Here is a 57,671-nt window from a genome sequence, read left to right on the forward strand (position 1 = left end):
TTGGAACCGTATAGAGCGTGAGCAATATGCAATGCCCGTGATGAGCACTTGGAAAGGTGCAAAAGAAACCGTAGATCATCTATTAGAAGTAAACCGCGAAGTCGTCATTTAATTAACTTACTCACGGTGGTGAGCAATTCATCCAAAACCTCGTGATCGCCCTCTTCGATCCGTTCCACGACACAGCTTTTCAGATGATGTTCTAGAAGTTGTTTCCCCAATCCATTCAGAGCGGATTGAATGGAAGCGATTTGATTCAGCACGTCATCACAGTACGTATCTCGTTCAATCATTCCCTTGACGCCCCGTACTTGCCCTTCGATCCGATTCAGCCGCTGTATTAAATTAAGCTTTGTTTTATCTGAATGATGACTTTTCCGCTCTGTAGTAGATTGATGACCACATGAAGGAACTTGTTGTTCCGTATTATCCATTACCATCGACTCCTTTACATAAACATTAGCATTCCCCCTCCCCCTATGTAAAGGGAAGTGCCTAAGGCGGCAAGTTCAAGGCAAAAGCAGCTAGTTATCCTGCGATACGCTGCAGCTGTTCCAGCGATATCCGGTCCACGAATTTGCTGAACTTTTCTTTGCCTTTCGCATGTGCTCTATAAAAATCGATGATAGCCATAATGGCGGGAACAAGCTGTTCTTCCGATCTCCCGGAACAAAGCAGTTTGGCAAAGGTCGTCTTGATTCCTTTGGCTTCACCGCCCACATAAATATCGAATTTGTCTCGCATTTTGATTACGCTAATATCCTTAATCAAAGGCTCGCTCGTCCCTAACGCACAACCGGCGTACCCAATCTTGAGCGGTGTTGGCGTCTGGATGCCCGCAATCGCCTGATTTAAGGCTTTTGCCGTTTCAAGCCCCGCTTCTTCAGCCCCTTTGCAAAAATTGCAGGCAATCAGGCTTTTGGTCACAAAGCCTGCCGGATTCACTTCAAGGCCGTTGCGCTCCAGTTCATCCTTAATCGCTTCCCGTGCTGCGATCGGCACTTCTGCATAGAGTTGTTTGAAGGTCGTCATTTCCACAATAGCGTCTGCGCCTATCAGATTGCCGATCAGGATAAGCTGGCTCGGCAAGAACAGGCTCCCACCGAGCTGAATTGCTGGGCTTATGGCGATTTTGACCGTTTCCCCCATATGTCATCCGCCCCTTTGTTTAAATGTAACCTTCATTGAATGTCGACGACGAATGGAATTGTGAACACCTTTCCTTGATGCTGAAATTGACCCCAAATCTTATACGTGCCGGGATTCGGGAAGGCGGTCATAAATTCGGCTTTTGGACCGGTTGCCTTCTCATCCATTGGATGAACATGAAGATACTGCTCCGCATCCTCTGAGAGAATGACCACATGGCCGACAGCTCCCAAATACTGCTCCAGATCGCTAATGCCTTGTTTGGTCTGCGCGTCCGAAATCGTAAACGTTAGCATAGTCTCTTCTTTCGCCTTTGTGCTGCTTAACGCAAGCTCCACTTCTTTGCCATAGACAACCTTCACCCGATTAGTGTCCGCTATGATGCCTTCCTCTGCTTTGGGTTCGCCCTCTATCTTGACCCATTCGCTGAGTGTGGTGCCGGATCCGTTGCTTGGAACAAAATCCGCAAAGAGCTTGTATTCCCCGCCATTCGGAAACGTAGTGTCAATCGTAAACGTTCCATTCCCGCTAAACTCGGGGTGGATGTGTTTGAAATAAGCAAGATCCTTATTCACGATAATGAGATGCATCAGCTTTTCATGGTTCAATTCGAATTCATTGACCGGGTTTCCGCCAGTATCCGAAATCTGAATGCTCAACTGTACTTGCTCATTTCCTTTAACTGCTTCAGAGGCAAAGGAAAAGGAAGCTTTATAGCTGGCTGCCGATTTTTCTCCGCCATCGTGACCGCTGTGCTCCCCATGGCTCGCTGTTGCTGCTGGGGAATTTGTATCCGTTTGATGGGAACTGCCATGTCCGTCGGAATGTGCGTTTTCTTTCGGGTTCCCGCAAGCTGTCAGGACACCGAAAGCCAAAACACCGGTTAACATAAGCATCATGCTTTTATTCATCTTTTTCGCTCCATTCTGTTCTCGTTATCAATGACGCACTTTCACGCGCTGTAAGCGAAGAGCGTTCAGGACAACTGAAACTGAGCTTAACGCCATCGCTGCGCCGGCAACCCAAGGCGCCAACAAACCTATTGCGGCAATCGGAATGCCCAGCGTGTTGTACCCAAGCGCCCAAAACAGATTCTGTTTGATGTTGGTCATCGTTTTGCGGCTCATAAAAATGGCGTCGGGAATACTCGACAGGTCACCGCGCATGAGTGTAACATCCGCAGCTTCCATGGCGACATCGGCGCCCGTTCCGATTGCCATCCCGATATCCGCCGTCGCGAGCGCTGGGGCATCGTTGATCCCGTCGCCGACCATCGCTACTTTTTTGCCTTGCGCCTGAAGCTTTATGACTTCTTCGGCTTTGCCTTCAGGCAAGACCTCTGCACGGACCAAGTCAATGCCGACCTGAGCGGCTATCGCCTTGGCTGTCCGTTCGTTGTCGCCTGTAATCATGATGACCTGGATGCCCATCTCTTTCAGACGAGCAACCGCTGCCTTCGACGTTTCCTTAATCGTATCCGCAACCGCGACCATGCCTGCATAGCGGTTATCTATCGCAACCAGCATGGCGGTTTTACCCGTATCTTCCAGAAGAGACATGGTGTCATATGCCGACTTCGCATCGATGGCGTACTTGTCCATCAACCGGCGAGTGCCGATAAGCAGCTCGCGGCCTTCTACGACAGCTTTAATCCCGTAACCCGGAATCGCTTCGAAGGACTCCGTTCCCGGTAAGTCGATGCTTTTTGCCTGAATCCCGGCAACAATCGCCTCGGCAAGCGGATGCTCTGAATTTTTCTCAGCGGCGCCGACAAGTCGGAGAAATTCCGTCTCATTGCTTCCGGTTAGCACATCCGTCAATTCCGGCTTCCCTTTCGTTATCGTACCGGTTTTGTCCAGAATAATCGCATCAATTCTGTGAGTCTGTTCCAGATGCTCTCCGCCTTTGAACAAAATGCCAAGCTCTGCCGCGCGTCCCGATCCCGCCATGATCGATGTCGGGGTCGCCAGCCCAAGCGCACATGGACAGGCAATGACGAGAATAGCGATCGCTTTCTCCAAAGCGCCCGCGAAATCGCCGGGGTTGACGAAGAAATACCACACCAGGAACGCCACGATGGCAATGCCGACGACAATTGGAACGAAGATCCCGGAAATGACATCTGCAACTCGCTGTATAGGTGCTTTAGAGCCTTGCGCTTCTTCCACTACCTTAATGATTTGTGCCAGCGCCGTTTCCTTGCCGACCTTCGTTGCTTTGATCCGAAGCATGCCGTTCTTGTTGATCGTTGCCCCGATTACCGCATCTCCGGCTTTCTTTTCTACTGGAAGACTTTCGCCTGTGAGCATGGATTCGTCAACGGACGAAACCCCTTCAAGCACTGCGCCATCCACAGGCACCTTATCCCCCGGACGGATAAGCACCACATCGCCTGCGATGACTTCATCTACCGGAATCGTCAGTTCTTTGCCATCGCGAACGACCATAGCCGTTTTCGCTTGCAGCCCCATTAACGATTTGATTGCTTCGGAAGTGCGGCCTTTGGCATTGGCTTCAAACAGCTTCCCCATAATGACCAGCGTAATCAGGATCGCGCTAGTCTCGTAATACAAGGACGGCCCGTGATGCATATCGCCCCTAGACATAGCAGCCCAATCGATTGTCAGGTACAAGCTGTAGAAGTACGCGGCCGAAGTGCCGAGCGAGACCAGAACATCCATATTCGCACTCCCGTTGCGGAGCGCTTTATAAGCGCCTACATAGAACTGCTTGCCGATATAAAACTGCACCGGTGTAGCCAGTATAAGTTGAAGCCAAGGGTTCATCAGCAACTCCGGCATATAGATCCATGAGGTAAAGGAAAAGTGAGCTACCATGCTCCACAGAAGCGGCAGAGACAGGATGGAAGAAATCAACAGCTTTCTTTTCTGATTACCGATTTCCTTGCTGCGGTGATCCCCTGTACTTTGGGATTCCTGTTTGATGATGGCTTTATAGCCGAGTTTCTTGACCTTGTTTTGCATATCCTCGACGGAGACTTCGCCCGGCGTGAATTCCACGCGGGCCGTTTCCATCGCGAAGTTTACAGTGGCATTAGTAACGCCAGGCAGCTTGTTTAATCCTTTTTCGATTTTATTGGCGCAAGCCGCGCACGTCATGCCTTCTAGGTTGAATTGCGCCACTTCGGAAACCGTACCGTAACCGAGTTTATTGATCGTTTCCTCTAAATGCTGACGATCGACCTTGGCCGAATCATAGGTGACATTCGCTTTCTCCAATGCAAAGTTCACCGTTGCAGACGAGACACCCTCCATTTTGTTAAGCCCTTTTTCGATTCGGTTCGCGCATGCGGCGCAGGTCATGCCGGTAATTTGCATACTGGATTGTTTGATTTGAGCTTCTGTGGTTCCCACAATTGCTTACCTCCTGTCTTTGAATAACTTACGATACATGAACCTTCTGGAAGTCTAACCGAAGACGGGCACCTCAACCTCTTAATAGTAGAATACCCCCGTACCCTATTTAAAGTCAATTGTTTTTCATTACATTTCTATTTTAGGTCCATATCGGAGGCCGTTGACACCATGCTTCCTTCCGGCCATTCTCGCGGCGATAAATCGTACAGCGGAAGCGCCTCGTTCGCCGGGTCGTATGAGGTCGCCAGCCGGTTGGCCAGTTCCTCCGTTAGGGTGTAGCTGCTGGAATTCATGCCGAGCGGATCGAAAATATGCTGCTGCACATAACTTCCGAAGGACTCCCCGCTTGCTTGCTGGACGATGTAGCCTAGCAGTCTAGTTGCGAAGTTATCGTACATATACGAGGTGCCGGGCTCGCGCACGACTGGCGGAAAAACATCGAAGATGCTTTTGTTCAACGAGACGGGCTCGAATGAAGGATCGGTCACATAGCTGGCATCCGAGGGCTCGCGCGCCTCAAAGCCTGTTGTGTGGGTCAACAAATGTTCGATTGTAACGGGTGTATCGAAGGGGTTGACGATCTCGTAACCATCCAAGTACTTTTCAATATTGTCCTGAAGGGACATTTTCCCTTGTTCGACGAGCTGCATGGCGGCGACTGCCGTGAATACTTTGGAAACGGAGGCGATTCGGAAGACGGTGCGGTTGGCGTCTACCGGAGATTTCGACGTTTGATCGATGATTCCGTAGCCTTTGGAGACAAGCGTTTTTCCGTCCCGGACGATCGATACCGCGACGGCCCCCGCTTTTTGCTGTACGGCATCCTGAGCGAAGAAACCATCAAGAAACGCCTCGACTTCCTTGGTATCTCGCGATCCGCTCGTGTAAGCGTCCGCGCCGACGAGCGCTGCAGACTGCAGTTGAGCATACGCGCCGGCTTCCCCGGTGAGACTCAGCGCAAGCAGAGCGGCAAGGATACCATACGTGCGGCGGGTCCTTTTTTTATTATCGTTCATTAAATCCTCTCCCTCTAAGTTAGACTAACTGTATGAGTCAGACGTCGTTCGTACAAGATTATTGTACGATCGCGCTCAGAGAGGGTCGTTTGATTGGGATGACAATCGAGCGATGGAAGGTTACATTCTCGTCACGTTTGCAAGATTTAGCGGCGCATTCCCCGATTATCATTTCCTTCATAGGCATCTGCACAATCCTATAGTCATTAACCTACATACTTGTAGACATAGGGTATTTGACTTATGAATAGGGGATGTTTAATTTGTACAGTCAATTTCAAAAGCATACGTATGCTCATTCAAGAAACATTTCTGTGCTTGATATGAAGCTTGGAGATGTAAATGGGGACGGAATAATTGATAAAGTGTACTTATACGGAAATACATCCAATGGAATCTTTGCAGATAACATTACGCTTATCATTCAAGATGGACATTCTAATCAAAGTACAACGGTAAATCTTCAAAACAATGCGGGATATAATGCTAGGCTATTCCTTGGGGATTTTTCTAAGGATAACGTACAGGACATTTTAGTAAGTATTGATTCTGGAGGAAGCGGCGGATATGGAATATTTTATATCTACTCCTTCAAGAATAACATTCTACATGAAATGTTTGATGTTGATAAATATAATAACGAGTATAAATTCAATGTGAATTATGAAGATTTTTACAAAGTGAGTGTCGGGAATCCGCAACTTGACGTGCTATTTACAATAGACATTAGCAATAAAGGCTATGACTATTTATCACAATATTACAATGATAATGGTAAACTTAAACAACCTGCCAAGGGTGAGGTTCTTGCTTTAGGCGCATTGTATCCCATAGTTACAAACGTAAACAGCGTGGGTTATGATATACTAGCTCTTCAACGTATTATTGGTACTACTAACTCCGATACATTAGGGTATGTCGAAAACCTTATGACATGGAATGGCACTCAATTTACATCCTCAAGATTGTCAGTATCCATACTGGGTACGAGGTTAATCAGCCTTCTCTAGATGTACGCTCACATCCGTCCAGTCCATTGACAAAGAACATGAGCCCAACAAAAAAGCCGCGTTATTCGCGGCTTTTTATTGATGTGCGTTCTTGTCTCCCCCCACAGCTGCCGACTTATGTATTGCTCATTTTAAAGCTCCATTGATTCGATATGCTTTATTGTTTCTTCTGTTCCTATTTTTTTTAACAATTTGTATACTTCTTTTAGGTAGAAGTCATAACCGTCGTTTTCGAGATCGTGGTGGTAGGGAATTCCCGGAATAGGATTTCTGAAAAAGCTTTGATTATCGAAATCTTCCATATGTTCAAACAAGTCCAGTAATTCCTGCACATCCTCCTGCGTAGCCACCATTTCTAATTCGTATGGAGCGTCCCCCTGCCCGGTCATGATCGTTTTAGACTGAACTGAAACATAATACTTTTGCTTTTCCACGTTAGCCCTCCTTATGGTTTGGTGAGAAATATCAAGATCATGGCTATGGCAATCGTTACAACAGGGACGATGACATAGAAGATAAATATCGGATTCGCGATAATCGGGTGCTTGACTGTCGTTAAGCTGGCATCTTTGTCCAGAGTCGTATTTTTCATGTGCTGCTTGCGGACAATGACAATCGAAGCAACCAATAAGTAAACACATGCCGCAGCTCCTAAAATACCTAACAGAGTGTACAACTTGTTCATCTCCTTACTTTTTTAGCTCCCTTTATTTTGTTACTGCAGTCAGTTTTTATTCATCGATTCCGTACAACTTATAGGAGTCTGGATGTAATGGAGTGGGAAAACAGTTTTTGTTTCGGGATCAAGCCTCTAAATGCCGCATGTTCTCCCGACTAACCGCTATCTTAAAGCGCCGAAGATAAAAAAGCCAACCAGAAGCTCTGTTCCAACTCATAACAGCACTGCGCTGTCTCCCACACATGCCCATCCGGATGAATCTCACTTTCAGAAGGCATACAAACTTCATAAATTCATTCGTTTTTATACCCGCCCTTCTTCATTTGAGTCCTGTAGCATGACTTACAGAGTCATAGCAAAGGAGCAAAACGAATGAAGAAAACGACTAGGTTAAGCTTATTAATCGTCATTTCGGCTGGACTAATCTGGTGTAGTTGGGGGCTTGTTTGGTCAGGTCGGGAACAGTCGGCCTCTACATTTGGCACCAGCGGCTGGGAGGATAATAAGTTTATAGCACACGCACTTGGTGGAGTCGAAAGCGCTAGCCACACAAATTCTTATGAGGCATTTATAACCAATTACAATAGAGGGTACCGTTTGTTCGAGGTTGATCTTGTTGAGACGACAGACGGGGAGCTCGTAGCCAGACATGATTGGTCGCACAAGCTGCAGCCGGATTTGACCGCGGATGGCGGACGAAACGTGACAAAGCTTCAGTTTGCAAACTCGCTTATCATGGGTAGATTCCACCCTCTTGCACTTCCAGATATCCTGCAGCTGATGCAGGAATATCAAGATTTTGACTTAATCATGGATACGAAAGCAGATAGCAAAGAGCAGATCCAACAGCAGTTTACGCATCTAGTCAATGAGGCGCGCCGTACTGATCCTGCACTGCTCAACCGGATAATACCCGAAATTTTCAGCCCGGAAATGTATGACACGGTAATGAGAATCTACCCCTTCCGAACAAAGTGTATTCACTTTACAAAACTGGCGCATCCGCTGATAGTATTGTAGAATTCGTGAGAGACAAACAGCTGACAGCGGTCGCCATGCCGGTATCCCGCGTATTTATAAACCCCAATCTCGTTCCTGCACTAAATAAGCTCGGGGTAAAAAGCTATGTTCATACCGTCAACAGCAGACCTGCTATGCAGCTTCTGCACAGCTTCGGGGTGCATGGATTTTACACGGATCAGGAAGAATCCCCGGAGAAGCTGATGCTTGCAAACGCTCCCCCCGGCCATACTGGTTTTACGGGATACATCACTTCCGGATTGGCAATATTAGCACTATTGAGATGAAGGTGATTAATAATGGCTATTAATAATATTCTTGTTGTAGACGATGAACCGGAAATTCGCGAAGCGCTCGTTATTTACTTAAAAAGCGATGATGTGGATGTATTTACGGCCTCTAACGGACTGGAGGCGCTGGAAATCCTTGAACAGCAAACGATTCATCTCATTATTATGGACATCATGATGCCGCAGCTCGATGGAATCAAGACGACATTTAGAATTCGGGAAAGCAAAAATATACCGATCATTATGCTTTCCGCTAAGTCGGAAGATAGCGACAAGATTTTGGGACTTAACCTTGGAGCCGATGACTATATTACGAAGCCGTTCAATCCTCTGGAGCTGATCGCTAGAGTCCGATCTCAGCTGCGCCGGTTTACGAATTTAGGTTCCTTCCAGTCAACCGGGGAAGAGATCATTCAAGTAAGAGGACTCCTGCTGAACAAAAGCTCGAAGACTGTTGAGGTAGATGGAGAGGACGTCAGACTGACCCCGAAGGAATACAAAATTTTGGAGCTGCTGATGGAGAACAAGGGCAGAGTTTTCTCGATTGAAGAGATTTATGAGCGCGTGTGGAATGAACCGATCTTCGCTTCAGAGAATACCGTTGCCGTACATGTGAGAAATATTCGCGAAAAAATTGAGATCAATCCCAAAGACCCAAAATATTTAAAGGTGGTATGGGGAATTGGATACAAAATCGAGAAAAAGTAAAGTAGATCTGCATGTCTTGGTCGAACTGCTTATAATAATTGTCGCCGTTATCTTAGGGATCGTTGTAGACGGGTATTCATACGTGCTTGGGTTGAATCTGGACTTCTCAATTTCACGCTTTATTCTGGCACTGCTTGCCGCTATTATCCTTGGCTTACCGGCAGGAAGACTGTTTTTTTATTTTAATGCGCCACTTAAGGAGCGTTCCTTATGGCATGGCAGTGTACTATTGAATTACGTTCATATTTGGAGAACAGGTCTTAGAACCAGTCTATACAAATGGAGAACAACGTTTGTCCTCTGCATCTTGCTCCTGCTAACTGCGATAGCCGGCGTTTGTGCTTGGCGGGCAGCCACAATCACCTATTACACACGTTTCGAATTGAGCTGGCTCATACTTTATGAACTGCTGTATGTACTGCTCCTGGTTCCCTATTTACTTGCCAAGCTCGGACGCTTCAACACCATCCTCAACGGCAGCAAAGAAATTGCCGAAGGGAATATTCAGAATACGATTCAGGACACAGGGAAGGATGCTCTGTCCAAGCTCGCCAGCTATATTAACAATATGAAAGCCGGGTATCAAAGCGCGCTGGAGAATCAGATGAAGAGCGAACGGTTAAAAACAGAACTGATTACCAACGTATCGCATGATTTGAAGACTCCGCTTACTTCCATTATCAACTATGTCGATTTATTAAAAAAGGAAGAGCTTTCTGCGGAGACAGCGCGAGCCTATATTGAAACCTTGGACCGCATGGCGCTCCGGCTGAAGCTGTTGATTGAAGACCTATTCGAAATCTCAAAGATGACCAGCGGCTCTGTAGAGCTGGATATTGAGCATGTCGATGTTGCAACTTTGTTGAAACAGGCGATTGCCGAGTCCAACACCAATCTGGGAGAAACATCGCTCGTGATTCGTGAACGTATCGAGAAATTCCCAATCCATGCGCATTTGGATGGCAATAAAATTTGGCGTGTGTTTGAAAATCTAATTGGCAACGCGCAGAAATATTCACTTCCAGGAACCAGAATCTATATTTATTTGGACGAGTCTGATGATCAGGTATTATTCAAAATTCAAAACACTGCTGCTTATGAGATTGATTTTGCTGCGGAAGAGCTGTTCGAGCGCTTCAAAAGAGCAGACGAATCCCGCCAGACAGAAGGCTCCGGACTAGGGCTGCCCATTGTGAAAAGCATCGTTGAGCTGCACGGCGGGGAGATTAAAATTGAGATTCATGGCGATCAATTCAACGTTATTCTGCATCTACCCAGGCAGCGCTTAATTTAATCGTCATACAACTACGTTAACCCTCATGCTCCTTTTCAGGAGGTATGAGGGTTTCAGCAATTGTCGTTCGCCCTCATCAACGCCCGATCAGCTTCTTTTATTCGCGGGCAAGCATAGCAGTAACCAAAATTCGCTTCCAAACGATACGCAAGGCAGCAGGCGGTTTTTAACGGTATTTTTCGTTCCGGGTTAGTGGGGTGTGCGATGAACTTCATTTCTCGATCAAAAGGATTTCTGCGAAGCCCGAACACACCTGAATCAACGCCTTTGGAAAGCAAGTTATAATGATAATCGATGATCTTTCTACATTCCTCATCCAGCGTTTTACCCATGACTTCAGCCATTTGAGCATGTAACGAATTGACAATCTGTCCCCACAATGGCGTGACACTCATTTGACCCAAATGGGATAGTATTTCTATCAACGGTGTGATGTTATTCCCGTAAAATGATTCGATCGAACTCTTGCACCATGCCTCGTAATCCACTGCCGGAATTTCAATAAACTTCAGTTTGTTAATCTTAAATGTAAACAAAGGATAGCGCTCGTCAGCATAAAGCCGAATGGATAAGTTCCATAACGATAAATCCAGTATCGCTTCATCGCCCCGGTAGAATGCATCCTGTATAGCCCCACATACTCCCCCCAACCAACTGGCGAAAAAGGTGGCAGCTACAGTCCGTTCATTTGTTTGGATAAGCGGACCGTATGTATCAATTAAAAGCTTCATATTTTCTGCTTGTAATAGGTCTGTTGCCGGCATGGGAAGCACGATGTTTTCGGGCTCATGTAAAGTCAGGAAAAACTCCTCTTCCAATCTTCGAAAGTCAATCGTACTCACATCATGCCCTCCCATTACTTTTGCTTTTTCTCAAAAGCTTTAACGACCTCATCTATGGCGTTGCTGTCAGCTAAAGGGGACATTCCCAGACTAAACCATTCTTTCCCTCCCATGATATATATCTGATTTTTCTTTACCGCCGTCATATTTTTCCATAGTCTACTATCCAGCAATTCCTTATACCTGTTTTGTATTTCTATGCTGGACTCGTCGTCTAGCTGCAGAATGATATGGTCGGGATTATATTCAGGTATTTTTTCTAATGAGATTGAAAGGCTGACCTCGCTCTGCGGAAAGTTTTTAACGGGATTTAACCCTAACTGCTTATGGATGAAGCTGCCCCGATCGATATTCTCTCCGTAAATCACCAATTCCTTCGCCATAATCATCATATACATAACCGTTTCATCTCCAACAAGGGAGCGTAGCTTCTCTTTCGCCTCGGCTTCTTTGGTTTTCAAGTTTTCAATGATTGCTTCAGCCTGATCTATCTTGTCCAGAACCTCGCCGATATCCCGCAATTCGTCACGCCAGTCATCCCGCTGAGGCAAAATCACGGTAGGAGCGATTTTAGCAAGCCGGTCATAGTCTTTTTCGGACCACCATACGGGAGCAATGATTAAATCTGGTTCTGCTGCTAGTATGGCTTCAAAATTAGGCGTTTCTCCGATTCCCAATTTCTGCGTATCTTTAAACGGCTCTTTTAAATACGATGGGAACTCCTGATGATAGTTTTGAACAGCAATTGGCGTTACGCCAAGCGCATATAAAAACTCGGGATACACAACAGAAAGCCCAATGACCCGCTTTGGTTCGGCCGGAATCGTGATGTTTCCTTTTAGGCTGTTGATAACACGCTGTTGATCGGGCTTGTCTGAGTTTTCAGTCACGGTTGAACAGGCAGTGCTTAACGCTATAACCACCATGAATACGAAGCCCGAAATCAAATATCGCTTCATTCTCCGATACGCCTCCTGGAAATCTAATTAATAATGATACCAACCTCAATAATATTGATAATCATTATCACATAAAGGAGTATAGACGAATTTATGATTTCGGTATATCGACGAAAAGGACATTTTTCTTATGTACAATTCCGCCAAAGCTTCAACGCTTCATCCAATAAGAGCTCATTCGTAAAGGCGGTATATTCAACCCAGGGATACGGGGGAAGGAATGCTACCCTACCGTTTCGGACTGCTTTCAGGTTGTTCCATAGCTCGGAATCCGCGAGTGATTTCCAGCTCGATTTCGACAGAGCATCCTCATCCACAATAAGCAATAGCCGATCTGCATCAAAGTCCATCAACTGAGCAGGTGATACCTGCTTCTCGTCCGACATTTCATTGACGCCGCGTGCGGGCACCACTAGCAAGTCATCATAAAAAACCGTCCTGATGCTTCTGCTGCCCAAAACGGTGATCCGACCTCCACAGATTCTCAATATAAGCAGAGAATCGTCCTTGATCACATTTTTTATCTGTTCGCTTGCAGTACGTGCTTTACGTTCATAATGATTAAGCCAAGTTTCCGCAACTGCCGTTCTCCCCAGAAATTGGGCGATTGCGCTCATATGCTTGCGCCAATCATACTCCATCCAAGGCACAAAAAACGCAGGTGCGATTTCCCCAAGGCTTTCCTGTTCCTCGGCGGACACGAGGCTATCTACACCGATAATGAAATCGGGAGCGGCAAGACGCAGCTCCTCCCTCTTGGTCTCTTCATACGAACTTAACGGCAACACGGAGTTCGTTTTATATTTCCTTTGATAGTAATCGGTCCAGGGATGGTCGGCCGGCGCAGCGCAAGGGGTAATTTGAAGCGCAAGCAGTTGCCCGATATTGGATGAATGGTACGCGACAATTTTTTGCCTGCCGTTCTTAACAAACGCCGCTGGCGGAATGCCCGATATTTGTTTGAATTTTCGCCTGAAATACATATCATCATGGTATCCTACATGTCGGGCGATATCCCGAAGACGATATTGTACTCCCGTTCTCATAAGCTGCTGTGCTCTCTCAATCCGGTACAAGGCCAAATAATCGATCGCGCTGTAGCCGTATCTTTTTTTGAATAACCGCATGAAATGGCGGGAGCTTATCCCCGCCACCTTGGCCAACTGTTCGATCGTCAGATCTTTCTGGTAGTGCTGTTCGATATATGCCATCGCATAGCCAAGCGCCTCTTCCGAATCGTTTTCGTTCACAAGGTGAGCATCCTGTATGACGGCATACAGCATTTCTTGAAAATCAATTTGACCGCGAAATCGCTGAAGCCGATTCTCGTCCTGCACATTTCGGCAGATCGTTTCGCATAATACGCTGATGGAAACCGGAGAGGAAACGATGACTTCTCCGATGACCGGGAATCGGCTGTCTTGCTTAACGAGCTGCATATGCCTGATTGACGATTCGTCATCCTCGATAACATCGAACCTCATATGATAAAATCCGCGTTCATCAAACGAGTGCATGGCAGCTTCGATCAGTTGGCCTGGCGAACAAAAATAAACGCCGCCTTGACGCAGCTGGACAAATCGCCCGTCAAGTGTCAGCCAGCCTTGGCCGCTTGCCGCGACAATAATCATATGGGATTCGATAAACTGAAGCGATAATTTCCATTCTTTCGTATTGTCCTTGATATGTTCAATTTCTCGAAGCTTGAAGCACATGCCTTCCAGGGATGCGAATTCGACTTTGTTGACAGTCGTATGTTTCATTTCTTAGCACTCCGATCAACTAGAATAACAATCTAACCGTCGCCATGCCTACAATCCCGACGATAACAGTAACAGCCAAATTTTTTGTCCATAGGGCTACGATAAGAGTCGGAATAATAGCAACAAGCGCCTTCCAATCAAACGATAGAACTGACTGGTTCTGAACCATAAAGCTGTCGGCAATTAGCGCTGTAAAGATGCATACCGGAATAAACGAAAGCCATTTTCCCACGACCCGCGGAAGCTTTACATTTCTTATCACCATAAATGGAATAATTCTAGGAATGGCGGTAACAACGGCGCAACATAAGATGATTACAAGCGTTGATAATTGAACATTCATTTGTCTCTAATCACCCCAATGGTTGCAACAATAATGGTTGATAACAAAATCGCTATATATGATGGGACAAACATATTAAGAACAATCATCAATATAACGACATAAGCAATCAATGAGAGATACAGTTTCAATTTTCTGTTCTCGATATTTTGAAGCTGCAATACAAGAAGCGCTACGAACATGGCTGATAATGAAAAGTCCAATCCGAATTGTTCGGGATTTGATATCCACTTACCAGAAAGGGCTCCCAGCGTGCAAGATAAAATCCAGCATACATATGCCGTTATATTCAGACCATTCATCCATGGAGCATTTATCGGTTCTTTTCTCGCAATCTTATTAATTGCAACACCGAACGATTCATCCGTTACGAGAATTCCTATTCCCATATTTTTAAGTAAAGAATACTTCGTAAAATGGGGAGCTAACGCCATACTTAATAAGAAATGTCGAAGATTCACAATGAAGGCTGTAAATATAATGACAGAAACGGGACTCCCCGAAATGAGCAAGGCACAAATGATAAACTGGGAAGCTCCGGCGTACACTAAAGCTGATAATAATGCCACTTCTAGAATACTTAGATCGGAAGATGCTCCTACTATCCCGGCAGCAATACCAATGCTGATATAGCCAATTAACGTTGGAATGCAATCCCGAACGCCCTGAATGAAGGCAGAGGAATTCTTTTGGTTCGTGATGTATAGATTCAATCGTGATTCCTCCAAGTTTGTCATAGCGAATGAATGTATGTTATATTAAACAAAAATCAAAGTCAAGGAGCGACTATGGAGTTTATTCAAGAGATTATAGCCCATAACCTTGCAACATTAAGGAAAAGTCGACAATTAAGCCTAGATCGTGTTGCAGAAGTGACAGGAGTCAGTAAAGCAATGTTAGCCCAGATTGAGAATGGTAAATCCAATCCGACAGTCACGACACTCTGGAAAATTGCAAATGGGTTGCAAGTGTCATTCTCCGCTTTCTTGAAGGAAATCGATAAACCAAAAGCGGAAATCATTAATATTAAGCAAATTCCCCCGCTAATTGATGATGATGGGAATTATCTCGTCTATTCTGTTTTCCCGTTCCATCCTGAAAAAAGGTTTGAAATTTTCTCTGTAGACTTGAAGCCTGGCACTCGTCACTTATCTGAGGCGCATGCCGGTGAGGAATACGTGTTCGTTCAACAAGGCAAGCTCACCCTTGAAATACACAGAGAGCAATATGAATTAACTCCAGACGTGGCAATGAAATTTAACGCAGCTTCTGAACATGCTTATATTAACGCGTCTGATGAACCGACAAGATTCTATGTCTTTATTTCTTATCCTGAATGATCTTGCATCGATAAAACAAAAAAACCGCGCTTGGCGCGGCTTTTAACTTCAGATGCTCGATTTTCTTATGACTAGTTCTGCTAATAACAAATTAAGCGTAACGGCCAACCAAACTGCAAACGTATAAGACAAACCATATTGAAGACCAACACCTTTATGAAAAATCGTGACCACAAAATAAATCGTTAAATTGGCAAACGTTAAAAAGAAGCTTCGCAGCACCCAATCTCGATGCTGTCTGACTTGCCCTTTCCGTATAAAACGATACCCATTTACTGTCGTTAGAAACCAGAGTGTATTTAAGACTAAAAAGCCAATAACGCTCCAAAATCCCCCATTTGCATAGAACGATACATAATAGCCTGGAATGATATTAAGCACAATCGATAAGACATAGATCCGGCCATTCCAGCGGTGCAGCGCTGGTCTTTTTGTTCTAATCCTCTTCGAAAGACCTAATGGGCCGGCAATCAAAGCAATAATTGCTAAGACAATATGCAGTCGAATCATGACCACCCATAAATCTATGTTCGGAAGCTTGAAATCCTTGTTCGATAGAAATTTCGAGAAGGTTGGGTCAACCATAAAATTTTTAGAGGCTGTATGCATAATCCACATCATGGCGATAACAGTTAAACTAATGACTAAAACTCGTCTACTTTTCATTTGATGCATCCTCTCCATTTGTAAGAGTGACCGTAAAAGTCGTACCTTCATTCGGTACACTTGAGACAGATATTTGCCCATGATGCAACTCTAGGATTTTTTGGACAATAGACAGACCTAGTCCGCTACCGTTCTTCTGTCGATTACGCGAGCGGTCGCTTTTATAAAATCGTTCAAAGATCCGTAATTGTTCTTCTTCGGTCATCCCCATTCCGGTATCCCTAATCGTTACAACCCGTCCTCTTTGTGTACTCGATAATTCAATTTGAATCTGTCCATGGCTTGGAGTAAATTTAATAGCGTTATCGAGCAAATTCATCCAAACCTGACTTAGCAATTCTTCATTCGCGAAGCATTGAACCTCTTGAAGCTGAACGGACAATTCAATATCTTTACGACTCCAATGGTATTCCATCGTTAGTACAACATCTCTAATTTGCTGATCTAAACGAAAGCTCATCTTCTTCAAATCCGGATTTATCTCTTCTAACCACGACAGCTTTTGCATATTCGTGCTTAAGTTAGAGAGCCGATTACTTTCTTTTTCAATAATGTCGAGATAATGATTTCTCTCCGCACTCGTTAGATCGGGATTTCTCAAGATATGATTCAAGCCTTTTATCGCCGTAAGTGGAGATTGTATTTCATGAGAAACGTTCGAAATGAACTCCTGGTTTAGTTTTTCTCGTAAGGTAAGCTCCTCGGCCAATTGATTGACGTTCTTCGATAAGAATTGCATAGAATAACCTTTAATACTCTTCTCATCAAGACGAGCCCGGTCAAATTCGCCGCTGCCGATTCGTCTCATACTTTCAACGATCGGCTGTAAGTAACGATCTCTTCTTGGGCGAAGTAAAATAAATACCGTACTCATGATCATGATCGCTAATACAAAGCCCAGCAGTCCGTTTATCGTTGCTGCAAACCAACCTGAAGGGCTGAACCCCCAAATTCCGAATAGAAATGATGTCAGCACATAGGGCAGATAGCCAACTATAATACCGACCGCTATTAAAGAAACCGCACCCCTAACAAGATGCTTCCATATGAGTTTACTCATATTAATACCTCTAATCGATACCCTAGTCCGCGAATGGTTTTAATTTGAAAGTAGGATTGGTGTTTGAATCGTTCCCGAAGTCGATTAATATGCACATCCAATGTGCGATCATTACCAGCAAAGTGTATGCCCCATATGGATTCAATTAACTGCTCTCTCGTATACGTTCGACCAGGCGCCTCCGCTAACTTATAAAGTAAATTAAATTCTTTTAACGGCAGGGTAATGGCGCTCTCCCCCAATGTCATCTTATAGGTGTTTTTATTCATCCATAACGCACCAATTTGCACCGTATGAGATTGGTTGATTTGATACCTTCTAAGTAAAGCTTTCACCCTCGCTAATAGTTCGAGAGGTTCAAATGGCTTCACCATGTAGTCATCTGCGCCGAGATTAAACCCTTGTAACTTCTGAACGGCCTCCCCTTTTGCTGTCAGCATTAGAATGGGGAAATCATACAGCTGGCGGAACTCTTTACAAAGGACCCAGCCGTCAACCTTCGGAAGCATAATATCGATTATGGCCATGTCAATCTCATGTCCCTCGGCTATATTCAGTGCTTCTTGTCCATCGCGAGCTTCCCGCGTCGAAAAGTATTCCTGTTTCAACAAGACCGTGACCACTTCGCGAATAGAATCATCATCGTCCACAACTAATATCGTCGCCATTACAAATTCACCCTTCACCTAAGTGCTTCCGTTCATAAAAGCGATCTCTGTCTCCCGCAAATTCCTTTTGGCACAGCTTCATACTTCCTCGTATAGTATTCTTTATTAGAGGTTATTTGTTGTAACGCTTCTGCCAATTGATTAACTTCAGCAAATGTATTGTAAAAGCTTAAACTAATTCGAACTAAGCCCGGAGCGGGAATACTTGCGTCCTTCCTTATTTCATCTATCCTCTCGTCGCTCAACTGCAAGAGCTTTTGCACGTAGGAGTATGCACAGAAAAAGCCGCTTCTCACTGAAATGCCGAACTCTTTCGCTAAGATCTGAGCTATATCCTGATGATGAAGCTCATTAATTGTGAACGAAAACACGCTCACTTGCGGTTGATTATCGTTCGAAGCGCTGAATAAGCTTAAACCGTCAATGGTTTGCAGCCTATCGAGTGCATAGTTCATGATTTGCTTCTCGTATTCAATTATCGTTTCCATATTAATCTGCTGCAATGTACGAATCGCTGCATTTAATGCTACAATTCCCATCACATTAGGCGTTCCCCCCTCGAACCTGTCGGGCGCCTCATTCCATTGAACAAACGATCTCAAAGCAATATGAGCCGTTCCCCCTCCTTTGAGCAACGGCTCTGCTTCATGGAATACTTCTTTCTCTCCGATTAAAACAGCCGTTCCAAATGGGGCATACAACTTATGTCCCGTAAATGAAAGGAAGTCGATATTCCCCACCGAGTTACGCCGCATCATTTCGATCGATTCATGCGGAATTAACTGAGCGGCATCGACATGTATTTTAGCTCCATAGGTATGAGTTAGTTCAGCCGCCTCATAAATCGGATTGATGCAGCCTGTCACATTCGATGCCCCCGTTATAGTGACGAGTGCGACTTGCCCCTGTAACGCCATAAGCTTTGCTCTTAAATCATCTAAACTAATTTGGCCATTTTTATTAACAGCAATGTATTCAACCTCAAAGTAATTCCTCCAAGGCAAGTCATTCGAAATATGCTCCATTTCCGATGCTAAAACATAGCGTTTATTCGTGGCTTGATGCAAAATATGCGAGAGTAGATTCATGGACTCCGTGCTATTTTTCGTGAAAATAACCGTGTGTTTATCTCCCTTACTCCCTACAAAACTCAATACATTTAAGCGTGTGCGTTCAATCATTTCTGTTGAGCGCTCTGACTTGTAGCCTTTTCCCCGACCGACAGACGAATACCAGGGCGCAAATTGTTGGATAGCTTTCATTACGCTGTTAAGCGGCGGCGTAGTAGCGGCATTGTCAAAATGAATCCCCTTGACTAACCGCCCATCCTCTAAAGGAATCTTCTCATCCACTCCAACGATTAAGTCTCTCAGCTGTTTATGCTGCTTTGATTGAGTTCGATTGGCTAGAAAATGTATCATAAAGCTCCCCTTTTCGTGCATTCTTTATATACTGGAAGCTTGTATTACTTAAAACCGCAGGAGCGAATAAATCTTGTAATTATATTATGGTTCATAGCACCAAAGAGAAGCACTCCTAATGCAATAGACGATGAAAAGCGTATTCCCCACCAAGGACTTAAGTATGATATTGGCAATGTCAACAGCAGTACAAACCCTAAGACTAAATTATATATTCTCTCCGCGCTCCATTTACCGCCAATATTCTCCGTCTCTATTTCTCCATGCCACTGTGCCATCCCGCCCTTGAAGTTATACACTTTTTCATGTGACTGAGCTAATCGCTCCGACGCCTTCTGACTTGCCATACCCACATAACAGATGATCACAACCTCCTCATTTGTCGGAACCTTTGGTATTCTCGACCATGATGAATAAGGAATATTGATCGCTCCTTGTATATGACCACGTTCAAAGCTTTTTGCTGTTCGAACATCGATGATCTTTAAGTTCTCTCTTTTATTTAACTTAGCTTGTAACTCATGAAAGGATAAATCTGTATACGTAGCCCCCATAATGCCGCCTCCTCTAACGCTCTTCTTTGGATACACGCATTATAAAGCAGCAATTTTAACTCAATTTAAACAAAGTTGAGATGTGCAGGGCACAGCTTAGATGAATCGGTCTCCACCGCCATTGCCTACAAAATATTAAAAAAGCCTGATGCATCAGGCTTTAGGTAAGCGTATATCGGACTTGCCGCTGTTAAAAGGTTAGTTCACATCCAATTGATAAATTAGCTGTACCACGCCTGAGGGGAACGTTCTCGTATTCACCATTTTTAAGTTCAACCTCTGTTTAATATCCACAAACAGCGGTTTCCCTTCTCCCAGAACAACAGGGTGAACAGATAATCTAAATTCATCAACAAGTCCTAAATGGATAAAAGTTGTAATAAGATTTGCTCCGCCATATAGCCAGATGTCTTTACCTGGCTTATTCTTTAGTTTATTTACTTCTTCAAGAATACGATCATTTATGAATATTGCGTTATGATCAGTCCCCTTTTGCGTTCTGGAAAACACATATTTCTGTTTGCTATGAACTACATCCCAGAATTCCTTTTCAGAATCCGTATGTTCAGTTCCCGGAGTAAACTGTCCCCATAGATCATAGCTTTTTCTTCCATATAAAATGGTATCGATTTGATTTAAGAAATTAATAAATCCCAGCTCAGCGTCCATAATGCACCAATCAACTTCACCATTTTTCCCTTCAATAAAACCATCTAAAGTAACTGCTAAATCTAAAATTATTCTTCGTTTCATGATGGTTACTCCTTTCGTTAATGTACCACCCATAATAGATCTCAAATACGTCACCTTATGTCATATTAATAAAAAGAGGATATCTTTAACTCCGATTAAAGCCCTAGTCCTGATATACTGAAGGTGGTAAAAATGTGGAAGTTCATTGGAGGGATTAATCTGAAGCCGTCTGTTAAGTACATCCTGACTGCTTTGACTGCTGTAATAGTTGCGGCGACTGTTCTGATCGTGCAACGCAACTTTTTTCAAGGGAAGCTAACGGATTACACAGTAGTCAATGATGGCCTTGCGGTCACCAAGGAATTCAACGTGAAGTCCAGCACGCCTCATCAGAACTCATCGGTAAAAGGATCGATCTTGGTATGGGCCGACAAAGGAATGGCTGAGCGTATGCGGATTGTTGCATCGTATGAGATTGATCCCAAAGATTTCGGCGGAATGATTATTTACATCCCGAAGAAATGGTATATCTCCAATATTCTGAGCAGTCACCCCGAAAATCAAAAGACATCTCTAACGCCAAGAGCTTCCCAAGGAGATAATATCATCGATGAATGGAGAAATAGGGTTGAAGTGGGTGTAGATTATTTAGGTAAGCCCTCAGGAGGCGGGTCAGGAACCGTAGTGATTGATTTAGTTTCTGATCAAAAAGCGATTTTACCATCGGAAATCTTCAATGTTATGGTTACAGTAGGCTCCGATATGCGGGAGGGTGTGCGGTCAATAGGAGTAGGCTTCATCAAAATTCCCATCTCTGTAGCCGCTGAAGGTTAATTATTGCGATTCTTCCTCTCCTATCTAGCTAGTGCTAAGCCCGAGCGGACGTTGAGGCTAACGGAATATCAGGCATTGCGTTTACGGAAGCAACGGTATCCGTCTTCTTCGAAGGTTGAACCCAATATTGCTCATTGCCCGGAAGATCATCGAACCATGCCGCTTGATCGGGGCAATCCAAAATCATGAATCGGCCATAGTGACCGTCCCGAGATTGATGATACTTTAAATACGCTTTACCATTCTCTATAGAGAGAATTTCGATTTTTCCCGAGGTATGGCTCATCGACAATCGAACCCTTTTACCTAGACCGGAGGTTAAGGCTTTTGCTTTCTCCACGACATCATAAACTTCTCTCAAAGGGAGAACGAAAGCGTTATTCCCTGCAACGGGCCGATTAACAAAGAAATAGTACGGAGTTACACCCGCCGCGGACAGCTTGTCGAGCAACTCTCCCAGCACCTTCGGATCATCATTTATTCCTCTCAGCACGGGTGTCTGATTCACAACGATCACGCCTGCTTCATGCAAAGCAGCGAACCCTTTCATGGCTTCCGGTGTTATCTCGCGCGGGTGGTTAATATGCGCCATTACATAAATTCGTTTATCTGCCATTGAATTTGCCTTAAGCGTCTCTAACAAATCTTCATCCTCATAGATTCTCATTGGATTGAATACAGGCATCTTGGAGCCTAACCGGATGATCTTGACATGCTCAATAGTTCTTAAGCGTTCAAGGATAAACCTGAGCTTCGGAGTGCCGAGTATCAGGCTGTCCCCGCCAGTAAGCAGGACGTTGCTAATCTCCGGATGCTGCTCAATATACGATAATCCCGGTTCAATATCCGACACGGCTTCTTTGACGTCATTGCGGAATAGCCGCTTGCGAAAACAGTATCTGCAATATGCCCCACATACTTCCGACACGATTAGCAGGGCCGTCGAACTATACTTATGTTGACACCCAGGAACCACATAATTCGTATCTTCGTCTGAAGCATCCCATCTTCCATACTCCCCGAGCTCTTCCTCATTTGGTATGACCAACTTACGAATTGGATCGTCTGGTTCATTCCAATCAATGAGACTTAAGTAATAATCATTCACCCGAAAAACAAACTTGTCTGTAATAAGCTTCAATCTGTCTCGTTCTTCTTGGGGAATGTTCGTCAATTTGTCTATATCGGTAATGTACTTAGGCTTTGCCATTAAACCAACTCCTCTTAATATGGATAAATAAACTGGAAACAAAAAAAGACCCATTCACACGGGTCAGAAAACAAGCAGAGTTGTTAACTCTACAATAATATGACCCATCTATGTGCTGACGAGGTTAGCTGACGGACTCGGGATAGATGGTTCCCTACGATCCATCTGGATCGATTCGCCCCAGTTACTGGGTCCCCCGCTTTCCGGATTTACGGAAATTAAGCAGTAAGATGTGAAACTTTACTAAAACTATAACAGATAACATTCAAACTGACAACTTTGTTCTCTAGTAAAAGTTGTTTGTAAGCGTGTGGAATAACGTGACAACCGCAAAAAGCTGCCAAGGTTCCCCTTGCAGCTGATGAACTACGATATTAAGAGCGGGGTTTATTAATGAATTGACCTGTATTCTCGAATACTTTCTCGTCTCCTACCACAACCACGATATCATCTTCTCTCAGAACCACATGCGGTCCTGGCGAGATAGAGACATGAGTTCCTCGGCGCAATGCAATAATCGTGGCGCCTGTATTCTGCCAAAATTGAAGATTTCCGATCGTTTGTCCGACTACATGTGAATTCGGTAAAATCTTTAACTCGATTGGATTATATGGTTTAAGATTTTGCAGCCTGTCTGAAGTCTCAATGATCTCCGTCAACAAGACTTCAAGCTTCAGATCCAAATCCTGTTTTTCTTGCAGCAACTGCTGCAAGTTTTGCTTGAGCGAATAAACGGATTTCAAATACTTGTTTTTCGTTATATATTCATAAGCATGATGACTGGACAAGATAATGATCTCTTTGCCTTGAGAGACAGAAACAATATTTTCTTCCTTAAGCAATCCAATCGCTTTTCGAATGGTTTCAGGAGACACATGGTATTGCCCTGCCAGCAGCGACCTGCCGGAAATCTTACTATTTACAGGGATTTCCCCACTTACGATCCTTTGCGCGATATCGAGTGCAATAGATTTATATCCTGCCTTTTCTACATCCGGCATAAATTCGTTTTACTCCTTATTCTGTGAAATGACTCTAAAGACAATCATACGACTTACAAAATAAGAAGTAAACTGCCATACCTCAGCCGCGTCATCGATATTAACATCCTGATAATAACCTGAAATGAAAATTTGTTCTTGTCAACTGACACTCGTCATTAATTGTGCTTCAGTACCCGATGCAAATCGTTCATTCACTAACAGCAGCTGCATCAAAAAATAGGAGTTTAGAATTATTACGCAAGAATAAATAGCAATATATGTTAATTATTCGACTTTATCTCCTATTGAACATATGCCAAGTAGAGGAAATAGAAGTTTTAATGTGATATTTGTATATTACTGTCATTGTTCACGCTTACTTCGGAATTGAACCAATATTTTCCTTGATTTACACTAACATTTGTAAGGACATCTATTTATCCATCTACAAAAATATCAAGAGAATGGAGAGGAGAAAATGATAAACATGTATTCGAATTAAATCAGAACGTAACCTGTCGCACTCGTCTACTCTTTGTTGCTAGTGTTCTGCTTTATGATTGCTTTTGACATCTAAACGATAGTGCTCGGAACTAAAATACAGAAAGATTACAAAGGAGAGAATACTGTATGTACACTTATTCCCGCTTGAAGAAAACGTTTTACGTCTTTCTGGCCTCGACCTTGCTTTTATCATTAGGTACTTTGTCAAATGGAGCATACACTTCAGCGAGTGTACAGTTCTTGCCGACGAGTACATCATTCTCAAACACCGCAGCTCCAGTGTTCGAAGAAAAAATTGTCATCAAGCTTAAACAACAAGCTTTCCTTCCAAGTAAAGAAGGGAAACTTCAATTGCAACAAGAAGTGGTATCGCCGCTATTGGCTGTGCCAGAATTATCATTTGACCCGCTAATCTCGCAGCAATTCTTGCCGTCAGCTAACAAAGGCATTGCTGCTAGTCATTTTGCATCCGTGTTTGAGCGCTATTATTATTCCAAAATTCCCGCCGGCGCCGACGTAGAACAGTTGTTACAAAAGTTGCGCAGCTCCTCGCTCGTTGAGGAAGCATACTTAAGTAAAAAACCAGAACTAGCGAACGCCCCTATTCCGAACACAACGCCTGTCCTCCCAGACAACGATCCGCGCTTCTCATTACAAAGTTATGCGCAAGCAGCTCCTCTAGGTATTAACGCTCCGTATGCTTGGCAATTTGAAGGTGGCGATGGCAAAGGCACCAAGTGGGCCGATGTCGAGTGGGATTGGGCTTTAAACCATGAAGATCTAGCCGATCATAGAATACAGCTTTTGCCAGGCGGCATTAATGATGGAGAAGGTAGTCACGGTACGGCTGTACTAGGGGTTGTATCCGCGGTTGACAATGCTATCGGCAATATCGGGCTAGCTAACAAAGCAACGCCGATTGTATCCTCTTTAGTTCGTTCAGGCGGTGCGGCAGAAGCCATTTTAGCGGCCACGCAAGTATTGTCTCCGGGTGACGTTATTCTGCTCGAAATACAGATCGGTTATGGCGGTCCTTGGTTACCTATCGAAACACAGCCGGCAGAGTTTGATGCAATCCAATATGCAACAAGCTTGGGTATTGTCGTTGTAGAAGCGGGAGCCAACGGCGGGGCTGATCTCGATCAGTACCAGCATTGGGATAATAAATACATCTTCAATCGGGATCTCCCAGATTTCAAAGATTCTGGAGCAATACTTGTAGGAGCGGGATCATCGACTGCACCTCACTACAGACTCGGCTTTAGTAGCCATGGCAATCGAATCGACGCTTACGGTATTGGGGAGAACGTCGCTACCTTAAGTTCAGCAAGTGTCGCTTCAACAACTGGTTATACCGACTATTTCAATGGAACATCTTCCGCTTCACCTGTCATTGTAGGTGCGATTTTACAGCTGCAAGGGATCGCGAAAGCCAAATTCGGCGTGCCGTATTCGCCAGCTGAGATTCGTAGAATACTAAGATGGCTACCGTTCAATACCCCAACTTCCGATATCGCAAACGATAGAATTGGGACATTGCCCAATTTGCAACAAATTATAACGAATTTACCTACGCCGGGCGCTGTACCTGACGATACAATAGCACCAATAGCGCCAACCAATCTCGTTGTTAGTACTGCCACTAACACAGTTAGCTTGAATTGGACAGCTTCTTCGGACAATGTTGGATTGATCGGCTATGACATTTATGTAAATAACGATCCTTTTGCTAAAGCCAGATCGACTGGCAACTCCGCTACGATCAGTGGATTAACAAGTGGCTCGTATACGTTTACTGTCAAGGCTCGGGATGGCTTTAGCAATTTGTCTGAGGCAAGTAACTCGGTCACGGTTCAAGTTGCCGCCTGCCCTGCTCCATGGAGCGCTTCCTCCATTTATGTTCAAGGTAACGTTGTTGCTTATGACGGAGTGAAGTATCAAGCCAATTGGTGGACGCAAAATGAACGTCCAGATCTGAAAAGTGGTCCCTACGAGGTTTGGACTGTGCTCGGTCCTTGCTAAAAAGAGTGATTAGATAATAGAGAGGTAGGGGCATATCAACTCCCTACCTCTCATGCACAAGACGACAGCAAACGGAAAGCTCCTAATAACCTTGCCAACAACTTTACTTCACAAAACCCAAAGAAGCCGCGATTTACGCGGCATTTCATGAGGGGCTTAGAGCTCCTGAGCTCTTTTCGTTGATAAAATTAAAACGTATTATATACATTTTCACATTCTTCCGCGGTCGGTTCATAAAAGCAGTGCTTCTTCCATCTTCCTGCGAGCGGCTGATTATACCAGGTTGGCGGACATGGTCCGGGATTTTCGAACGTTCCCGGGCGGAAATACCATAGGGAGAATTTGGCTGGCCAATTCCGCTCCCCATTCACAGACCGTTGCGCCAGACGGCGTTCCCTATCTCTTGCGCTTTGATAGAACATACCGTGCTGCAAGGCTTCGAACGCGTGCGGCTGGTAGATCATTTGGGGAATTGTTCGGAGTCCTTTAAAATCGGAGCAGTTCGCTCTTACTCGGTTAATGCCAACATTTCCAACAAGAAGCATACCCATTTCGCCTTCGGTCTCCGCTTCAGCACGAAGCAACCTTGCCAGCATATCAATATCCTGTTGCCTGGCTTTTACGACTGCCATTGCCTCACCTCTTTAGATTTCTAGATTCATCATATTGTAGGCGAAGCGGAAGTGTTACTCTGGCAAGTTCGGCTTCAAGTCAGCTGCCATTAAGTCTGATTAACACTAATGTGCCTCTTTAGATATTAGAAATCATCCCCGCCTGTCATTTCATTGTTCCATGTATCTTGTTGCAATTGTATGGACCAGTTGGACTCAGGGAAAACCAACTCCAGCGATTTTCCTCGATAGGATACCGTGTAGCGCCCTTCCCTTAGAGCTCGAATGGCTGATTTCTGGAGTTGCCCTTCTCGCCATTCGAGGTCTAGTTCGAGTCCTCCACGTGCTCGAAGCCCTCGCACATGACCGTTCTGCCATGCGGCTGGGAGCGCTGGAAGCAATCGAATTTCTTGTGTATGACTTTGTAACAGCATCTCAGCAATGCCCGCTGTTCCGCCGAAATTGCCATCGATCTGGAACGGAGGGTGATCGCAGAAGAGATTCGGCAGTGTCGATGAACGAAGCAGCTCCATAATATTCTCGCGGGAATGCTCCGCTTCTTCCAGCCTCGCCCACATATTTAGAATCCATGCCCGGCTCCAACCGGTATGACCTCCGCCATGCTTTAGTCGACGCTCCAAAGTCGTTTTCGCTGCACTTGCCAATTCCGGTGTCATTTCTAACGAAATTTGAGATCCCGGGTGTAAGGCGAAGAGAAGCGAGATATGCCGATGACCCGGCTCAAGCTCTTCGTAATCAAGGCTCCACTCCTTGATTTGACCGTATTTGCCGATTGCAATCCCCGGTATCCGCTGAAGCGCTTCTCATAAGGCTCGTCCAAATTCCAAATCTTCATTGAGGATTTCCGTACAAGTAACGCAATGCGAAAATAACTCTCGAATGATTTGACTATCCATCGAAGGACCGAAGCACAAGGCTCCAACTTCCCCATTCGGCAAAACATAGCGATTTTCCGGTGACGAAGAAGGACAAGTGACTAAATTCCCTTGTATGTCCTCTACTAAGAAGTCTAGCACGAATAAAGCGGATTCCTTCATTGTCTCGTATATGCGGCGCAGGAACTTAATATCGCCCCCGAAATCGTAATGATCCCATAGGTGAAGACATAACCAAGCTGCCCCCATGTTCCAGAAGGTCGCGGTAAGGCATACATCCTGAGGAGCCGTATCCGCCCATATATCCGAATTATGATGTGCCACGAACCCGCGGCAGCCATACATGTCCCTGGCCGTTTCCCTCCCGCGAATCCGAAGCCGTTCGATAAAATCGAACAAGGGCTCATGACACTCGGGAAGATTACATATCTCGGCAGGCCAGTAGTTCATTTGAGTATTAATGTTGATCGTGTATTTGCTGTCCCAGATCGGCAGCATGTCCTTGTTCCATATGCCCTACAGATTGGCCGGCAACGAGCCTGGACGACTGCTGGAAATAAGCAAATAGCGACCGAAATGAAAATAAAGGCTGACAAGGCCGAGATCATCGCTTCCGGCCCGTACTCGCTCTAGACGTTGATCCGTAGCCAGCTTAGTAAGAGCCGCAGAGTCCTCACTCCCTTGCAGGAATAAATCTACTCGATTAAACAAATACCTGTAATCGCTTGTATGATCCGTTCGTAATTGTTCGTATGACTTGGCCGAAGCCAGATCGATTCTTCTTATGCATTCGGCTTCCATCTCCTCGGGCGAGAATCGAAAATCCGTGCAAGCCGAGAGCAGCAGGGTCGCCATATCTGCTTGCTCAACCGATAGCTGCCGACCTTTCAGGGATAGACGTCCGCCTTCTGAGACAATGCGTATCGCGCAGCAGAAGCGAACGCCTTCTTCGCCGCCGGATCTACCGCGAATAATCATGTCCCCTTGCGCACTGAACTCGATACGATCCAAGTAAGCTTGGAATCCAACGGGATGCTTCAGGATATCCGACCAGGGCGTCGGTTCCAACACCGCGCCTCTGCCGAACAAGGCTGTAAAGGATATCCGACCTGACATGCTTGCACTCTGGCGAATGACCGTAACCTGGTCCGGGTAACTCGAGAAATATTCCCGAAGGTATTCGACGTTACCTGAGGAATACCTCACTGAGGCAATTGCATGTTCGAGATTCAGTTCCCTCCTGTATGCTTCAACGTGCAATTCAGAATCGTTTCGGACCATGTAGAGGTCTCCGAGAGGCTCATAATGTCTCTGCCCGTCCGGCACGCCGATGAGCACCTTCGAAGCTAGTTCCTCGGCCTCCGATATTTTACCTTCGAACACCAACTCACGAAGCCTAGCTAAATGACTGAGGGCATCGGGGTTGTTCCTATTCATTGGACCCCCGTACCATAAACTGTCTTCATTAAGCTGTATTCGGTCGATGTCAGCACTTCCGAACACCATTCCTCCCAAGGTTCCGTTACTGATAGGCATTGCTTCTTCCCAACGTTTAGCTGGCTTGTCAAACCACAATTTCATACGATCCACGGCATTCACTCTTATGCGGGGATACTCAGCATTTGCTCATTAAACGCCGCAATCTTGGTCAAGATTACTATATGATTGCTCGTATGACTACCCTGATCATTAATCATAATTTCATATAAAAAACGAGCCCAATCCAATCGAGGTTTTTAAGTCACTTTTTGATGCGGAGCGCCCGAGCGAATATGACGGATGCAAAAATGTGAGACAGGCCGGCATCGTTTGCATGAACGTAGTCAAGATTTAGTAATGCAATAATCGGATTTCCCATTCATAATGGGAAGTAAAGAATGTTTAAGGAGAAGGCAAACGCAATGATAACTCGCGAGAAACTCGAACAAACTCAGATATGGCTTTACGTTGCTACGCTGGCTGCTGCAGCCGGCCTCGGATTATTGTTCCCTGAGCTAATGACATCGCTTGATAATCACATCCTCATCTCGATTGTAATAGCAATCTTAATGTTTGGAATGTTTACTCAAATTCCATTTATGTCTATTAAAGAATCCTTCGGCAATCGACGATTTATCTTGGCAATTCTAACCGCTAATTATCTAGCCGTACCGATAGTCGTCTGGTTACTCTCTCAATTGTTGCCCCAACAATCCCCTGTTTTACTTGGTGTGTATCTTGTTTTATTGACACCCTGTATAGACTATGTCATCGTATTCACACATCTTGGTTGTGGAAATGAGAGATTAATGCTCCTATCGACGCCAATTCTGTTTGTAACGCAAATGCTTCTATTGCCGATTTATTTGTGGATGTTCATGGGCAAGCAGGCGTCCGACATCGTGAATCCTGGTCCATTTATTGAAGCGTTCCTTATCATTATCGTAATACCGCTTCTGTTGGCTATCGTTCTACAATTAGTATCGAGGAAAAATCGCAGCGGCGGTCAACGGCTCTTAGATGCATCCGCCTGGATTCCGGTCCCGCTGATGGCGCTTACGCTTTTTGTTGTTGTGTCCTCCCAAATTGGAAAGCTGTCCGATTACTCGGGAATTCTGATTAAAGTCATTCCCATATATATCTCATTCATGCTAATCATGCCATTCGTCACTCGTTCTATCGTAAAATGGTTTCGGCTAGACATCAGATCGGGTCGAGCTGTTATCTTTAGTGCCGGGACGCGTAATTCCCTTGTGGTCCTTCCCCTCGCCTTAGCGCTGCCAGACAATTGGAGTACGCTAGTTGCAGCTATTATTGTAACGCAAACGATTGTTGAGCTTGCGGGAGAAGTACTCTATGTTCGTCTTATTCCTAACGTAATTTTACGAGACAAAGTCCAATAAAAGAAACAGCGGCAGCCATGGACGAAATACAAAGTCCTGGACCACCGCTGTTTTTGCGTACTAACCCTACCCGTTATTAGTTTCTTTATCGTAGATATCCGTGATTAGAAGACTACCGTCATTCTTTATGTAGATTGCTTTTCGAGTTTCAGAGCTGGAAACGTTGCCAGGGATCACCTTATTAACAACCCCTTTTTTAGGGTCCGTATTATATACGCCTGATGTTGTGTAATAATATTGATTACTATCATCGTCATACCAAAAGCAAAATGCAGGAGTTTCTTCAGGATTATTGTTCGGATTAATAAATGCCATATGATGAGCATCGAAATAATCGCTAGCGCTACAATCAGGTATGTCGCAGCCTGCATCGTTTTGTCCCGGTGTTAGGTTGATGCTTGCTAAAGAGCTGGATGCGTAGGGTTGGATCTGCCTTTCGTCGTTATCACATTCCATGTTTACGAATTTGAAGTTTTGATTTGTTTCGTTAACAACAATCAGCAGTTTTTTCTCCATAATCTACCTCCAAAGAGTTGTCAGTCATTCCTGTTTAATATATTGAATGGAGAATGAATTTATTCCTACTGAACCAGAGCTTCGACTATCGCAGCCTATAAATGAACAAGCTCCCGATTGAAGGATCGGGAGCTTGTCTGAGCTTAAATCTATTGTTTGCCTGCGACCGCAAGGGCCTTGAGCAGGACGACCGCCGCCTCTGCTCTTGTTGCAGTTTGTGTCGGCGCGAATTTGTTGCCGTTCACGCCTTGAACGATGTTGTTCTCCTGGGTTGCGGCAACCGCCGCTTTAGCCCATGCCGGGATCTCGGAGTCGTCCGCAAATCCGGTTGCCGTACTCGTGCTCTTGGCGATGCCAAGCGCATTCGCGATCATCGTCACCATCTCGGCGCGGCTGATCTTCTCATTCGGCTTGAAGCTGCCATCCCCGTAGCCTTTCACGATTCCGGCTTGGACGACCTGAGCGATGCCCTGCTTCGCCCATGCGCCAATATTGTCCTTATCGGTAAATCCAAGGGCAGCTCCGTTACCTTGCAGCTTCAGCATTCGGGCTAGCATGACCGCAAACTCGGCGCGAGTCACTTCGCCTTTCGGCTTAAACGTACCGTCGATATAGCCGCCGATAATGCCCTGCGCAGCCGCCTCTTTAATGCTCGCTTCCGCCCAGTGTCCGGCAATGTCGCTCAGCTTCGTCCCCTCGTTCGCTCCAGGGCTTCCACCCGGGTTCTCTTCCCCTTTCCGTTCTACGGCGAATACCGCGAACTTCGCGAACTTCGCGAACTGTTCGACCTCTGCCGTAATCCGATCGCCGTTTGCCTTGCCACCGATTTCCGCCCAATCCTTCTTCGCTTCGTCATAATAGAAGATTGAAGCGAATTGATTTGTGCCGACTCTGCTTGGATCGAAGGTTAAGGTTAGCGTGATCGGCTTCGAGAATTTATCGGTGAAATTCTTCAAAATCGTATACACCGGGCTAAGAAGAGCGTCCGTATTCGTTACGAGCTGCGAAGGATTCGTTACCTTCTCGACCGTAATCGTTAATGGTTTCTCCGAGGCTCCAGCAGGAACCGTGATCGTAACGGCGTTTTCCGCAAACTGGGCTGTACCGCCGATGCCGGCAGGCAGCGTTTGTGAAGTGCCCCCGGATGGCGCTGAGCTTCCTCCGCTTCCTCCTCCATTGCCGCCTCCCGAGGCAGCCGCTCGTTTGACGATTAACGTGTAAGCTTTCGTTGCTTTTCCGTCTTCAGACGTCACGGTAACCGTAACGGTATTGTCTCCCACGACCAGACTGCCGCCACCTGCGATCGCGACCGTAGCTCTCGCGTCGGCTGCTGTTGCCGCAATTGTAACGGAAGATCGATTGTTCGGCACGTTTACCGAGTAGCTCGTCGTCTCTGCGTTGAACCCACTTACTGTCGCACCATCCACCGTTAGGCTGCTCAAGTCCGCATTACCGCCGGGTATCCGGTCTTCTACCGTCAGAGGTATCGTGTGTACGGTAGAGTTCAGATCGGCGAAAGTGATCTCGAGATCATAGGTTCCCGGGATCAAGTGATCATATTCGGGAAGCTTTCTCAGATCGTCGTAAGCAATTTCAAGTCGATCCTCCGGCGCACCATAGCCGGTGCTCGGAAACCAGTAACAGCCGGCCGCATCGAGAACCAGCGCATGATCCTTCATGATCTTCACGCTTTTGACGGCTTGCCGCCATTTGTCCGGCTGTATTCCCAATGCGCCGTTGCCGAAGTCTACCGTCACCCAAATATGAGCTTCAACAGCCCTGTTATAATAGGCGCTTGTTGAAACCAGGCTTGGAGCAACGCCGGATGTGGAATCGGACAGCTTGAACGTAACGTCGATCGAGTGAACGTCGGTCACATTCTCAAAGGTATACTCGCCCGCCTCAGCAGCCGCAGCGTTGACCGCTCCGTCAACTTTTACAGTATCGATATCGAAATATTGATTCGGAGTGAACGTAAACTTCTGACTTTGTCCGCGCTCGACCAACACATATCCGTTGGGAGAAATCGTCCCTCCAGTGCCTGCCGTTGCGATAACGGTCACATAGTTATCTTCATCTCCGCCGCCAACGTCAATTGTTCTTGGGACAGGCACATTGTTCGTCGCATCCCAATCCCACACGTTGGCGAAATCCCATCCCAAGGCGTCATAAGCTGTTTTTTGCGTAAATTCGGAAGACGTCTTGCCTACGAATGCCGGGGATATCCCGGATGGCAGTCCGGACGTGCTTAACTTGATGCTGTCGTAGTAGTTGACTTGATTGGGATCAACGATTGGCCTGCTTCCGGACCAATAGCCCGCTATTTTACCTGGTGCAGCATCCGTTACCACATTGGACACCGAATTGCCGTTAAAGGTTTGGAGCAGACTGCCCGAAGAGCCGCCCATATCGCCAACGACGGCGCCGAAATATTGACCTCCGACAATCCCGGTGACCGTCCCCTTCACGTCGTTATTAAGAATCACGTTTCCTGTCGTCGTATCTCTTTGGGTAAGAGGCGAGCCTGAATTGTTCCAATTCGTTCCGCCGATCAAGCCCCCGGCCGTGTTTCCGTATACGTTCGCGGTTACGGAGGAGTTTTGCAAGGTTCCCGCATGGAGCAAGCCGACCAAACCGCCCGTATAGCCGGCGCCGGTTACTTTGCCGTCCACGTAGCTGTTCTCGATTGTACCGGCAGAAGTTCCCGCAATGGCCCCCGTGCTATTAACGCCCGTAATATCTACGTTCGTCAATCTCGCGTTGACGACTCTGCCGCCCGTGCCGATATAAGCGAATAAACCCGTGTTATTGTTGCTGCTTGAAATTTTAAGATTGCTGATCGTATATCCTTTTCCGTTAAACGTTCCTAAGAACGGTGTCGGAGCTACGCCTCCGCCAATCGCCGAAAACGTCACGTCCGTCATATCGATATCCGCCGAAAGCTCGTACTTCCCGTCAATCGGATAGACGGATGTTCCGAATCCCGCGGACAATGCAACCAATTCGCTTGCCGTTCCGATTTTTACGGTTGCCGTGCCGCTGCCGGCAAGAGGCGTTACTTTTGCCGTAGCGGAGCTGGTTACGATGCCATTATAAAAGCCCGTTCCCGTGGCCACGGAGCGCAAATACTGTCCGACGTCATCCGCCTTGATCGTATAATTCGACGACGTTGCTCCTCCGATGGCTGTCCATGCCGTTCCATCCGTTGAGCGTTCCCACCGGAAAGCTGCGGTTGCGGCTGACGGAGTAACGGTCGCATTCAGGGTTTGTCCTTCTTTTGCAATCCCCGTTACGGCAATATTCGTTAGGGTCAACTCGTTGACGTCCTGCGGAACCGCCGGATACGTCCATGCCGACAAATTAGGCGTGCGCGGCGTATTCGTGACAAGCGCATCGTCGTCCCCCATCACCAGCGTTCCATTAGTATCGAAACCCTTGCTTGTTACCCTGATCTCGGTCGGGGATATCGAAACGTTCGAATAGCCCGGCCCAATCGCCCTTACATCTACATAAGCAACGTTAGCGGGATCCTTGGTATAATAGGTGCCGCGTCTGTCGTTATTTCCGGAATAGCTTGTAATATAGGTAGTTCCGTTGCCATAAATCTGCGGCTCGAGTGCTGCGCCGTTCGCATACAGCTTGGTACGAACATAGACATGGTCGTGTCCCATCAGCACCACGTCGATTCCGGCTTCGTCATAGGCATTTGTCCAAGAGGCTACGGGATTTGCCATACGATACCCGAATAGGGATTTGTGCATAACCGCGACGCGCCATTTGGTCGGGTTTTGTTTGACGACGGACTTCATCCAGTCCTGCTGCGCTTTGATTTGCGCGGAACTGCTCTGGTCCTGGTAATCCATCATTAAGAAAAGCGTGTCGCCATATACGAAATAGTAGTTGCTGGACTCGAACTGCAATTTGTCAATTCCCGCGACCATTCTTTGAGTGCCGTCGCCCCCGCCGTAAAATGACGCGCCGTTTTTAGGCGGGTTGTAGCGTCCTAGAAGATTTTGCAGCGTGGGGTCTACCGGATTCCAGCTATTGTTTGGAGCCCAGCTGTTGCCCGCGCCGTCATACTCGTGATTTCCCGTCCCCATATACAGCGGCACGCGCGCGAGATGATCTGCATTCGACTCGAAAAAGCCATCCCACTCCGAGGTATCGAAACCATAGGTGACCTGATCGCCAGAGCTCAGAATAAACGAGGCGTTCGGGTAATCGTCAAAGGCTTGATTAAGCGCTTTGTCATTGTGACCATCGTTATTGTTGCGAGCGGCATGAACGTCCGTCACCCATATAAAGTCGAAGGTATCGAGATTACTGGCAGGCGTCGTAAATCCGGCCGGCGATCCGACGTTTGTCACGTTCGCTGCGCCATCCCCAACGCTGTATACGTATTCCGTACCGGGTTCAAGCACCGCTGTTTCCGCCTTATGGCTTTGTACCGCCGCAACGGAGTAAGCGGTTCCCGCGCTATTATAGTTCGCTTGCGAGATGGCGCCAGATAAGTCTACCGCGCTATTCGTGCCTACGACAACATTCGTGAACTTTCCGCCATTGCTTTCGAAATCCGACTTCTTGGCATAGTACAGTTGCGTGGCTGTCGTCGCGGTCGGCGTTACCCAATTAAAACGCGCGATATACTTGCCTGACTCTTGTTTAAACGAATCGAACAAGAAGGTTACGGAGGTAGGCGCCGTGCCTCCGCCAATCGGCTGGGTGATTTCATCCCCCGATTTGGAAATCGTGAACGTATCAATCACTCGGAACGGATTCTCCGAGCCCGTCGCTTTATAGTACGTCTTATAGATAATAGAATTACTCGTAACCTCTACCTTGCTATATACGCCGGGCGAATAAATGGCTCCTCCGCCCGTACCCGTTTTGTTGATGCGAAGATCATAAAAAAAGTCGTTCCAGGAAGTGTCGCGGGTGTCCAGGCTGTAAGCGTAATTGTACACTGAGCCGCCGATAACATAGGTCGGGGCCTCGCCGATATTCGCCTTTTGAAGGCTGCTTGTGCCTGCCGCAGATGAAGTTGTTCTTAAGGTAGATCTGGCATATGCGTGTTCATGTCCGGAAAGCACCAGATCGATACCGGCATCGGTAAACCTTTTACCGGAGGCGTTGTCGACTTGATAGTGACTCGCGCCCGGGTCGTAGGGCGAAGCGTGAATATTAACGATTTTCCAAGCTTTCGTCGATGCTGCTGCTTCGGCCGCCATAAAATTGAATTGAATATTGTTGTCGGCGGAAGAGACGTTGGAGTTCAGAATAATAAACAAGGCGTCTCCGTATTCGAAGGAGTACACCGTACCCGCCGCAGCCGGGGATAGTCCGCTTGGCTGCTTTAATGAAGAGTAATTGAATCTGGCGTTGTACTGGACGAAGTTTTTGTCGTAGGACGCACCGTCATGGTTACCTGGAGTAGCCATAATCGGCAGCGTGCTTAACAGGTTTTGAGACGCGTCGAAGAAATATTGCCAATGGTCGGAGAAGCTCGCATCCTCTACCACGTCGCCATTATGTAGAAGAAACGCCGCATCCGTTTCATTCGCCTTGATATAATCGTATAACAAGGCCGTGTTCGCATACGTGCTTTCAGAATAGCCTTGCGTATCGGGGCTGACCACAAAAGAAAACGGCTTGTTCCCGGCAGGGTCCGCAGGGGCCGTAAAGCTGGCGATCGCGCTATACCCGCTGCTGGAATTGCCGACTTTATAATAATATTTGGCTTCCGGAGTCAGATCCTGAATGACGGCATTAAAGGAATGAAACGCTTTAAAGTTGCCCAGCTTATTGTCCGGAATACTGTTTTCGGCTACCGGAACTGTCAGAGTAGCGGTTTTTTGCACGCCAGCAGCCAAGTCCGGCAATGTACCGTAAATGATTTCCGATGAGTTTACCGACGAATCCGTGACCCAGTTAAAGCTCATTGCCGACTTTCCGGCGTTTGCACCTCCGGCGATACCCATTGCGATTTGGGACGGCATGGCCGTTGGAACCGCGGCCGTAGCCGATCTGGGCGCGACCAGTCCGGTAAAAACCATTAGAAAGACTAAGATGATCGCTACAAGTTTTGTTGACGATGATGCTCTTGTTGTGTTGTACACTTCTTGTAAGCTCCTCTCACATGATGTACAGTCATTATGAGGGCAGCAAGTTATTTGTAATCCTCTTTTTCGTTAAATCTGTACTAAATCTTTCATTCTATTGCGGAGTGCGTTAACTGACTGAATAGAGTCAAGCATTAAATCCATCTTTCTTGGTATTTTCTTGAAAACATTCTTCCCACGATAGGCAATCGCAGTTTACGCTGTTCGCCAAAATGGTTTTCATTCGGGTCAATTGTTGAATCTTCGTTTCGAGCTCCTCCTGCTTCTTCAAGGCCATTAGCCTCCACCTATCGGATGGAGCGACTTGGGAATCAAAGCCATCCAGCAATTGTTTGATTTCTTGAATTTGAAACCCAGCGCTCTGTGCAAGTTTTATCGTATCGATCCGACCTAATACCTCATTACCATACACCCTTTTACCGTTCTTGCGATGCGGCGGCTGAAGCAATCCGACCTGCTCATAATAACGCAGAGCCGATGTCGTTGTGCCGCTTTTTTCCGCGACTTCCCCGATGGATAGCATGGGAATCCCCCCTTGACTTCAAGTTAACTTGAAGTGATATGCTTTTCCCCAGCATACAATAACCATCTGTTTGGGACAACTTAGGGGAGGATTCATGATCGCTGCATTAGGAATTTTCGTTGTTACTTTGATTCTCGTGATTTGGCAACCTCGTAGACTTAATATCGGTTGGTCTGCATGCGCTGGCGCAATCCTAGCCTTGATCTTCGGGGTCGTAAATTTGCATGATGTTTGGGATGTAACACTGATCGTATGGAATGCTACTCTTGCTTTCATAGCGGTGATATTGATTTCCTTGATCCTGGACGAAATCGGCTTTTTTGAATGGGCCGCGCTTCATATGGCCAGGTTTGCCAAAGGCAACGGCAGCCTGTTGTTCATATACGCCATTTTGTTAGGCGCAGCTGTTGCGGCACTATTCGCAAACGATGGAGCCGCGCTAATCCTGACTCCGATCGTCCTGGCTATGGTACGAGCGTTGAAATTCGATGAACGAATGATATTGCCCTTTATCATGGCCAGCGGATTTATTTCCGATACGGCGTCTCTTCCGCTCGTTGTCAGCAATTTGGTGAACATCGTGTCTGCAGATTTCTTCGGGATCGGATTTGTCGAATATGCCGGGCGCATGCTCGTCCCCACTCTATTCGCCATTGGGTCGAGTTTGTTGGTGCTGTATCTTATGTTTAGAAAAAGGATTCCGAAGCAATACGACCTCGCTCAATTGAAGCAACCGAAAGCAGCCATCAAGGACATGCGGCTATTCCGGATATCTTGGGTGATCTTAGCCGTATTGCTGATCGGTTACTTGAGCAGTGAGTTTCTTCATGTTCCAGTTTCGATCTTCGTAGGAATCGCAGCGATTCTCTTCCTTGTGCTCGCCCGCCAAAGCAAAGGAATTCATACGTGGAAGCTCGTGAAAGGCGCGCCATGGGCAGTTGTCGTCTTTTCTATCGGGATGTATGTCGTAGTGTACGGGTTGCGAAATGTCGGGTTTACGGATGAACTCGGCAAACTCTTCGAATGGGCCGGCGATCAAGGGCTCTACTCCGCCACCGTGGTTGCCGGATTCATTGCCGCCATCCTATCCTCGATCATGAACAACATGCCGACGGTGATGATCGATGCGCTCGCGATTCAGGGCACCGAAGCAACGGGGGTAATTCGGGAGGCTTTCATTTACGCAAATGTGATCGGTTCCGATTTAGGGCCGAAATTGACGCCGATAGGTTCGTTGGCCACTCTGCTGTGGCTGCATGTACTGTCCACGAAAGGCGTTAAAATCGGCTGGGGATATTACTTCAAGGTTGGCATGATATTGACGATTCCTGTCCTCTTCATCACGCTGACCAGCCTATATTTCTGGCTGAGGATTATTAATTAATGTTATTAATTAACGTCATAAATGAAGGAGTAGATGATCATGCCAAAACCTTTGGTTTACTTTCTTTGCACCGGCAACTCATGCAGAAGTCAAATGGCGGACGGTTTATTGAATGCACTTGGAGGACATCTTTATGAAGTGAGGAGCGCTGGCCTTGAAGCGCACGGGCTTAACCCGCGAGCAGTTAAAGTGATGGCGGAGGCCGGTGTCGACATCTCTTCGAACAACTCGGACGTAATTGATCCTGAGATTCTTAATCGAGCGACGTACGTCATTACGTTGTGCGGTCATGCCGACGAGCATTGTCCGGTGATCTCCAATCCCAATGTGATCAAATGGCATTGGGGATTCGACGATCCCGCAAAAGCCACTGGTACGGAGGATGAGATTTTGGTCCAGTTCCGGGAGGTAAGAAACGCGATTAAGGCTCGTGTTGAACGGTTCGTGCAAGAAGGTGTCGAATTGAAAAAGAAGTTTAATTAACGCTCTGTCCTCCGGATCCAAGTCATGCAATAAAACCCGCCAGTTTCGGCGGGTTTTTGTGTGGCTTCAAATTCTTCGCCCGATTTAAGTAGTTCCGTCATTAAATTAACTGATATTTTCCGTCTTACTTCTTAATAGGGTACCTTCTTTTCCCAATATTCCCCTGACAAACCTTCGATAATACAACTACTGGCCCATGGCATCAGGCAAAACCAAGTACTGGCTATAGTGCCGTCATCGTAGGTTTGCGTCAGCAGTCCGTCTGAATGGCAGAAACGCTCGGACATCCATCCCTTCTTGCCATAGCCGTACTCCTTGTCATAAGTGTTGTAAGTCTGGCAGCCCCAGCGGACCGTATCCTCCAGCCGGTCGCGGATATAATCGTCTTCACAGTTATCCAAGTAGTACAGAAGCTCGTCGACAAGATTGCTGCCCATCGGGTGAATGTGCGGATTCGCTGTAGAGGTCACGCTGCCACCGCAACTCGACCAGCCGATCCTGCTCAGCGGCGGCGCCTTAATTGGAGAGTTGTAGCCAAATTTGAACGAAAACTCATAGCAAATCGCATCCCGCATATGTTCCAAATACGTTTTCTTACCTGTGATAGCGTGTAGATACTTAACCGCCTTAATGTAGGCAAGAATCCCTTCGGAGTCCACTGCCTTATCGGTATCGAGCGGTGCGCCGTAGCATTCGACATGCCGAACGTAGGCATCGTAATAATGCTGTTCGCTTAGGCGTAGGCCTTCCAAATATTTTCCGTCACCTGTCAGCCAGCTGTAATAAGCCGTCGCAGCTAGGCACCACGTCCCGCTGAAGGAATCGTATTCCAATCCGGCGCCGGTCTTCTCTGAGAATATGTAGGGATACTCGTGGTCTGTATTTTTCGTCCGCTCGATTCTCGGGATCGCATCGCGAACGAAATCCAGCCAATCCTCATGTACGATGTCTTTTATGCGTTTCTCATACTCGTAGGCTTTCAGAATGTAATACAACGCCTGTCCGACTAGGTAAGAGGAATGTCCCGGCGTACGCATGCCGTCAAACCACCACCCTTGGATTCCCCATTTGCCGTCCGGGCAAGCGTCGTAGGGAAGACCCGAGGCCGGATTTAACGAGTGTTCCACCGTATTCGCAATGAAGGACAGCGCTTGCTGTCGCATGGATTCGTCTCCTAGACGAAGAGCGGCCATTAACATAGGGGTCGCAACAGAAAGTCCGTTCGTCCAACTAAGCGACAAGATCGGATTGTACCGATAGCCTCCGCTTCCCTTATGCTCGAAAACCTGACCGGAATACGCTAATTCCTCCGGCAGCCACGCATCGCGGGCAACCGCCCGGGCCAAGTCCGACACCGCTGTTATCGGATCGCTAACGATTCTTGGTTCTTGGCGATAACGGTAATAAACCTCCTGAATGGCAGCATGAATATCCCTTTCCATGCTGCCTTCGTATTCATAGGATTCTATAGTGAACTCCACGGCTTCGTGGGGCTGAAGCTCGAAGCAGTTCTCGCCAAGAGGCGATCGGTCCTTAACCAGCTTGGACTTGATAAACTGCCACGGCGAATGCTCATACCCGAGCGTATAGCCTATCGCTCCTCTCGACAACGTACAAGTAAATCCTCCGTATTGGAAGAATTCGCCTTCCTGCCCGGGCTTCCACGGTCGTTTGTAGCCGTTGATCACGACAAAATACGGACTCGCGTTAAGCCCGTAAACCTTGCCCGCATCATAGACAAACACTGCAGGATGGGAAAGCCTGTCGCTTCTGGTCATCCATTCTGGCGCAGACGGACGATTCGACTGTCCCTCTCTTAGCCTCGGAAATTCATTAAGTACGTTCTGCGGACTTTCCCCCCGATTTCGCCCATACAGAAATGCAGGCATAAAAAAGCGTGGATTCTCTTTTGGAAATGGAAGCTCGATATGGATGACACCAAACCACGACGATTGATTCTTATTTCTCACTTGTATGCGAACGTGAAAAGGATTCCGGGGATGACCGCTCCCTCCTTGGACTTCAATTGTTGCGGACAAGCCCTGGTGCTCTAACGGGAGGTATTCCGAGTTCTCTTGCTCCCGACTTCTGGCCTTCAAGTTCAACTGCAACCCCTTTTCCTCCTTCACTCTTCAGCTTCAATATATCGGCCGCTTATGGATATCCTGTATCCCCGACTTGCGCAAAAAATAAGTGTTGATCACATCCCGCCATTCCTTGGCGTGCTCGGCTTGCTCTTGAAGCCTGTCCAGCACTTGCCGATAGCGCCCCTCGTCAATATCATCTTCAAGCGTCTTCCAACGCTCGACTAGTCCCTCGGCGCGCTCCGCTCCCTCATAATGGGTATCGTAAATGTGCTGAATGACGGTTTTTCCGGATTGGAGCCGATGGGTATAAGGCACATGATGGAAAAATAGGAGCAATTCGTCCGGGCAATCCTGCAAGGATTCGTAGCGCTCGAATTGCGGAGAAGGGTACTGGGCCGAATAGCCCGTGCCGGTCAGCAAGGTACGATTGACGCCAATGCCGTGGCAATCGGCGAAGTGGTATGTGCCCCACTTCGAATACTCGTACCCGTCAACGCTCGGTCCGTAGTGGTGATTCGGCTGGACCATCCAGCCTACGCCAAGCGGTGCGGTATAAGACTCGTATATGGACCAAGAGTCGAGCAGCATGCAGCAGATCGTATCCGTCACCTTCTCTTTTTTGCCAAAGGTCAAGCACGTCCATTCCCAGGCGATTTCTTCCTCGCCTATCTCCATATTCCAACTCAATCGTCCGTAACCATACAGATTCGCCTGGGCCAGAAGATGCCCCGTCCAATTCTGATCATCCCCAATGTTGGAAACCGCCGCGACGCCGCCATGCCTCCTGCCGAAGGCTTTCCCGCTGACGATTTGGGCGACAGACGTTCCTTCGCCCAATGCGAAGGTATCGAAGTCGACAATCTCCTTCCACTGAGAGGGAAGATAGCAGAGATGCTTTTGCTGTCCGGTATATTCCTGTGTAATCTGCAGCTCCAGCATCTGATTGGTTTTTGACAGCCCGCCAAACAACGGGGACACGGGCTCCCGAACTTGGAAATCCATCGGCCCGTTCTTGATCTGCAGCAGAACGTTCTCCCTGAAACGCCCGTCCAGCGGCGTATAATGGTCGTATGCCGCCCTCGCCCGATCCGGCTTTCGGTCCCGCCAATCCTGCAAGCAGTCGTAAACAAAGCAACGCCAGATCACAAGTCCGCCATGCGGTTCAAGAGCATCCGCCAGCATGTTGGCCCCGTCGGCATGATTGCGGCCATACGTATACGGTCCCGGTCGGAATTCGGAGTCGGCCTTGACCAGAAAACCTCCAAAGTCCGGGATATGACGATAAATGGCATCAGCCCGCTCTTTCCACCATGCCCGAACGCCTTCATCCAGCGGATCGGCAGTCGGCAGGCCTCCAATTTGGCGAGGACTCGCGAAGTTGATGCTGAGATAAGTCCGAAGACCGTAAGCGCTGAATATAGATGCCGTTTGTGCGACCTTGGGCAACAGTTCATCCGTAATCAGGAGCGTTTCGCGCTCGTGAACGTTTACATTGTTCAAGGAAATCGCATTAATTCCGACAGAGGCCAACAGTCTGGCATAATCGCGTATCCGGCTCCAATCCGATACGAATTCATCATCGCGGTAGAAGATTGATCGCCCGGCATAGCCCCGTTCAATGCTTCCGTCCATATTGTCCCATTGATTGATCATTCGCAGAGCATTTCTTGGATGCTCTGCAATGTTGAGCCGATCGAGACGCTGCACCGATTTCATCAGACGAAGCAGATGAAATACCGCGTATAACATACCGTTGGCCGATCGGGCAGCCAGCACAAGTCGCGGCAGGCCCTCATGCTCAATGGAACGCATAAGATAGCCGTCTTCAGGCAGAGTCCCCAGTATTTCGTTCCCCAACAGATCCTTCAGCTCCGAGAAATCGTCAATTAAGCCGATCGCGATTCCCGCTCCCTGCCAGCCTTCATCACAGAGACGGACGGTGCACCGAGTAATGATGCCAGCCCCATGCGACAATTCCTGCATTGCCGTCCGCATGATTTCCAAGCCCTGCCGGAACCATACCCGATTGAAATATTTTCTATAGTGCCCCAGCAATTCTTCGCTTTCGCATGGTCTATAACGGAGCCATGCCTCATACCCCGATTCCTTATCCAATTCCTTTCCTCCCCGCCAAGATGATGAAACTCGGCTCCCTGCGATGGGAACCGAGTTCAGCGACTACCCTCTATTACTTATTGTAAAATTTCTTGTAGGCTTCCCTCTTTTCTTCAATCATTTCCGCGCCCCCCATGTCCATCCATTCCTTAACCTGCTGGTCGTAAGTGCTGTCGAATTTGTCCGGCTTGACGGTAATGATCTTGGCCATCATCGACTTCACCTTTTCACTCAGAATCTGGGAATACTTGATTTCGGCTTGCACAGGGATGTCGACGCGCGGAGCCGTGTAGCCATCGTTCGTGCCGATCTTGATGCTCTCAATCGTGAAATCCTTGAATTGGGGATCTGTTGCATTAGCTGCGATGTTCTTATCGGGTTCGTCCGTGCTCACGTATTTGCCGTTCATGATCATCGCGTAATCCTGGTTGTTGTAAAGAATCTGGTTCGCTTCAGGCGTAGTCAGCGCAAACGGGATGCCGTCGTCGCCGATTTCGTGAGATACGCCTTCCGGACCAAGCTGCAGCGCCAGAATGTTCTGCGGGTCGGCCATCCAGTTCAAATATTTGATAGCCGCTTCAGCGTTCTTGCTCGCCGCAGGAACCATCAGATAGATGCCGCTTGGCGTATACATCGGCTTCGGACGTTTGCCGTCATTCGTCGTAAACGGATCAATCGGCGCGAGCACCGCTTCGGGATTGTTTTTCTTAAGCGTGGCGTAAAAGCCGCTGTAAACGGGCTCGTTCGTGCTCGTCACCGCCGAACCGGCAACGCCTGTGACCACCTGTTGGGAGAATTCTTGGTTGAAATCTTTGCGAAGAGGGAAATCCTTGTCCAGCAACCCCTCGTTGTACATTTTATTCAGCAGTCTGAACGCTTCCTTGCTGCCTGCTTGACTCCAACCGTCCGGATCGGCATACATATCTTCGTCAGTGATCTGGCTCCAATCCCAGAACGAATTGATCATCGGCTTCAATTGGAAGTGCTGGATATTCGAGAAAGGAATCACTTTACCGCCGGTGTTGCCCGGATCCTTCTCCTTAAACGCCTTCATTGCCTCATACCACTCATCGGTTGTCGTCGGCAGCGGCAATCCAAGCTGGTCGAGCCAGTCCTTGCGAATGAAGGAAGTCGTTTGCGCCTGAATGACACGAAGAGCGGGAATGGCGTACTGCTTGCCGTTAAACACGCCGTCCGGTAGTGATGGCGCAAGTACGGTCTTGAGCTGCGGACCGAACTGATCGATCAGAGGGCCGAGATCTGTAATGCCGCCGCTTTGCACGTAGTTCTGAACGGTCGGCTTATCGTAGGTGAAGATGAGATCCGGCGCCGAGTTGGACGCCATCAGCACGTTCAGCTTCTTGACTTCCTCGGAACGGGGTACGGTAATCCATTCGACCGTAATATTGTTCGGATCGCCGAAGTTTTTCTGGACATACTGCGTCATCAAGTTGTCGGTCAGCGGAGGTGCGCCCGCCGGTGCGTTATTGCGATCGAACAGCTCAATCTTTAGCGTAATCGGCGGTCCCTTCTGCTCCGGAGCTGCGGATGCGGACTGAGTTGAAGGAGGAGCAGAGTTCGATGGTGCGGCCGGGCCGTTCGCCCCCTTGTTCGAGCTGTTGCATCCGGCCAGCGAGATGGCGGACGTCAGAATGACGGCCAGTACTGCGGTTGCGGGCTTGCGAAGAATGCTTCGCATGTTGTTGAGCCTCCCTATATTCATTTAAATGTATAGTGACTTTAACCGACGTAAGCATCGGTTAAAAACCGACTATCAGCCCTTGACGGCTCCAACTAGCATGCCGGAAATGAAATAACGCTGGAGCCACGGATACACGAGAATGATCGGGACCGTCGCGAACATAATGCTCGCGGCCTGTAGGCTTTGCGGTACCGGAGTGGAAGCGCTGAACCCCTCCTGGGCGGATGCGTCGTTCACGAAGCTGTTGATGACCATCTCATACAATTTCAACTGAATCGGATACAGATGCGCATCGTTGATATAGAACAGCGCGTCTTGAAACGTATTCCAACGATCTACCGCCGAATATAGGGCCAATGTCGCCAGAATGGGCAGAGACAGCGGCAGCACGATTCGGAGCAAATAGCGGAAATGGCCGCAGCCGTCCAGCCATGCGGAATCCTCCAATTCTTCCGGAAGCTGAGAGAAAGACGTCTTGAGTATGATCAGCAAGAAGGCGTTGATGAGAATCGGAAGAACCAGCGCCCATACGTCGTTCAACAAGTGAAGCTCCTTCACTAGCAAATAATTTGGAATGATCCCGGGATTAAAAAACATCGTCACGATAATCATTGCGAACAGGATGTTCTTCCCCTTGAAATTCCGCCTGCTGAGCGGATAGGCAGCCAGAATCGTCGCAATCAGACTGAGAACGGTGTACCCGACGACCAGCGCAATTGTAAACAACAACGAACGGATCATGCTGGTATCGCCCCAGATATCCTTGTAGGAGTTTATATTCCACTCGATGGGCCACAAAAACACTTCGCCGGACATGATGGCCCGGTTGCCGCTGAACGACAAAGCGAAAATATGAACCATGGGCAAAACGCAGAACAGACAGAAGACGCCGAGCAGAATCATGATAACGGCATTGCCGATCTTCTCGGAAGGATTTTGAATCACGGTCTAGCCCCCTTAGAAAATGCCCTGATTGTTGATTTTTCTGGAAAGCAGCTCCGCCGTAAGAAGGAGAATCAATCCAACGACCGATTGGAACAAGCCGACGGCAGTCGCGATCGCGAATCTGGCCGACTGAATTCCGACCGTGTAAACATAAGTGCTGATTACCTGGGAGTAATCTGTCACATAATTGTTTGTCAATACGTAAGGTTGCTCGAAGCCGATGTTCGCCATGTTGCCGATCTGCAGAATCAACAGCACGATAATGGTCGGCTTGATCCCCGGCAGCGTGACATGCCACATCTTGCGCATCCTTGCAGCTCCATCGATCTCGGCCGCCTCGTAAAGCTCCTTGTTGATTCCCGTCAGCGCCGCCAAGTAAAGGATCATACCCCATCCGGCGGAGTGCCAAACTCCGGTTCCCACGTATGTCGCGATCCATAAAATCGGTTTTTCCAGGAAAGGAATAGAGGAGATGCCAAGTGAATTCAGCATTTGGTTAAACGTACCGTAGTTGGTGGACAGCAACTCGATTGCGATCCCGCCTACGATGACCCACGAAATAAAATGGGGCAAGTACATCAGAGTCTGACTGACCCTTTTGAACCAGTGCACCCGAATCTCATTCAGCATGAGCGCCAAGACAATGGGAATCGGAAAAGTGAGCAGCCCCAGAAAGTTCAGCATCAGCGTGTTGCGCAAAGCCTTGTAAAACTCCGGAAGACCAAAGATCTCCTTAAAGACGTCGAACCCTACCCAAGGACTAGCCCAGATCCCCTTAAAAATGTTGTAATCCTTAAAGGCAACCAGGACGCCGCCCATCGGAATGTATCGAAAAACGATAAAGAAGGCCATCGGAACGATCATCATGAAATAGAGCGGCCATTGGCGATACAAGTAACTTCCCGCTCCCCTTTTCGGGAGTGTGGGAATCGTGCGGCTGAGATGAACTTCCGTAGTCACTTCCGTCGTCATGAAATCTATCCTTTCCAGCGGTAAAGTATAAGGCGCTCCTGGGTGAATCAATGAATCAATTGCTCCATCGCATGCGATGATTCAGGTGCATATTCATATTAGCAAGAGATATCCCCGCCTTGTATAAGAGAGATGCACAGATTGTTATAGGATTCTCCGACCCGGTAATTCCACAATTGCACGATACGATCGCATGACAAATAAGCGGCCCGGACAGTGTCCGGGCCGCCGATTATAATCACGAAGCGCTAACGTATGGAGCCTTTGGTCAGGTCGGTCGGATTGACCCCGACGTGCTTCTTGAACAGATTGCTGAAATAAGGGACGTTCTTGTAACCGACACGATCAGCCACTTCGTAGACCAGCATATTTTTCTCCAGAAGAAGCTCTTTCGCTTTCTCCATTCGTACCCTCGTCAAATAATTGTTGAAAGTATCGCCGGCGATATTCCTGAAAATTTCCGAGAGATAGTTCCGAGAAATACTGACCTTATCCGCAAGCTCGCCGATCGTTACGTCCTCGGCATAGTTCTCGTGAATATACTGCAGCATGAATTCAACAGCGTGCCTGTGCTTGTTGCTCCCTTTCCATTCGCGGCTTCGGCAAATCTCGGAAACCGTCGATTGCAGCCATTCCACAAGCGAATCCAGCCGTGTCAGCCGAACAATCTCCATTTGAGGCAGTCTGTCGGATAACATTTCGTTCACCACGATTCCGACTTCGTACAGACTATACGTAATGACGCCCCACAGTTCCCCTGCAATCAATTGCACCTCGGAAGGCATTAGCTTCCTGCTCTTCTCGAGGGATTGGAACTGATCCTCAATCAAACGGTAAGCCAGCCCCGCATGACCGTTCTTTATCGCGCTTGTCAGTTCCTGATAGAATTTTACAGGACGCGGCAGAGGGTGAGTCTCGGGTGAACAAATCTCCCCTGTAATCTCATAAAGCTCGAAGCCTTTAAGCGCAGGGCTTTCCCTGAGTTCAATTGCCCGGAACGCTTCCTCGGTAGAATCCGAGATTTGCCCCCAATGCTGAGTAGTGCGCCCCCATCCCATCCGCAGATTAACTTTCAAATACCGGCTTACGCTCTCGATAACCTCGGAACCGAATTGTCGAAGATTCATCCGCAGCTCCGCTTCCGCAAGTGAAGGTCCGGGATGAATGAGAACCGCCGACCGCGTACCGTGCAGCTCGGTGTATGCATACGTAGAGAAAATCTCGGAGGCGATTTCCCTGACGACATTGCGGACAGCAAACCGAATCAGGTTCATATCGGCAATCGAAAAAGCGTTCACACGCGCGTCCCGCGCGATTTCGATTCCGATCACGAGGTGACGGGCTTTCTTCCAAAATCCGTAGGCCGGCGGCAGCTCGTCATCCTCTCGGTAAGGGCGATCCAGCGTTCCCGACACTACGGACTTCACCCATTCTCTCTCAATAAAGGGCTGATAGCGGGTAAGCCGCTCCGACAACTCGACCTGCACCATATGCTTGACGTGCTCTTCGCGGATCAGCGTCACCGCTTTATGAAGCACCGTCTTCAGCGTCGCTACGCTTACGGGCTTGGTTAAGTAATCGACAACATTCAGCCTCATTGCCTGACGCGCATACTCGAAATCCGTGTAACCGCTTAGGATGACGATTTTGCCGAGAAAATCATCGCTGCGCAGGTGTTCGATCATCTCCAGACCGTTCATCACGGGCATGTAAATATCCGTAATCACAAGATCCGGCTGAGTCTGCCGAATCAGGCGCAGCCCCTCTTCTCCGTCCATTGCTTCTCCGACCCATTCGGCGCCGAGCTCGTCCCACGGAATCACTCGCCTCATGCCCTTCAACACGTTGCGATCGTCGTCGATAATTACGATTTTCCACACGGCTTTCTCTCCTTCAGCCCTCATACTCCTTCGCGGCATTTTGCAGCGCGTCGAACGCCTGCTCAGGCGACTTCTTACCGAAGCTCAACTCGTCGCGAACCATCGACCAGTCCTTGTCGATCCAGTTCGTCCAGCCGCTGGCGCCGGGTGTCCACTGCTGCCCGTCCCTCAGTGTCGCATTGTACAGAACCATGCCGGTTTGATCGGCCTCGCTAAAGGTCGAATCGATTGCATCCGCAACCGCTGAATTGACCGGAACACCCCGGCTCGTTCCCAGAATTTTGCCGGCGTCCTCACTGTTAACGAACCAGTCAATGAACGCTTTCGCCTCCTCCACGTGCTTTGAAGCAGCGGAAATGCCAAAAAACAAGGAAGGCTTCAGCCAGCCGCCCGCTTCTTCCGCTCTGGGCATCGTGACGAGCGCATAGGCGCCGGGTTTGATGCTGTCCCATGCTCCATAGCTGCTGCTGTAGCTAAGCCTGATCAAAATGGTCCCTTTTATCATCAAATCGGCCGACGGGTCGAACTCCTTGTCCGCAGCATTCACATCGGCGGGAGGAACCGCTCCGGACGCCCGTAAATCCTGCCACTGATAGGCCCATTCCAGAAACACCTGATTGTCGATATTGAACTGACCGGCATCCGTTATCAATGCCCCCTTGCCCCGCGCATACTGGTAAGCGCTATAAGCGAAAACATCGCCGGCATAGTCTTTGGTGAAATATTGGCCGGCGCCAAGCTTCGGCGTACTTTCTCTAGCAAGCTTAAAGAAATCCTCCCATGTCCAGCCGTTAATCGGCAACGGAATGGCTGACTTCTCCATGGCCGCTTTATCGTAGATCATCCCATGAGCGACCGAACCTAGCGGAACGGCATACAGCTTGTCGTTGAGATGCCCGAGATTCGTCAATTTGTCATCGATATTCGTCAGGTCTACGGCCCCCGTCAGATCGGCGAGCTGATTGCGGTATGCCCAATCGGCGACCCAACCGGGATCGATCTGAATAATATCCGGCGCATTTTTGGCCGCCGCTTGCGTGGTCAGCCTGTCCAGGTATCCATCCATGCCCGAATAGTCCGCTTCGAACGTCACATTGGGGTGCTCCTTGGCGTACGCCTCCAGCGCCTTCATCGTCACCTTATGCCGTGTTTGCGCTCCCCACCACATAATGCGAAGCTTTATGTTTTCTCCGTCAGGCCCTTCTCCTTTCCTGGGCAACGACTGCCCGTCGATGGAAGGGATGGGACTCGAAATGCCGACGCCGCATGCCGCAAGCGACAGGCACAGGACGGCAACGGCCGAAATGAAGGATAAGCGCTTCCACAGGGCCATAATCCTTACATCTCCCCCTTGTTTTAAGGTGTCTATTTTATCCTATCAATTCTATTTCGCCCTTTCATAGATGAGAAATGCACAATTTCCTTCATTATTATCCGATTTGTCGCTCCGGCCGCTCCTCGAGCAGCGGCAACTGAACGACAACTCTCGTCCCGCCTTCTTCACGCGGTTTTATCGCAATGCCGTATCTGCTTCCAAAGTAAGCGGAAATTCGTTCCTCGACATTTCGAATCCCGTAACCGCCGCTTTTTCGATGTAAGGCAGACTCTCCTCCTCCCGAGCGGAGTCCGACTCCGTCGTCCTCCATCTTAATCTGGAGCTGATCGCCGCTCCTTCGCATGACGATCTCGATCGTACCCTGGCTTCTTTGGTGAAATCCGTGAATGATGGCATTCTCGACAAACGGCTGCAAAACCATCTTGGGCATATAACAAGCGCCGAGTTCTTCCGGAATATCCGAGCGAAATTGCAGCAAGCCGTTAAAGCGAATCTGTTGAATTTCGATATAGCTGCTCAGATGCTCCATCTCTTCATGAACGGTAATGAACGTATTTCCGTTCGAAAGTCCGATTCTAAACATTCGGCCCATCAGTTCGAGAATGCGGCTTATTTCTTCCTGGTCATTGGCAATCGCCATCCAGTTTAGCTGGTCTAAGGTGTTATAGAGAAAATGCGGATTGATGTTGGCTTGAAGCGCATCGATCTCAGCTCTCCGTTGAAGCTCATGCCGTTGCCTAAGTGAATGAACGAGCTCTTGGATCCTTTCGTTCTGCTTGCGATAGCCCGAGAACAAATATCCGAACTCATTTTCGTAATCTTCTGGCAATTTGGCGTTTTCGCCTTCAACCGAGTATTGAATCATCGCGCCGACCAGTTTCTTGATCGGCATAGTGAATTGCCTGCTGATCAACACTGTCAGAATCAACGTAAGCAGAATAGCCAATGCACCAATTACGGCGATCGCTTTGGCAAGGGTTAAGCTGCCTTTTATAATTTGAGACCAAGGCGTCAACTCGACCATCGTCCAATCCGAGTTAAGGCTTCGGGAGAAAACAAGCAACGAATTGGAGCCGCTCCGAGGATCTAGTATCCGGAATACACCGGATTGTCCCTGCATATCTGCGGCCCATTGGGTCCATGAATCTCCGTCTGGCACGCTTCCGATATGCAGAACGGGATTCCCCGAAGCGTCCAGCAGCATCCGGCTGACCTGACCGCTTGATTGGCCGGCCAATACCCCCTTTAACATATCCGCCTTCACATGCATGACCAAATATCCGATCAGCTTGTTATTGTTGTTCATAATCGTTCGCGCAAAGCTCAAGACGGAAACCTCACCCTGAATAGCCTGACGTCGGTATTCGTCCGACCACGCCATGTCGTTGCGCTTGACGCTCTCGGCCCAGTATTGCTGGGACGCCTCCTCCAAATCCCGGAACTGGATGTAGCTCTCGGAGTCTCCATATTGCGGCTTGTGCATATAGACATCGATTCCTTCAATAAGAGGAATTGAATTCGTCAAGCTTGCCAAAGATTGCTTAACCTCTTTGAATTGCTGGTATCTGACGAAATCATCCTCGGCGTAGCTGCCCGCAAGAAGGGAAATCAGCACATTGTCTCTAGAGGTAGATAAGGAAATCTGTTCAATCGTCGTCAATCGCGTGGTGATTTCATTATTCAGAACGCTGAGCAGCTTCTGTTGGTTGCTCGAGGCTGTCGTTGCAAGCTCACTGGAGGTCAAGCTATAGCTAATCCATATCGTCGCCCCAATCATGATGACGATCAGCAACGCGAAGCTGCCGAAAAACAAATTGTCGATTCGGTACTTCTTGAATGGGTTCCCCATCGAATACCCCCTTTGTTAGCCGACCAAAAGGAAAGAACTACAAAATCTAACTATCATTATAATCCTATTATTTCAAACCGATCATGGCAACGCCTTCAACTAATAAATCGGGAATGGGACAAAGCTCCAACCACCGGAAAATAACAAGAACCTGAGCCTATAAATAGAAAAAGCCGCGATTTACGCGACTTTTGATGGGATAATCTTCTTAGTCTGTATTGTCCCCATGCTCAGGTAACAATCTTTTCAATTCTTTACGAATCTTTCGCAGAACATGACTCACTTCAACAACTTCGTTATACGTTTTAATTTCGAATGTTGTCTTAGGATTAAGGTTAATCCTTTCGATAAGTCCTCTATCTATTCCTATAAGGTGGTTTAACATAACATCCTTCAACTGTTGGTCAATTTCTTTATCGGCCAAAATCTTGAAAATCTCTTTCTTTGTATCGTCAAGACTTCTTATTGCGTCTGCCTCTAGCTCATTCGATTCAGTAGGCACCTCGGTATTTTCGGTTAAAATATCTTCTTTCATTATAAATCACCCTCATCCTATTCATTATGCTACTCTAACCATCCTCGCAAGTATTGCGCCGTTTCAAATCGAGGATCTCGTTAACGCCGTGCTCGTCGAACTTATCCAGCAGCGGGTCGCTGCCGTGCTTCAGCTTGAAGTCCAGCTCTTCCGAATAGAGCGGGAGGATGGCATAGAAGCTTACGGTTCGTCCATCCCCCATGTCTAGCGTAATAAAATCTTCGTCCACTTCGATTGGAGGCAGCAAAATGATACCGCTCATTCCCGTTTGCTGCGAGAGCGGCTCGGCCGGATCTCCATTAGGCATCGTATGCCCCCAGCCTAACCAAGTGTCGTAGTCATGGGGAAACCGGGCCAACATTTTCAGCCAGCGAATTGGCCAATAATGATCCGGATTTTCTAAATCTTCTTGGATCGGCCAATCCGGCGGCAAGCAGATCATCAGCTCCGCGTATTCGCAGCCCTCCGCTCCTTCAGGCGTATTCATGGGCATAAAGCTCATACCCGTTGTAATTAAAGTATAATAATTGCGTTCGGGAGTCGGTTTAATGAAGAAGACGTCAATATGAACGACATCCGATATGATTTCGTGATAGACGGAATCAATTTCCCCGATATACCGGGTCACATGCTCTTCGATTTTTTCGACCCACTTTTCTTCCCCGTACTCCGGAGGCCGCCATTCATGCTGTCTTTCGCCATAGCGATGGATCGGGCTTCCCGACTCCGAATATTCCGTCGATTTAGTCATGTTCGACTCTCCTCTGCTCCCTTATTTTTCTTCTCATTCATCATACCATAACGTTCCAATCATATTCTTATAAGAAAACAATAAGAAGGAGCGTACATTTCATTGCATAAAGTTAAGGTCGGTTTAAGGCCCATAATTAGCAAGATCAACATGCCCACTGTTTTGAAAACGACAATACTTCCGGGTGACTCCATCGAAAGATTGTTTATCGCAACCCAGGTAGGCGAGATCTTTTACATAGGGAACGGGGATGTTAGAACTTTTTTGGATATTCGCCCGCGAATCCTCAAGCTGGGCGCCTCTAGCGGCGGATATGATGAACGGGGATTGCTGGGGCTGGCATTTCATCCGAATTTCTACTATAACGGTCTGTTCTACCTCCATTATTCAGTTGTTGGAACCCAAGGCCCGGGAGCTCTTCCAGGCGCTTTTGAATCCTTTAAGCCTAACCCGTGCGATCCTAATACCTTAGACCTTAAATGGACAGATAGAGACATACACTATGATCATATTGATACCGTAGAAGAATGGATTCTGCAATCGAACGGCTCCCCCGTAAGACGGCGGACATTGCTAAACCTAAGAAGACCGTTTCTAAATCATAATGGCGTCAATAGCTTAAACTTCTCACCCGAAACAGGGAAGCTAGTTTTGACAACCGGAGATGGCGGTTCAGGCTACGATCCGTTTAATTTAAGCCAAGACGATATGGAGCTCGCAGGAAAAATCATCGAAATCGATGTCAATAAAAAAACATTAGTCGATCAACCGCCCGTTGTTACACGATTCAATGAGCTGCCCGTACCCATTCAGGAGACGCTTACGGTAATCGCCAAAGGAGTTCGCAATATAACCGGCCTTTCCTTTCAAAGATACTATGACCGGTATATCAAATATGCAGGCAATGTCGGACAGGATCTCGTAGAGACGATTTTTTCGTTCGTTCATTATCAGCCCATACCGGTTACAAGGCTAGTTCAACATTTCCTAATGAAATCCGAGCCTGACCAAGAGGAGTTTATTAATTTGGGCTGGAGAGGGTGGGAAGGCGCTCTTCCAACTGCGATATTAACGGCCTGCTCCGCGAACCCGGCATTGAAAGAGAAAACGATTGCTTACTACGAGGATGCGATAAAAACGTCAACGCGGCGCCTTCAGCCGCTTATGAGTTATTATCATGAAGATTCGCGATCCGGTAAGTTTAAGGCAACCGCTCTTACGGGAGTACAGCCCTATATGGGAAATGAAATCCCCGGTTTAACGGGAAGCGTCGTATTCGCCGATCTCGCTCGGGCTCAAGAAGCCCAGCTTCCGGTTAGAGGGGCGTTAGCCTATACCAGGGCCAGAATGGATTGTAAGCTGAACGATTATAGCATGATTGAAACCGATGATCCTTTTGGGTCTCAATCCGCTTATTACGTTAGCTTGGGAACGAATCTTAATCAATCCAGACTCTATTTAGGAGTATATGGCTCGATGAAAGTGGCGGATATTAACCAAGGTACGGTTTTTGAAATTGTTCCATAATCTCACGGAGGAACCGGAGCTGTTATTCAAGCAAGCCAAGTTCCTCATATACGCGAGCTGAAACAACGCCATTCTGTGCGATATGTTGGTCCTTTTGAAACCTTCTAAGCGCTTGGGCGGTATCGAAGCGAAACCTTCCGTCGCAAGTTCCCCTAAAGTACCCTGCGCTTTTCAAGCGAGACTGGATCAACTGGACATCGCCGCCGACGTCGCCTTCGGCAAGGTCTCTCGTGTCATGATTCGGATCCCCCAACACATGCCCCAATATGGTTACATTCGTTCCGACCGGAATGATGTCGTAGAGCTCCATCACATCCCGGTTTCTCATTCGAATACAGCCATGGCTCTGATGCTGTCCGATGGAATGCGGCTTATTCGTTCCGTGTATGCCGTAATTCCCCCACGGGACGTTTAGTCCCAACCATCGCGGCCCGAATGACGCCCCCCAATTCTTTCCTTTATAGGTGATTTGGTATTCGCCAACGGGGGTTGGGGTCGAAGGATTTCCGACTGCTATGGAGTATTCCTTTACTTTTTGCCCCTGCAGCTTGACAACTAAGCGGTGTTGCACGGGATAGACTTCAATGGCGTAAAGCCCGTATTTCGCGTTTATTGGCAGCACTGGATCGGCATGTACAGAATTTACCTTCAGCGTGGATACGATGAAGACAAATACGAACAGGTATCGAAATAAACGGGTCATGTTCTTCACCTTCTCTTCTTTCCCTTGTGGAGTTAAAGGAGCTGCGACGAATAAAGGCTATCCGTTAATCACGATGCCTCCGTTAACGTGGAGGAATTGTCCGGACATGTAGGAAGATTCCTCCGAAGCGAGAAACACATACGCAGGCGCGACCTCGCGTGGTTGTCCCGCACGCTTCATCGGAGTATTTGCCCCCCAATTGGCGACTTGCTCCGCGGGAAACGAGGCCGGAATAAGCGGTGTCCATATATTTCCGGGACATACCCCATTCACCCGTATTCCGCGGGATAGCAACGATTGGGAAAGAGAGCGAGTAAAAGCGACGATCGCCCCCTTCGTTGCGGAGTAATCGATCAGTTGCTCGTTCCCCTCATAAGCGGTTAGAGAAGCCGCATTAATGATGGCGCTCCCAGGTTTCAAGTGCGGTAAGGCAGCCTGGGTTAAGAAGAAGACGGAATGGAAATTGGTCCTGAATGTCTTCTCCATTTGTGCTGCCGTGATATCTTCGAAACGGCTTTGCACATGCTGTTCCGCGGCATTATTCACAAGAATGTCCAGCTTGCCGAATTCCTGGACGGCTTGGCTTACGGCTTGCCGACAGAAAGCTTCCTGGCCAATGTCTCCGGCGATGCAGAGACAGCGACGTCCCTTTTGTTCCACGACCTGTTTCGTTTCTTCCGCATCCTGGTGTTCATTCAAATAAACAATCGCGACGTCCGCTCCTTCCTTAGCGAATGCGACCGCGATTGCGCGTCCCTGACCGCTGTCTCCGCCAGTGATGATGGCGACTTTGTCCTTTAGCTTCCCGCTCCCCATGTAACGGGGATCGTCGAATTCAGGCCTTGGCGTCATCTGCGACTCGATGCCGGGTTGTTGATTCTGATGCTGAGGAGGAAAAGGCGTCGGTTGCAAGGTTTGAATATTCATGTTCATGGCAAGTTGTCTCCTTATAACATAATCGGATAGTCCGGATATACGGCCTGCGTCGTGGGAACTTCAATTAATACGGGCTGAGCGCTAGTTAGCAAAGCTTGCATATATTCGTCAAAATCCTCCGGGGATTGCGTGCGATAGCCCTTCCATCCGCAGGCTTCCGCAAGCTTTACATAATCCGGATTGGTGATGGCGGTCCCTTCCGGCGCTATACCCATCTCCCCCATCTTGTTGCGTTCCATTTGCAGGCAGCCGTTGTTTAAGACAATCATGACTATAGCCAATCCATAGCGGGATGCGGTCAACAGATCGGCAAGGACCATCCCTAGCCCGCCGTCTCCCGTTAGACAGATCACTTGCCGCTGGGGGTAACACAATTTTGCGGCCATCGCGGCGGGCAGGCCGAATCCCATCGTTCTCCACTGTTCGGACACAAGCACGCGCTGACGCTTGGCTCTGAAATTCCGCATGAACCATAGCGTAGAGTCGCCCTCGTCTAAAGCGATGATCGCATCGG

49 protein-coding genes, 1 pseudogene and 1 riboswitch (2 of these 51 only partly in view) are annotated in these 57,671 nt (G+C 47.7%); of the genes and pseudogenes, 12 read left to right on the forward strand and 38 right to left on the reverse strand.

Annotated features, from left to right (window positions below):
• Positions 1 to 112, forward strand: partial view of a 5' nucleotidase, NT5C type gene (locus ACFO1S_RS24770; protein WP_204602315.1) — the final stretch only. Its footprint begins 464 nt before the window's first position; only the last 112 of its 576 coding nucleotides appear in the window; its start codon lies off the left edge, out of view; its stop codon occupies positions 110 to 112.
• On the opposite strand, the gene ACFO1S_RS24775 is transcribed toward ACFO1S_RS24770, so the two are convergent.
• The 5 genes from ACFO1S_RS24775 to ACFO1S_RS24795 form a co-directional block, all read right to left on the reverse strand.
• The gene (locus ACFO1S_RS24775) at positions 105 to 434 is read right to left on the reverse strand and encodes a metal-sensitive transcriptional regulator (protein WP_204602313.1); all 330 of its coding nucleotides are present in this window, start codon (positions 432 to 434) and stop codon (positions 105 to 107) included. The two genes, ACFO1S_RS24770 and ACFO1S_RS24775, sit on opposite strands and share 8 nt — an antisense overlap.
• 94 nt (positions 435 to 528) lie before the next feature.
• The gene (locus ACFO1S_RS24780) at positions 529 to 1,149 is read right to left on the reverse strand and encodes a nitrite reductase (RefSeq protein ID WP_204602311.1); all 621 of its coding nucleotides are present in this window, start codon (positions 1,147 to 1,149) and stop codon (positions 529 to 531) included.
• Between the two features lie 32 nt (positions 1,150 to 1,181).
• Positions 1,182 to 2,060, reverse strand: coding sequence for a hypothetical protein (locus ACFO1S_RS24785; protein ID WP_204602309.1), 879 nt, complete (start codon positions 2,058 to 2,060; stop codon positions 1,182 to 1,184).
• Between the two features lie 27 nt (positions 2,061 to 2,087).
• A complete protein-coding gene (locus ACFO1S_RS24790; protein ID WP_204602582.1) occupies positions 2,088 to 4,487 on the reverse strand; it encodes a heavy metal translocating P-type ATPase in 2,400 nt (799 codons plus the stop codon).
• A 173-nt stretch (positions 4,488 to 4,660) separates the two neighbouring features.
• Positions 4,661 to 5,542, reverse strand: a complete 882-nt coding sequence (locus tag ACFO1S_RS24795) for a serine hydrolase domain-containing protein (RefSeq protein ID WP_204602307.1) — start codon at positions 5,540 to 5,542, stop codon at positions 4,661 to 4,663.
• Positions 5,543 to 5,796: 254 nt separating this feature from the next.
• On the opposite strand from ACFO1S_RS24795, the gene ACFO1S_RS24800 reads away from it, so the two are divergent.
• Complete coding sequence (locus ACFO1S_RS24800) at positions 5,797 to 6,552, forward strand: VCBS repeat-containing protein (protein WP_204602305.1); 756 nt, start codon at positions 5,797 to 5,799, stop codon at positions 6,550 to 6,552.
• 131 nt (positions 6,553 to 6,683) lie between these two features.
• On the opposite strand, the gene ACFO1S_RS24805 is transcribed toward ACFO1S_RS24800, so the two are convergent.
• Both ACFO1S_RS24805 and ACFO1S_RS24810 read right to left on the reverse strand, forming a co-directional pair.
• Positions 6,684 to 6,986, reverse strand: coding sequence for a hypothetical protein (locus tag ACFO1S_RS24805; RefSeq protein ID WP_204602303.1), 303 nt, complete (start codon positions 6,984 to 6,986; stop codon positions 6,684 to 6,686).
• Positions 6,987 to 6,997: 11 nt separating this feature from the next.
• Positions 6,998 to 7,228, reverse strand: a complete 231-nt coding sequence (locus tag ACFO1S_RS24810) for a hypothetical protein (RefSeq protein WP_378127762.1) — start codon at positions 7,226 to 7,228, stop codon at positions 6,998 to 7,000.
• 375 nt (positions 7,229 to 7,603) lie between these two features.
• Here ACFO1S_RS24810 and ACFO1S_RS24815 point away from each other — a divergent pair, with 375 nt between their 5' ends.
• The 3 genes from ACFO1S_RS24815 to ACFO1S_RS24825 all read left to right on the forward strand — a co-directional run bounded on the left by ACFO1S_RS24815 (position 7,604) and on the right by ACFO1S_RS24825 (position 10,543).
• Complete coding sequence (locus tag ACFO1S_RS24815; RefSeq protein ID WP_204602299.1) at positions 7,604 to 8,251, forward strand: PI-PLC domain-containing protein; 648 nt, start codon at positions 7,604 to 7,606, stop codon at positions 8,249 to 8,251.
• A 299-nt stretch (positions 8,252 to 8,550) separates the two neighbouring features.
• Positions 8,551 to 9,249, forward strand: a complete 699-nt coding sequence (locus ACFO1S_RS24820) for a response regulator transcription factor (protein WP_204602296.1) — start codon at positions 8,551 to 8,553, stop codon at positions 9,247 to 9,249.
• Entirely contained in the window at positions 9,224 to 10,543 is a 1,320-nt protein-coding gene (locus ACFO1S_RS24825) for a sensor histidine kinase (RefSeq protein ID WP_204602294.1), read from the forward strand. Before ACFO1S_RS24820 ends, ACFO1S_RS24825 begins: the two co-directional genes overlap by 26 nt.
• Positions 10,544 to 10,596: 53 nt before the next feature.
• Here ACFO1S_RS24825 and ACFO1S_RS24830 read toward each other — a convergent pair whose 3' ends face one another.
• The 5 genes from ACFO1S_RS24830 to ACFO1S_RS24850 form a co-directional block, all read right to left on the reverse strand.
• Positions 10,597 to 11,385, reverse strand: a complete 789-nt coding sequence (locus ACFO1S_RS24830) for a (2Fe-2S)-binding protein (RefSeq protein ID WP_204602292.1) — start codon at positions 11,383 to 11,385, stop codon at positions 10,597 to 10,599.
• A 14-nt stretch (positions 11,386 to 11,399) separates the two neighbouring features.
• Positions 11,400 to 12,344, reverse strand: a complete 945-nt coding sequence (locus ACFO1S_RS24835) for an ABC transporter substrate-binding protein (protein ID WP_204602290.1) — start codon at positions 12,342 to 12,344, stop codon at positions 11,400 to 11,402.
• A 128-nt stretch (positions 12,345 to 12,472) separates the two neighbouring features.
• Complete coding sequence (locus ACFO1S_RS24840) at positions 12,473 to 13,594, reverse strand: ABC transporter substrate-binding protein (protein ID WP_204602288.1); 1,122 nt, start codon at positions 13,592 to 13,594, stop codon at positions 12,473 to 12,475.
• Positions 13,595 to 14,126: 532 nt separating this feature from the next.
• Entirely contained in the window at positions 14,127 to 14,450 is a 324-nt protein-coding gene (locus tag ACFO1S_RS24845) for an AzlD domain-containing protein (protein ID WP_204602286.1), read from the reverse strand.
• Positions 14,447 to 15,187: an AzlC family ABC transporter permease gene (locus ACFO1S_RS24850; protein ID WP_204602284.1), complete on the reverse strand. Its 741-nt coding sequence runs from the start codon at positions 15,185 to 15,187 to the stop codon at positions 14,447 to 14,449. The genes ACFO1S_RS24845 and ACFO1S_RS24850 overlap by 4 nt, the downstream gene beginning before the upstream one ends.
• Positions 15,188 to 15,238: 51 nt before the next feature.
• Here ACFO1S_RS24850 and ACFO1S_RS24855 point away from each other — a divergent pair, with 51 nt between their 5' ends.
• On the forward strand, positions 15,239 to 15,790 hold the full coding sequence (locus ACFO1S_RS24855; RefSeq protein WP_204602282.1) for a helix-turn-helix domain-containing protein: 552 nt from the start codon (positions 15,239 to 15,241) through the stop codon (positions 15,788 to 15,790).
• A gap of 48 nt (positions 15,791 to 15,838) precedes the next feature.
• On the opposite strand, the gene ACFO1S_RS24860 is transcribed toward ACFO1S_RS24855, so the two are convergent.
• From ACFO1S_RS24860 to ACFO1S_RS24885, 6 genes are all read right to left on the reverse strand, one after another.
• Positions 15,839 to 16,456, reverse strand: coding sequence for a DUF2306 domain-containing protein (locus ACFO1S_RS24860; protein WP_378127763.1), 618 nt, complete (start codon positions 16,454 to 16,456; stop codon positions 15,839 to 15,841).
• Positions 16,446 to 17,516, reverse strand: coding sequence for a sensor histidine kinase (locus ACFO1S_RS24865; RefSeq protein WP_204602278.1), 1,071 nt, complete (start codon positions 17,514 to 17,516; stop codon positions 16,446 to 16,448). The genes ACFO1S_RS24860 and ACFO1S_RS24865 overlap by 11 nt, the downstream gene beginning before the upstream one ends.
• A complete protein-coding gene (locus ACFO1S_RS24870; protein WP_204602581.1) occupies positions 17,513 to 18,184 on the reverse strand; it encodes a response regulator transcription factor in 672 nt (223 codons plus the stop codon). Before ACFO1S_RS24870 ends, ACFO1S_RS24865 begins: the two co-directional genes overlap by 4 nt.
• Before the next feature lie 32 nt (positions 18,185 to 18,216).
• Positions 18,217 to 19,605, reverse strand: coding sequence for an aminotransferase class V-fold PLP-dependent enzyme (locus ACFO1S_RS24875; RefSeq protein ID WP_378127765.1), 1,389 nt, complete (start codon positions 19,603 to 19,605; stop codon positions 18,217 to 18,219).
• A 44-nt stretch (positions 19,606 to 19,649) separates the two neighbouring features.
• On the reverse strand, positions 19,650 to 20,159 hold the full coding sequence (locus tag ACFO1S_RS24880; protein WP_204602274.1) for a rhodanese-like domain-containing protein: 510 nt from the start codon (positions 20,157 to 20,159) through the stop codon (positions 19,650 to 19,652).
• Positions 20,160 to 20,357: 198 nt separating this feature from the next.
• Positions 20,358 to 20,912, reverse strand: a complete 555-nt coding sequence (locus ACFO1S_RS24885) for a dihydrofolate reductase family protein (protein WP_204602272.1) — start codon at positions 20,910 to 20,912, stop codon at positions 20,358 to 20,360.
• A gap of 132 nt (positions 20,913 to 21,044) precedes the next feature.
• Between ACFO1S_RS24885 and ACFO1S_RS24890 the strand changes: the two genes are divergently transcribed.
• Positions 21,045 to 21,686, forward strand: a complete 642-nt coding sequence (locus ACFO1S_RS24890) for a hypothetical protein (RefSeq protein ID WP_204602270.1) — start codon at positions 21,045 to 21,047, stop codon at positions 21,684 to 21,686.
• A gap of 34 nt (positions 21,687 to 21,720) precedes the next feature.
• Here the strand turns inward: ACFO1S_RS24890 and ACFO1S_RS24895 are convergent, their stop codons facing one another.
• Both ACFO1S_RS24895 and ACFO1S_RS24900 read right to left on the reverse strand, forming a co-directional pair.
• Complete coding sequence (locus ACFO1S_RS24895; protein ID WP_204602268.1) at positions 21,721 to 22,896, reverse strand: KamA family radical SAM protein; 1,176 nt, start codon at positions 22,894 to 22,896, stop codon at positions 21,721 to 21,723.
• Positions 22,897 to 22,995: 99 nt separating this feature from the next.
• A riboswitch (cyclic di-AMP (ydaO/yuaA leader) is annotated at positions 22,996 to 23,131 on the reverse strand.
• A 139-nt stretch (positions 23,132 to 23,270) separates the two neighbouring features.
• Complete coding sequence (locus ACFO1S_RS24900; protein ID WP_204602266.1) at positions 23,271 to 23,897, reverse strand: GntR family transcriptional regulator; 627 nt, start codon at positions 23,895 to 23,897, stop codon at positions 23,271 to 23,273.
• Between the two features lie 612 nt (positions 23,898 to 24,509).
• On the opposite strand from ACFO1S_RS24900, the gene ACFO1S_RS24905 reads away from it, so the two are divergent.
• A complete protein-coding gene (locus tag ACFO1S_RS24905) occupies positions 24,510 to 26,405 on the forward strand; it encodes a S8 family serine peptidase (RefSeq protein WP_204602265.1) in 1,896 nt (631 codons plus the stop codon).
• Between the two features lie 188 nt (positions 26,406 to 26,593).
• Here ACFO1S_RS24905 and ACFO1S_RS24910 read toward each other — a convergent pair whose 3' ends face one another.
• Positions 26,594 to 27,037 (reverse strand): cell wall hydrolase, encoded by a 444-nt coding sequence (locus ACFO1S_RS24910; RefSeq protein WP_204602263.1) that lies wholly within the window; start codon positions 27,035 to 27,037, stop codon positions 26,594 to 26,596.
• 125 nt (positions 27,038 to 27,162) lie between these two features.
• Positions 27,163 to 29,502, reverse strand: a pseudogene (locus tag ACFO1S_RS24920) (glycoside hydrolase family 95 protein).
• Positions 29,503 to 29,813: 311 nt separating this feature from the next.
• Between ACFO1S_RS24920 and ACFO1S_RS24925 the strand changes: the two are divergent.
• A complete protein-coding gene (locus tag ACFO1S_RS24925; protein WP_204602580.1) occupies positions 29,814 to 30,794 on the forward strand; it encodes an arsenic resistance protein in 981 nt (326 codons plus the stop codon).
• Between the two features lie 66 nt (positions 30,795 to 30,860).
• Here the strand turns inward: ACFO1S_RS24925 and ACFO1S_RS24930 are convergent, their stop codons facing one another.
• The 3 genes from ACFO1S_RS24930 to ACFO1S_RS24940 all read right to left on the reverse strand — a co-directional run bounded on the left by ACFO1S_RS24930 (position 30,861) and on the right by ACFO1S_RS24940 (position 37,952).
• Positions 30,861 to 31,310 (reverse strand): hypothetical protein, encoded by a 450-nt coding sequence (locus ACFO1S_RS24930; protein WP_204602261.1) that lies wholly within the window; start codon positions 31,308 to 31,310, stop codon positions 30,861 to 30,863.
• Between the two features lie 149 nt (positions 31,311 to 31,459).
• Positions 31,460 to 37,426, reverse strand: coding sequence for an S-layer homology domain-containing protein (locus ACFO1S_RS24935; protein WP_378127766.1), 5,967 nt, complete (start codon positions 37,424 to 37,426; stop codon positions 31,460 to 31,462).
• A 130-nt stretch (positions 37,427 to 37,556) separates the two neighbouring features.
• Positions 37,557 to 37,952, reverse strand: coding sequence for a MerR family transcriptional regulator (locus tag ACFO1S_RS24940; RefSeq protein WP_378127767.1), 396 nt, complete (start codon positions 37,950 to 37,952; stop codon positions 37,557 to 37,559).
• Between the two features lie 94 nt (positions 37,953 to 38,046).
• On the opposite strand from ACFO1S_RS24940, the gene ACFO1S_RS24945 reads away from it, so the two are divergent.
• Together ACFO1S_RS24945 and arsC are read left to right on the forward strand one after the other, a co-directional pair.
• Positions 38,047 to 39,336, forward strand: coding sequence for an arsenic transporter (locus tag ACFO1S_RS24945; protein ID WP_204602253.1), 1,290 nt, complete (start codon positions 38,047 to 38,049; stop codon positions 39,334 to 39,336).
• A 39-nt stretch (positions 39,337 to 39,375) separates the two neighbouring features.
• Positions 39,376 to 39,819, forward strand: a complete 444-nt coding sequence (gene arsC / locus ACFO1S_RS24950; protein ID WP_204602251.1) for an arsenate reductase (thioredoxin) — start codon at positions 39,376 to 39,378, stop codon at positions 39,817 to 39,819.
• Between the two features lie 131 nt (positions 39,820 to 39,950).
• Here the strand turns inward: arsC and ACFO1S_RS24955 are convergent, their stop codons facing one another.
• From ACFO1S_RS24955 to ACFO1S_RS25000, 10 genes are all read right to left on the reverse strand, one after another.
• Positions 39,951 to 41,597, reverse strand: coding sequence for a hypothetical protein (locus tag ACFO1S_RS24955; RefSeq protein ID WP_378127769.1), 1,647 nt, complete (start codon positions 41,595 to 41,597; stop codon positions 39,951 to 39,953).
• A 360-nt stretch (positions 41,598 to 41,957) separates the two neighbouring features.
• Positions 41,958 to 44,021 carry an alpha-glucuronidase family glycosyl hydrolase gene (locus tag ACFO1S_RS24960; protein WP_204602247.1) on the reverse strand — a complete coding sequence of 688 codons (2,064 nt, stop codon included), beginning with the start codon at positions 44,019 to 44,021 and terminating at the stop codon, positions 41,958 to 41,960.
• Between the two features lie 73 nt (positions 44,022 to 44,094).
• Positions 44,095 to 45,720 carry an extracellular solute-binding protein gene (locus ACFO1S_RS24965; RefSeq protein WP_204602245.1) on the reverse strand — a complete coding sequence of 542 codons (1,626 nt, stop codon included), beginning with the start codon at positions 45,718 to 45,720 and terminating at the stop codon, positions 44,095 to 44,097.
• A 75-nt stretch (positions 45,721 to 45,795) separates the two neighbouring features.
• Positions 45,796 to 46,668 (reverse strand): carbohydrate ABC transporter permease, encoded by an 873-nt coding sequence (locus ACFO1S_RS24970; protein WP_378127770.1) that lies wholly within the window; start codon positions 46,666 to 46,668, stop codon positions 45,796 to 45,798.
• Between the two features lie 12 nt (positions 46,669 to 46,680).
• Positions 46,681 to 47,640 (reverse strand): ABC transporter permease, encoded by a 960-nt coding sequence (locus ACFO1S_RS24975; RefSeq protein WP_204602243.1) that lies wholly within the window; start codon positions 47,638 to 47,640, stop codon positions 46,681 to 46,683.
• Between the two features lie 248 nt (positions 47,641 to 47,888).
• Positions 47,889 to 49,520, reverse strand: coding sequence for a response regulator transcription factor (locus tag ACFO1S_RS24980; protein WP_204602241.1), 1,632 nt, complete (start codon positions 49,518 to 49,520; stop codon positions 47,889 to 47,891).
• Between the two features lie 13 nt (positions 49,521 to 49,533).
• A complete protein-coding gene (locus ACFO1S_RS24985) occupies positions 49,534 to 50,853 on the reverse strand; it encodes an ABC transporter substrate-binding protein (protein ID WP_204602239.1) in 1,320 nt (439 codons plus the stop codon).
• Positions 50,854 to 50,950: 97 nt separating this feature from the next.
• A complete protein-coding gene (locus ACFO1S_RS24990; protein ID WP_204602230.1) occupies positions 50,951 to 52,705 on the reverse strand; it encodes a sensor histidine kinase in 1,755 nt (584 codons plus the stop codon).
• 208 nt (positions 52,706 to 52,913) lie between these two features.
• A complete protein-coding gene (locus ACFO1S_RS24995) occupies positions 52,914 to 53,240 on the reverse strand; it encodes a hypothetical protein (RefSeq protein ID WP_204602228.1) in 327 nt (108 codons plus the stop codon).
• A gap of 34 nt (positions 53,241 to 53,274) precedes the next feature.
• Positions 53,275 to 53,991 (reverse strand): suppressor of fused domain protein, encoded by a 717-nt coding sequence (locus ACFO1S_RS25000; RefSeq protein ID WP_204602226.1) that lies wholly within the window; start codon positions 53,989 to 53,991, stop codon positions 53,275 to 53,277.
• 102 nt (positions 53,992 to 54,093) lie between these two features.
• Here ACFO1S_RS25000 and ACFO1S_RS25005 point away from each other — a divergent pair, with 102 nt between their 5' ends.
• On the forward strand, positions 54,094 to 55,518 hold the full coding sequence (locus ACFO1S_RS25005) for a PQQ-dependent sugar dehydrogenase (RefSeq protein WP_204602224.1): 1,425 nt from the start codon (positions 54,094 to 54,096) through the stop codon (positions 55,516 to 55,518).
• Positions 55,519 to 55,540: 22 nt separating this feature from the next.
• Here ACFO1S_RS25005 and ACFO1S_RS25010 read toward each other — a convergent pair whose 3' ends face one another.
• The 3 genes in view from ACFO1S_RS25010 to ACFO1S_RS25020 are tightly spaced (at most 57 nt apart) and all read right to left on the reverse strand, a layout consistent with a single transcriptional unit that may run on beyond the window.
• The gene (locus ACFO1S_RS25010) at positions 55,541 to 56,221 is read right to left on the reverse strand and encodes a L,D-transpeptidase family protein (protein ID WP_204602223.1); all 681 of its coding nucleotides are present in this window, start codon (positions 56,219 to 56,221) and stop codon (positions 55,541 to 55,543) included.
• A gap of 57 nt (positions 56,222 to 56,278) precedes the next feature.
• Positions 56,279 to 57,142 carry an SDR family oxidoreductase gene (locus tag ACFO1S_RS25015; protein ID WP_378127806.1) on the reverse strand — a complete coding sequence of 288 codons (864 nt, stop codon included), beginning with the start codon at positions 57,140 to 57,142 and terminating at the stop codon, positions 56,279 to 56,281.
• A gap of 26 nt (positions 57,143 to 57,168) precedes the next feature.
• Positions 57,169 to 57,671: the final stretch of a thiamine pyrophosphate-binding protein gene (locus ACFO1S_RS25020; protein ID WP_204602221.1), read on the reverse strand. It continues 1,111 nt past the right edge of the window; the window shows 503 of its 1,614 coding nt (coding positions 1,112–1,614); its start codon lies beyond the right edge, outside the window; its stop codon occupies positions 57,169 to 57,171.

Source organism: Cohnella boryungensis (assembly GCF_042651945.1).
In the GTDB taxonomy this organism is placed as follows: domain Bacteria; phylum Bacillota; class Bacilli; order Paenibacillales; family Paenibacillaceae; genus Cohnella; species Cohnella boryungensis.

Coding starts and splice junctions, on each gene's coding strand:
- ACFO1S_RS24775 (WP_204602313.1), bottom strand. CDS start 434: ATGGATAATACGGAACAACAAGTTCCTTCATGTGGTCATCAATCTACT.
- ACFO1S_RS24780 (WP_204602311.1), bottom strand. CDS start 1,149: ATGGGGGAAACGGTCAAAATCGCCATAAGCCCAGCAATTCAGCTCGGT.
- ACFO1S_RS24785 (WP_204602309.1), bottom strand. CDS start 2,060: ATGAATAAAAGCATGATGCTTATGTTAACCGGTGTTTTGGCTTTCGGT.
- ACFO1S_RS24790 (WP_204602582.1), bottom strand. CDS start 4,487: ATGCAAATTACCGGCATGACCTGCGCCGCATGCGCGAACCGAATCGAA.
- ACFO1S_RS24795 (WP_204602307.1), bottom strand. CDS start 5,542: ATGAACGATAATAAAAAAAGGACCCGCCGCACGTATGGTATCCTTGCC.
- ACFO1S_RS24800 (WP_204602305.1), top strand. CDS start 5,797: ATGTTTAATTTGTACAGTCAATTTCAAAAGCATACGTATGCTCATTCA.
- ACFO1S_RS24815 (WP_204602299.1), top strand. CDS start 7,604: ATGAAGAAAACGACTAGGTTAAGCTTATTAATCGTCATTTCGGCTGGA.
- ACFO1S_RS24820 (WP_204602296.1), top strand. CDS start 8,551: ATGGCTATTAATAATATTCTTGTTGTAGACGATGAACCGGAAATTCGC.
- ACFO1S_RS24835 (WP_204602290.1), bottom strand. CDS start 12,344: ATGAAGCGATATTTGATTTCGGGCTTCGTATTCATGGTGGTTATAGCG.
- ACFO1S_RS24845 (WP_204602286.1), bottom strand. CDS start 14,450: ATGAATGTTCAATTATCAACGCTTGTAATCATCTTATGTTGCGCCGTT.
- ACFO1S_RS24850 (WP_204602284.1), bottom strand. CDS start 15,187: ATGACAAACTTGGAGGAATCACGATTGAATCTATACATCACGAACCAA.
- ACFO1S_RS24855 (WP_204602282.1), top strand. CDS start 15,239: ATGGAGTTTATTCAAGAGATTATAGCCCATAACCTTGCAACATTAAGG.
- ACFO1S_RS24860 (WP_378127763.1), bottom strand. CDS start 16,456: ATGAAAAGTAGACGAGTTTTAGTCATTAGTTTAACTGTTATCGCCATG.
- ACFO1S_RS24865 (WP_204602278.1), bottom strand. CDS start 17,516: ATGAGTAAACTCATATGGAAGCATCTTGTTAGGGGTGCGGTTTCTTTA.
- ACFO1S_RS24870 (WP_204602581.1), bottom strand. CDS start 18,184: ATGGCGACGATATTAGTTGTGGACGATGATGATTCTATTCGCGAAGTG.
- ACFO1S_RS24875 (WP_378127765.1), bottom strand. CDS start 19,605: ATGATACATTTTCTAGCCAATCGAACTCAATCAAAGCAGCATAAACAG.
- ACFO1S_RS24880 (WP_204602274.1), bottom strand. CDS start 20,159: ATGGGGGCTACGTATACAGATTTATCCTTTCATGAGTTACAAGCTAAG.
- ACFO1S_RS24885 (WP_204602272.1), bottom strand. CDS start 20,912: ATGAAACGAAGAATAATTTTAGATTTAGCAGTTACTTTAGATGGTTTT.
- ACFO1S_RS24890 (WP_204602270.1), top strand. CDS start 21,045: ATGTGGAAGTTCATTGGAGGGATTAATCTGAAGCCGTCTGTTAAGTAC.
- ACFO1S_RS24895 (WP_204602268.1), bottom strand. CDS start 22,896: ATGGCAAAGCCTAAGTACATTACCGATATAGACAAATTGACGAACATT.
- ACFO1S_RS24900 (WP_204602266.1), bottom strand. CDS start 23,897: ATGCCGGATGTAGAAAAGGCAGGATATAAATCTATTGCACTCGATATC.
- ACFO1S_RS24905 (WP_204602265.1), top strand. CDS start 24,510: ATGTACACTTATTCCCGCTTGAAGAAAACGTTTTACGTCTTTCTGGCC.
- ACFO1S_RS24910 (WP_204602263.1), bottom strand. CDS start 27,037: ATGGCAGTCGTAAAAGCCAGGCAACAGGATATTGATATGCTGGCAAGG.
- ACFO1S_RS24925 (WP_204602580.1), top strand. CDS start 29,814: ATGATAACTCGCGAGAAACTCGAACAAACTCAGATATGGCTTTACGTT.
- ACFO1S_RS24930 (WP_204602261.1), bottom strand. CDS start 31,310: ATGGAGAAAAAACTGCTGATTGTTGTTAACGAAACAAATCAAAACTTC.
- ACFO1S_RS24940 (WP_378127767.1), bottom strand. CDS start 37,952: ATGCTATCCATCGGGGAAGTCGCGGAAAAAAGCGGCACAACGACATCG.
- ACFO1S_RS24945 (WP_204602253.1), top strand. CDS start 38,047: ATGATCGCTGCATTAGGAATTTTCGTTGTTACTTTGATTCTCGTGATT.
- arsC (WP_204602251.1), top strand. CDS start 39,376: ATGCCAAAACCTTTGGTTTACTTTCTTTGCACCGGCAACTCATGCAGA.
- ACFO1S_RS24955 (WP_378127769.1), bottom strand. CDS start 41,597: ATGACCAGAAGCGACAGGCTTTCCCATCCTGCAGTGTTTGTCTATGAT.
- ACFO1S_RS24965 (WP_204602245.1), bottom strand. CDS start 45,720: ATGCGAAGCATTCTTCGCAAGCCCGCAACCGCAGTACTGGCCGTCATT.
- ACFO1S_RS24975 (WP_204602243.1), bottom strand. CDS start 47,640: ATGACGACGGAAGTGACTACGGAAGTTCATCTCAGCCGCACGATTCCC.
- ACFO1S_RS24985 (WP_204602239.1), bottom strand. CDS start 50,853: ATGGCCCTGTGGAAGCGCTTATCCTTCATTTCGGCCGTTGCCGTCCTG.
- ACFO1S_RS24990 (WP_204602230.1), bottom strand. CDS start 52,705: ATGGGGAACCCATTCAAGAAGTACCGAATCGACAATTTGTTTTTCGGC.
- ACFO1S_RS24995 (WP_204602228.1), bottom strand. CDS start 53,240: ATGAAAGAAGATATTTTAACCGAAAATACCGAGGTGCCTACTGAATCG.
- ACFO1S_RS25000 (WP_204602226.1), bottom strand. CDS start 53,991: ATGACTAAATCGACGGAATATTCGGAGTCGGGAAGCCCGATCCATCGC.
- ACFO1S_RS25010 (WP_204602223.1), bottom strand. CDS start 56,221: ATGACCCGTTTATTTCGATACCTGTTCGTATTTGTCTTCATCGTATCC.